Origin of the sequence: Pectobacterium colocasium, assembly GCF_020181655.1 — a bacterium.
GTDB classification, from domain to species: Bacteria; Pseudomonadota; Gammaproteobacteria; order Enterobacterales; family Enterobacteriaceae; genus Pectobacterium; species Pectobacterium colocasium.
In genome coordinates this window covers 4,491,842-4,549,512 of the sequence record NZ_CP084032.1, presented here as the reverse complement: position 1 = coordinate 4,549,512, position 57,671 = coordinate 4,491,842, and the positions used below count along the sequence as shown (strand labels likewise).

Sequence of the window (57,671 nt, the reverse complement as noted above, 5' to 3'; positions counted from 1 at the left end):
TGTATGACCAGTGGAAAGATAAAAACTCAAAAAGAGAGGCAGTAAAATGATGAAAAAAGTAACGTTGTCTGTTCTGGCGCTGACGACCGCCTTTCTTGTAGCCGGCTGTGATTCTGGGAAAAGCAGCGCCGAGCAGGAAAAAGTCCTGAAAGTGGGTTCAACCGGCCAAAGCTATCCAAGCGGCTTCAAGCAAGATAACAAGCTGGTCGGCTTTGACGTTGAAGTGACGGAAGCCATTGCGAAAGATCTGAACTACAAAGTTGAGTGGGTTACCGCCGATTTCAGCGGCCTGATGGGACAGTTGGAAGCGAAAAAACTGGATACCGTGGCGAACGTGGTGGCAATTACGCCTGCGCGTCAGGAAAAATACAATTTCGCCCAGCCTTACAGCTTCTACGGCAGCCAGATTGTGACGCACAAAGACAACGTGGACATTAATACGCTGGCTGACCTAAAAGGGAAGACAGTGGCTGGTGTGCTGGGTTCTAACCACGTTAATAACCTGAAAAAAGCGTTTGCCGATGGCAGCGTGAATATCCGCACCTATGAAACGCGCGACGGCGCAATGAACGACGCGTTATCTAAACGTGTTGAAGGCTATGTGAATTCACGTCCTATCCTGCTGGCGGAAATCAATAAGCGTAACCTGCCGTTCAAACTGGTTGGTGAACCGCTGGTGATTGAAGAAGTGAGCTTCCCGTTCCATAAGGACGAGAAAGGCGATGCGTTGCGTAAGCAGTTCGATGCAGAGTTAACGAAAATGCGTGCAGATGGACGCCTGAAAGCGATCTCCGAAAAATATTTTGGTGAAGACATTACGGTATCACCGGCTAAATAACCTCACGCCGTCATTCTGGCCGGGTCGTTACGTAGATTGATGATTCGTGATGTAGATAGCCAGATGATTCGTTATATAGCCTAGTCATAACCCTGTTCCACCGGCGCAATATGGCCGGTGGAAGCATTAATGGTATTACTCATGAATATCGATCTTGCCTACCTGTTAAAGGTCTTTCCCCAGGTATTAATGTATTTGCCGACCACGCTGTTTCTTGCCGTGGTTTCGATGTTTTTTGCTATGGTTCTCGGCCTTATCCTGGCGTTAGTCCGTGAAAGCAAGGTCGTCGTGGTAGTAAAAATCGTCGAACTGTATATCTCGCTGTTCCGCGGCATTCCGTCGCTGGTTCAACTGTTTATCATCTACTTTGGCCTGCCGCAGCTGTTCCCCGGCTTATCCAATCTGGATGCGATGACGGCGGCGATTATCGGCTTTAGCCTGAAAACGTCCGCCTATATGGCAGAAATTTTCCGTGCGGGTCTGGCTTCGGTGGATTTCGGTCAGACGGAAGCGGGTCTATCCATTGGCATGAGTAAAGCGCAGGTCTATCGCCGCATCGTGTTGCCTCAGGCCATGCTGAACGCGCTGCCAGCGACGGGGAACACGTTCATTTCTCTGATTAAAGATACCTCGGTGGCTTTTGCGTTGGGTGTTTCCGAACTGTTCGCGGAAGGCAAAATGATTGCCGCCGAATCTCTGCGTTTCTTTGAGACCTTCCTGGTTGTGGGTCTGATTTACTGGTTGGTGATCATTGTTTACTCTTGGCTGCAAAAGCAGCTGGAGAAGAAACTGAATCACTCGCTACAGCGATAAGGGGCTGACATGATCAGTGTAAAGAATCTTTCTAAACGCTTTGGCGATCAGGTGGTGTTGGACAACATTAGTCTGGATATCGCGAAAGGCGAAGTCGTGGCGATTATCGGCCCATCCGGGTCGGGTAAATCCACGCTGCTGCGTTGTCTGAACCTGCTGGAAACCCCAGAATCGGGCACCATTCACATTGGCGACCAAACGCTGGATACGCGTCGTTACTCTTCTAAAGAAGCCTACGCGCTGCGCCGCCAGACGGCGATGGTGTTCCAGAGCTATAACCTGTTTAAGAACAAGACGGCGCTGGAGAACGTAACGGAAGCGCTGATTGTCGTGAAAAAAATGCCGAAGAAGCAGGCGGATGAAATCGGTCTTGCTTTGCTGGAGCAGGTCGGTCTGCTGCCGCAGGCGGCGCAGTATCCGGTGACGTTATCCGGCGGGCAGCAGCAGCGCGTGAGTATTGCGCGTGCGCTGGCAGTCGATCCTAAGGCGATTTTGTTTGATGAACCGACCTCGGCGCTGGACCCGGAAAGGGTACACGAAGTGCTTCAGGTTATTCAGAAGCTGGCGAAGAACGACACCACGATGGTGATCGTTACCCATGAAATGCAGTTTGCGAAAGAAGTGGCTGACCGTGTGATCTTCATGGCGGACGGGCACATCGTTGAAGAAGGTCCGGCGGAGCAAGTCATTAGCTTCTCGGACAACCCGCAGACCCAGCGTTTCCTGCGTCAGTTGACCAAGCTGCCTGAGCCGCTTGAGTACGATATTTAACGTATACGTAGACACACCTGCACGCCTGAACAAGGCCGCCCTGTCAGGCAGGGCACGATAATGTGGAGCAAGTATTCATGAGAACAGCACCTCAACATGAGCCTCTGGCTCAGTTTATTCAGGCGTTTCGCCACGATTTACACCGCAACCCTGAACTGTCGAATCAGGAGTTTGAAACCACGAAGAAGATTCGTGCGGTATTGGAAAAAGAGGGGATTCGCGTCCTCGATCTGCCGCTGAAAACGGGTTTGGTTGCCGAAGTGGGCGGCCTTCAGGATGGCCCGTTGGTCGTGGTGCGTTCTGACATCGACGCCCTGCCGATTGAAGAAGAGTCTGGCGTAGAATTCACGTCGCTCAATAAAGGCGTGATGCACGCCTGCGGTCATGATTTTCACTCTTCCGCTGCGCTGGGCGCGGCGATTCTGCTGAAGAAAATCGAGCAGGAGCTGAAAGGCACGGTGCGAATTTTATTCCAGGCTGCCGAAGAAACCGGGCTGGGCGCGCCGGAAGTCATTGCGGTTGGTGCGTTGGACAATGCGGTAGCGATTTTCGGTATCCACAACGATCCGACGCTGCCTGTTGGCGTTATCGGCGGGAAAGATGGCGCGTTGACGGCGGGTGTTGACCGCTTTGAGATCAAGATTGCGGCAAAAGGCTGTCATGCCGCGAAGCCACATGAAGGCAACGATCCGATTATCATTCTGGGTCAGTTGATTTCTGCCGTACAGACCATCATCAGCCGTACTGTGTCTTCTGACAACAACGCGGTGGTGTCGATTACTCAGGTTCATAGCGGCAGCACCTGGAACGTTATCCCTGATACTGCCTACGTTGAAGGCACGGTCAGAACGTTCAATCAGGATGCGCGTGATTTGATTGAACAGCGTTTCCGCCAGATCGTGGCCGGTATTGCCAGCACCTTTGGTGCGGAAATCGAGTTCCTGTGGCACGCAGGGCCGCCGTCGGTGATCAACACGCCGGAGTGGGTCGAGTTTGCGCTGAATGTGGCGAGTGACGAAGGGTTTGAAGCACGTCGTGTGGAAGCCAGCCCGATTGGTGAAGATTTTGCGTTCTATCAGCAGAAACTACCTGGTACGTTCATGATGGTCGGCTCCGGCGGGCCATATGCGCTGCACCACCCGAAATTCCGCGTTGACGATCGCGCGCTGTTCCCGACCGCGCACTATCTGTACCAGATGGCGAAGCAGAGTCTGGAACAACTCTCCTCCCGCTAAGCTCCTATCATTAAGTCAACTCTGTTCGCGTCTGTTTTCCGGCGCGGATATGTTCCCCTTTTCTAAATTAAATCAGCAGCTTTGATAGGACTGTCGGAAAAACACGACACTTGGCGGGATCTGCTGTCGCAAAAAAGAGACATTTAATTAGTTGATTAATAAGGTTTAATATTTTTATTTATAAATCCGTCTCTGAATAGCGACAGGTTTTGTGAGGTCCGTCTCGTTTTTATCACCCATTGCGCGTTTGCTTCATTTCCAGTGAAGAAATAAAAATAGTATTTATTATTAGCGGGTTATCATGAATTTATCGGGCGATGGCAATAAAGTTATGCATATTGGCATAATTTGTGCTTAAATATACGGGTAGATGCTCATTCCACCTTCTATGTTTGCTTCGGCTTCATAATCCTGGGAATGACGCAGAGCCAATTTGAGGTGCCTATCGTCCAACTCCAGATGAAGATGCAAATCTCCATCGGGCTTTCCGGACATAACGTTGAGTGAGGCACCATTCTGTTGTCTGACAGACCTGATATTTTCAACGCTTACCGTTTATCGGTAAGCGTTTTTTTTCGTCTGATGAAAATGTTCGGTCGCCGTCTGCTGTCGTGCTAGATGAAGCCGTCTATAAAAAACAGCCCATAAAAAGAGAAAGGCTCCAAAAAGGAGCCTTATGAAAGGGATAGTGTCGCGATCAGTCGGCAGGTTGCTGTAGCGTGAGCAATAGCCCTTCGCGCCGCATTTGCGCCGCTTCATCCGGCAGACGCAACCGATCGAGAGCGTCGGCGCGCCAGGCGTAGTCATAAGCGTCTGGGCGGAGTTCCAGTGCAGTACGGAAGGCATCGCTGGCCTGCTGCCATTCACCGTGTTTCATTAGCAATTGTCCTAACGTGCTGTTCAACAACGGCGTTGCTCCCTGCTGCTTGATATACTGGTGAAGCATTTTTTCCAACTGCTCTGGATTTCCGGCTTTGAGGCGCGGCATTAGCAGGATCAAGCGTTCGTCATATTGGCGTTTAAGGCCGTCGAGAATGATCTTCTGAGCGGTATCGTGATCGTCACACTCGATCAAATGCTCAGCCATTGCGACTTGAAGCGGGATCTCGTGGCGCACTTTGCGACTTTGATTATTCCACCACGATTTCAGTCCTTCGCTGCCGCCATCCTCCATCGCCTGATTCATCAGACCGATATAGGCCTGCTCCTGTAGATCCAGCAAACGTTCTTCAGGGTACAGGTTGATCTTGCGCATCGCAGGCAGAATATCCAGCAGTGCACTGTAGGCGTGGGTTCGCAGGAAAGCCTGTTCCGCTAAACGCAGCACCTCTGGATGACGGGGGGCGACTTCCAGCAGTTTGTCCACGCCGTGACGCGCGGCATGATCTTCATTACGCGCTAGCTGAATGCGCACGCGCGTAATGTCTACCGGGAGCTGGTCGGTATCCGCAATCTCCGCTGCACGTTCCAGATATTGTTTGGTGCGGAATTCGTCACCGCGCTGTTGGGCGGCTTCGGCTGCCAGCAGGTAGTTCACCACGGGCTGCTCAGCATGATCGGCATTGCGAGTCAGCAGCTTCTCTACCTGTAAATAATCCCCTTCGGCCAGCTTGAGCAGTGCGGCTTTGGTCTGCTTTCTGGCGCGGGTGCGTTTGCGGCCGAGGAACCAGCCGCGCGTGCGGGCGCCGGTACGAAAGATCCGGCGGAGTACCCATTCCACCGCCAGAAAGGTGAGGAAAAAAAGCACCAGCATGATGACCAAACCGGTCACGCTGGTTTGAATATCATAGTTATCCGTTTGGATCAGGACGTAACCTTGATGGCCTGCGATCATGGGGCCGACTACGACGCCCGCGATCAGGATCAGGAACAACAATAAGACTTTCAGCATGTTCATTCCCCCTGCTGCGTGGCTGGCGCTTGAGCCAGCAGGTTACGAACGCGCGTTTGCATCAATTTTTCCAACAGCGGCTGACTTTGTAGCTCCATAGGCACATCCAATGAAACTGACTGCTGGCTTAAGGCATCGAGCTGATCCAAAAAGGCCTGCGTGGTGGGATCGGTGGTATCGAAGTAGGCGCGGATCCAGGTTGCGGCCGTTTCCAGAGACTGTTTGTACACTTCATTCTGGTGACGAGGGATGGCCTGGGCTGCAACCAGCAGACGTGAACGAATGTTTTCACGCAGGTACACATCCTGATTGGGCGCCAGCAATGGTTCGGCAGCGCTGTCGCGGCGGCGAATGGTGATAAAATCCGCCATGAAATTGTGCCAGCTCTTGCTGAGATTTTGTCGCCATTCGCTCAGGGAAGCGGACAGCTCAGTGCTGTTGGCGTCCATCGGCGCTTCATCGGTGTTGTTATCGGCGAGCTGCAAGTTGTCCAACTGATCGGTGAGCTGGTTCACTTTCAGGATGATGCCGTCAAAATCCACCTGGCTCACGCCTGCCAGCGCACCGATATCGCTGGTCAGCGCACGACGGATTTCTATCAGACTGGGATCGTTCATTTCCGCCAGGCTTGCGTCCGCGCTTTTCAGCAACGCGCCCGCGGTGGTGACGTCTTTGTCACTCCACAGCTTACGCCCTGCCAGTTTTACCAGAAAATCTGCCTGAGCGATCAGCCAGGTATTGGTGTCATGGCTGGAAAGTGCCGCCAGCTTATCGCGTAGTTCATCTGACTGACGCGATAGTGCTTCAAGACGCTGTGCGGCCGTGTCCTGCGCTTTGCTTTGCTGCTGCTGAGCGTCCTGCCACTGTTGTTGCTCTTGCTTGTGTTGCTGCTGCAAGGCGTTTAACTGTGCTTCCAGACGTTGAAGCGTAGCGGTTTCCCGCTTCGCCTGCTGGTGGCCGTGGTAATACAGCCCCGCGCCTATCGCCAGCGCAATGACAATCGCGATGGCCCCCAGCACGGCACCACTGCGTTTGGGTTGCGGTGCGGGATCCTGCTGCTGATGCGCGGGTTCAACCCGTTCAGCAACCTCGTCGGATGGAGCTGTGGGGGTATTGTGTTCCGTCATAATGGTACATCCCATGATCAGGTTTATTGTAGTGCGCGCACGAGCGCATCGTTATCGGCGTTATCGGCGACCCGGATATCACGCCAGCCAAGCTGACGGGCTTGTTCTGCCAGCCGTTCGCTGACGACGATCAACTGGCAGCCGAGTAACCAGGAAGCCCGATAGTAATCAGGTACTAAAGTATAGATCCGTTGTAGCATTTCTCCGCTGGTGATCACCAGTTTGTCGATGCCTATTTGTTGCCAGTGACGGCTTTGCTCTGGCCCATCATAATGAACGTCCCTTCGCTGATAACATTCACAGTAGGTCACCTGCGCGCCGCGTTCGATTAGCGTTTCTCCCAGCAATTCCCGGCCGCCGTTACCGCGCAGCAATAGTGCGCGTTTGCCAGAAAGATTTTGTAGGTCAGGCAGTTGCAGGAGCGTTTCGCTGGTTTCGCGTTCGGGAGGATAAGTTACCGGGTGGGCGCTGGTTTTATGCAGCGCCAGCGCTGTGGTGCGGCCAATCGCATAATAAGCGAGATGGGCGGGCCAACTGATACCCGCTCGTGCCAGCATCGGATCGGCGTAGTGAACCGCGTGTTGTGAGAGCGCAAACACCAGATCGTCGGCGCGTAGTGCCTGTAACAAAGCAGGCAGGCGAGCGAGTTCTCGTCCGGGTGAAAATTCGATCAGTGGACTGTGCCAGGCGTGATAGCCAAGCTTTCTTAAACGGGTCACCAGTTGTTCGCCAGTTGGTGACGGACGGGTAACCAGAATCGTCATGATGAGCTCGACTCGTGATAAACGGCCTGAAGGATAGCGCTGGCTCCTTTTGCTAACAGCTCTTCAGCCAGCGCAATACCGATTTGTTCGGCGTCGGAGACGCTTCCTCTACGTTCACCGACGATCATTTGGCTGCCGTCCGGGGCACCAACCAGCGCACGTAGCCACAGTGTGTCGCCTTCCAGTTCGGCATAGCTGCCAATCGGCACCTGACAACCCCCTTCAAGACGCACATTCATGGCGCGTTCAGCCAGAACGCGGGCAGCGGTAGCGAAGTGATTGAGTGGGGCAAGGAGTTGGCGGATACGATCGTCATTTAAACGGCATTCGATGCCGATTGCGCCTTGTCCGACGGCGGGCAGAGATTCTTCCGGGCTCAACGCGCTGCGGATACGTTCTTCGAGGCCGAGGCGTTTCAGACCGGCGACGGCAAGAATAATGGCGTCGTAGTCGCCGCTATCCAGTTTTGACAGGCGCGTTCCGACATTGCCACGTAAATCACGAATCACCAGATCGGGGCGTCGGGCGCGCAGCTGACATTGGCGGCGCAGGCTGGAAGTGCCGACACAACTGCCTTCCGGTAACTGTTCGAGGCTGTCGTAATGATTGGAAACAAAAGCGTCGCGCGGGTCGTCACGTTCGCAAATCGTGGTCAGGCCGAGGCCATCCGGGAATTCGACGGGCACATCTTTCATGGAGTGGACGGCAATGTCGGCACGCCCTTCAAGCAGCGCCAATTCCAGCTCTTTAACAAACAATCCTTTACCGCCGACTTTTGCCAGTGGCGTATCCAGGATGATGTCGCCGCGAGTCACCATCGGCACCAGCTCCACGTGTAAATCCGGATAGAGGAGATTCAGACACTGCTGTACATATTGTGCTTGCCACAGGGCGAGCGGGCTTTGTCGGGTGGCAATTCTAATAATATTGGCTAACATGCTTGATACCGTTTTTATCATTTTCCGCCATCGTATCATTGATGGTGCGTTGGTGTCAGGTTGTGGGCATGAGCGGTGCGCCTTTTAAAACGGTCTGAAATTCGGGTGCCGCAAACATAGAGATAGGAGACCGTGCTGATGCAGTTGGGTAGAGAAATTCGTAATAAAGCAAGATAGATAAGTCTAACTTTCTTTACTTTCTTTACGCCCATTCAGCAAGGTGTTAAATTGATCACGTTTCCAGCAATAATTCGCTAAACATTCTTCTAATTTCATCATGGCGGATTTGGAACACGGGGTTTTTCTAGGCACTGGGATAAATCAGGCGAAACGTCTTGTACTTCTACATCGAGACTTTGAAGCAAAGACTGGATGCGATCAACCAACTGCGTGTTGACCGTGCTCTGGGAGCAATGAAGCCCGCTTTTCAGCAGGTTTACAGTCTTCTGCCCATTTTATTACATCATCATCACCCGTTGATGCCCGGCTACCTTGAAGGCAAGGTGCCTCACGGTATCTGCACTCACACGCCTGATGAAAAACAACAACAGTACCTTGATGGCATCGCGCTGCGCTGGGGTCAGTTTGACTGTTCTCATCCGCAAGGCGAACTGCCGATCACGGGCATCTATTCCATGGGCAGCACCTCGTCTATCGGGCAGAGTTGTAGCTCCGATCTTGATATCTGGGTGTGCCACCAATCTTGGTTGGACAGCGAAGAACGCCAGCTCCTACAGAAAAAATGTACGCTGCTGGAGCAGTGGGCCGCGGCGCAAGGCGCAGAGGTCAGCTTCTTCCTGATGGATGAAAGCCGTTTCCGCCACAATGAAAGCGGCAGCCTGAGCGGTGAAGACTGCGGTACCACGCAGCATATCCTGTTACTCGACGAATTCTACCGTACCGCCGTGCGTATGGCGGGTAAACGCATTCTGTGGAACATGGTGCCGGTCGAAGAAGAATCTCACTACGACGAATATGTACTGTCGCTGTACTCACAAGGCGCACTGGCACCTAACGAGTGGATGGATTTAGGCGGCTTAAGTACGCTGTCGGCGGAAGAGTATTTCGGCGCGAGCCTCTGGCAGCTCTATAAAAGTATCGATTCTCCTTATAAAGCCGTACTGAAAACGCTGCTGCTGGAAGCCTATTCCTGGGAATACCCGGATACCAGCTTGCTGTCGACTGAAATTAAAAAACGTCTGCATGATGGTGAGATCGTCTCCTTCGGTCTTGATCCTTACTGCATGATGTTGGAGCGCGTGACGCACTACCTGACGGCGATCAACGATCCCACGCGTCTCGATCTGGCGCGTCGATGTTTCTACTTAAAAGTCTGTGAAAAGCTCTCCAGAGAAAAAGCCTGCGTTGGCTGGCGTCGCCAGATTCTGAGCCAGTTGGTGCAAGAATGGGGCTGGAGCGACGAACATCTGGCGATGTTGGATAACCGCGCTAACTGGAAAATCGAACAGGTACGCGAAGCGCATAATGAACTGCTGGACGCGATGATGCAGACCTATCGCAACCTGATCCGCTTTGCCCGCCGTAATAATCTGAGTGTCAGCGCCAGCCCGCAGGATATCGGTGTGTTGACCCGTAAACTGTATGCTGCGTTTGAAGCGCTGCCGGGCAAAGTCACGCTGCTGAACCCACAAATATCGCCTGATTTGTCGGAGCCGAACTTAACCTTTATCTATGTTCCTCCGGGTCGTGCGAACCGTTCTGGCTGGTACCTGTACAATCAGGCGCCGTCGATGGATGCCATCGTCAGCCACCAGCCGCTGGAATATAACCGTTATCTGAACAAATTGGTGGCGTGGGCCTATTTTAATGGCCTGCTGACACCAAGCACGCGTCTGTACATTAAAGGCAACGAGCTGTGCGATATCACGCGCCTGCAAGCGCTGGTGGACGATGTCGCCAGCCACTTCCCGCTGCGACTGCCTGCGCCAACGCCGAAAGCGCTGTATAGCCCGTGTGAAATTCGTCATCTGGCGATTATCGTCAATCTGGAACATGATCCGACCGCGGCTTTCCGCAATCAGGTGGTGCATTTCGATTTCCGTCATTTGGATGTCTTTAGCTTCGGCCAGCAGCAGCAGTGTCTGGTCGGCAGTATCGACCTGCTGTATCGCAACTCGTGGAACGAAGTGCGTACCCTGCATTTCAGCGGCGAGCAGGCGGTGTTGGAAGCGCTGAAAACCATTCTGGGCAAAATGCATCAGGATGCGGCGCTGCCGGAATCACTGGAAGTGTTCTGCTACAGCCAGCATTTGCGCGGGCTGATTCGTACCCGTGTGCAGCAATTGGTGTCCGAATGCATTGAGCTGCGCCTGACCAGTACGCGTCAGGAGCCGGGTCGCTTCAAAGCGGTGAAAGTGGCGGGTCAAACCTGGGGGCTGTTCTTCGAGCGGCTCAGTGTGTCAGTGCAGAAGCTGGAAAACGCGGTTGAATTTTATGGCGCCATTTCCAACAACAAACTGCAAGGCCAGCCGGTTCAGGTTGAAACCAACCATGTCCATTTACCGCCGGTGGTTGATGGCGTCGCCAGTGAAGGGATCATCCAGTTCTTCTTTGAAGATCTGACGGAAAATCAGGGTTTTAATATCTATATTCTGGATGAATCGAATCGCGTTGAGGTGTATCACCACTGTGAGGGCAGTAAAGAAGAGCTGGTGCGTGATGTCAGCCGCTTCTATTCGTCGTCGCACGATCGCTTTACCTATGGTTCCAGCTTTATCAATTTCAACCTGCCGCAGTTCTACCAAATCGTGCAGTTGGACGGCCGCACGCAGGTGATCCCGTTCCGCAGTAGCGCGCTTTCTCATCTGTGCATCACGCCCGTGGTGGATGATGAGATGATGACAATGAAGCAGCGACTACAGATTTTATAACCACTCTATACTCGGCTTTCAGCGTACTCAGAAAGGGATGTACTGATGGATTCGTTGCAACGCCGAAACCTGATACTGCTGGCGCTTGGACAAGGGCTGACCGGCAGTATTATTTCCCTGATGACGTTATGCTCTACGCTGGTTGGCGTATCCATGACGCCGGTTCCGCTGTTGACCACCTTGCCGATTACCGCGACGGTGTGCGGTGCGGCGCTGATGATCTACGCCGTTTCATCGCTGATGACAAAATATGGCAGGCGTAATGCGTTCATCATCGGCACGATGATGGGGCTGGCGGGGGCGCTGTTGGCGGCGCTGGCGATTGTGCTGCACAGCTTCTTCCTCTTTGTGTTCTCGACGTTTGTTCTGGGGATGTCCTGCGCTTTCAATCAATACTATCGTTTCGCCGCGGCTGAAATTTTCACCGACAATCAGCAGAAAAATCGTGCTATTTCATGGGTGATCAGCGGCGGTGTTCTGGGGGGCTTCCTCGGTCCGTTCGCGGCGAGTCAATCGTCTCAGCTCTGGGCATCGTACCCGTTTTTCGGCAGTTTTATCGCGGCGGCGTTCATCTGTGTCATCACATCACTGCTGTTACTTGGCCTTAAACTGCCTCCGATGTCCGTTGCCACGGCTAACGCTCAGCGTAGTGAACCGCTGGCGTCAATCCTGAAAAGTCGGGCGTTTGTGTTGGGAACGGCAAGCTGTTCTATCGGGTTTGTGGTGATGACGCTATTAATGAATTCAGTGCCGCTGGCGATGCACCAGCACCACTTTTCCGTCAGCCATAGTGCGACGGTGCTGCAATGGCACTTTGTCGCCATGTATGCGCCAGCGCTGCTGTTAGTGATACTGGCGAAACGGCTGACGCCGATTCAGGTGGTGGCGATTGGCATGGTATGTAACGTCGTTGGCGTGGCGGTTGCGCTGAGTGGTTTGACGTTCTGGCACTTCCTTTTTGCACTGGCGCTGTTCGGCATCGGGTGGGCGTTTATGTTCAATGGCGGGACATTTATGCTGAACGCCTTTACGCATTCCGTGCACAAATCCCGGTTGCAGGGCATTAATTCGCTGGTGATTTACGTGCCTAACGCGCTGGCTTCGCTGTCTGCCGGGAGCTTGATGGCGCTGACCAGCGGCTGGCCGCTGGTGAATATGGTGGGTATCGGCATGCTGTTGTTACTGCTACTGGCTCTGATATTACTGAGACGACGCTGAGGTACGGTGCTGCGTGATTGAAAAGATGACTGTTATCCGAAGTGAACGGCTTCCCCGGCCTGAGCCGAACAGGCTGATGACAGCAGCGCGATAAAGTCCTCACCGCTGCGATCGCATATCCAGCGTGTTTCCTGAAGGTTGAAGTGGTAACCACCTGCTTTGGTCGCCAGCCAGATTTGGTGCAGCGGCTCCTGCCGATTAATCACGATTTTGCTGCCGTTCTCAAAACTCAGCGTCATCACGCCGCCGTTGGTTTCGTAATCGATGTCGGCATCACCTTCAAACCGATCCAGCGTTTCTTCCAACTGAAGCATGAGTTCGTCGGCTAATTGGTGGAACTCGCTATCGTTCATTTTCGATTCCTATTGATTTTCATGATCCACCTGCGATTATAGAGAGCATACGAGTATTAATGACAGGTCTTAACGTGATGAAGAACGTATTTCGCCAGTTTTTTCTGGTGTTAGCCGTAGTGAGTTTATTTGGTTGTGGTCTGAAAGGGCCGCTGTATATGCCTGCCGATGGCAAATCCGGTGCGTCAACGACTCAGCAAAATGAGAACCAGCCGCCGCAAAAGAAAGCGTCAATACGTCCTTAATGCGTGACGGTAATAATAAATAACAGGTCACGTAGATGTTTATCGCGCCCGGTTAAGCAAGCGGGGGAGTCAGGATAATGCAGTTCGCTAAGATGCACGGATTAGGCAACGATTTCATGGTCGTTGATGCCGTTACGCAAAACGTTTATTTTTCACCTGAATTAATTCGCCGTTTGGCGGATCGGCACTGTGGTGTCGGGTTTGACCAACTGTTGGTCGTCGAACCGCCTTACGATCCTGAATTGGATTTTCATTACCGTATTTTTAACGCGGATGGCAGTGAAGTGGCGCAGTGCGGTAACGGTGCGCGCTGTTTTGCCCGCTTTGTTCGCCTGAAAGGGCTGACCAACAAGCGTGATATTGCCGTCAGTACGCAAACGGGCAGGATGGTGTTGTCTGTGACGGATGATGAGCTGGTGCGCGTCAATATGGGCGAACCCAATTTCGAGCCGCAACAGGTGCCGTTTCGCGCGGTCAAAGCAGAGAAAACCTACATCATGCGTGCCGATGAACACACGGTGCTTTGCGGCGTGGTGTCGATGGGTAACCCGCACTGTGTGATTCAGGTTGAGGATGTGGACACGGCGAAGGTGGAAACGCTGGGGCCGCTGTTGGAAAGCCATGAGCGTTTTCCTGAGCGTGCCAATATTGGTTTTATGCAGGTTGTCGATAGCCACACTGTCCGTCTGCGGGTATACGAGCGCGGTGCGGGAGAAACACAGGCCTGTGGTAGCGGCGCGTGTGCCGCCGTGGCAGTAGGAATCCAGCAGGGGTTATTGTCCGCGAATGTTCGCGTATCTCTGCCGGGCGGGGATTTGGATATCCAGTGGGATGGGCCGGGACATCCGTTATTCATGACCGGGCCTGCAACGCATGTCTACGATGGATTTATTCATTTATGAAGAATGTCGAGGAACAGGCAGAGCGCGAGATCGCACTCAGTGACGAGATGGTTTTGCAGTTCCTGCAACAGAATCCCGATTTTTTTATCCGCAATGCGCGTCCCGTCGAGCAGATGCGCATCCCTCATCCCGTCAGGGGAACCGTGTCGCTGGTGGAATGGCAACTGGCGCGCCAGCGTAACCACATTACTCAGCTTGAGGAAGAAATCACGCTGTTGATGGAGCAGGCGGGGGCGAACGAAGCGTTGTTCAATCGCCTGCTGGGGTTACAAACTGAATTGGCGTCGGCGGATAGCCTGACGGACATGCTGGAGCGGTTGCAGCGCTGGGCGCGCCAGCTTGGTTTGGCGGGCGCGACGGTTCGTCTGTTCAGCGATAAATGGCGTATTGGTGCGCCATCCGGTTTTACCCATCTTGGGCTACATCGCACCACATTTGAGCCGTTACGCATTCAGCGTTTCGGACAAAGCAACCACTATCTTGGCAGCCTGAATGGGCCGGAACTGCTGCTCCTGCTGCCGCAGGCCAGGCAGATTGGGTCGGTTGCGCTGTCGCTGATGGGCAACAATCACGATTTGGGCGTGCTGATTTTCAGCAGCCGTGACAGCCACCATTATCAGGATGGTATGGGAACCGTACTGCTCCAGCAAATGGCCATGATGCTGCCGGCGATGCTGGCGCGCTGGGTTGAGCGGGTATGAGCCGACAGCCCGCGTCATCGGAGGTACCTTCCTCGTCCCCTTTACACGCCGATGTTGAGGCTTTCCTGCGCTATCTGAAAGTAGAGCGTCAGCTAAGCCCGCTCACGCAGACCAGCTATTTGCGTCAACTGTCTGCGGTTATCACCATTCTCTCTGCTGCGGGTGTGAGCGACTGGCGTAAGCTGGACGCCGCTGGCGTGCGTTCCGTGGTATCCCGCAGTAAACGCGATGGTCTGCATTCAGGGAGTCTGGCGTTGCGCCTATCGGCATTACGCAGCTTTCTCGACTGGATGGTGTCACGCGGCGTGCTGGCGGCTAATCCGGCGAAAGGGGTATCCACACCGCGAGCCGGACGCCCGTTGCCAAAGAATATGGATGTGGATGAAATGGGCAGGCTGCTGGAGATCGATCTGGACGATCCTCTCGCGGTGCGCGACCGCACGATGCTCGAAGTGATGTACGGTGCGGGGCTGCGTTTGGCGGAAATGGTCGGTATGAACTGTCAGCATATCGATCTGGCCAGCGGTGAAGTTTGGGTCATGGGGAAGGGCAGCAAAGAGCGCAAATTGCCGATAGGAAAAACGGCGGTAACCTGGCTGGAACGCTGGCTGGCGCTGCGCGAACTGTTTGGCCCGCAGGATGATGCCGTTTTTATCTCCAATCAGGGACGACGCATTTCGATGCGCAACGTGCAGAAGCGTTTTGCCGAATGGGGGATTAAGCAGGGCGTAAATAGCCATGTTCATCCGCATAAGCTGCGCCACTCCTTTGCGACGCACATGCTGGAATCCAGCGGGGATTTACGGGCGGTGCAAGAGCTACTGGGCCATGCCAACCTGTCTACAACACAGATTTATACCCATCTTGATTTTCAACATTTAGCCTCCGTGTACGATGCTGCGCATCCACGCGCCAAACGAGGGAAACCCTGATGCATTTTTACCGATCTCTTGGCCCGATCCGGGCGATCACGTTCGATCTGGATGACACGCTGTACGACAACGCGGACGTCATCCGGCGCACGGGGCAAGAGTCAATCCGCTTTCTGCAACAGTACCATCCTGCGCTTCGTGACTTCCAGGCGGAGGATTTTCAGAACTTACGCCAGACCTTGCTTGAGCGCGAACCAGACATCTATCACGACGTGAGCGAATGGCGTCGCCGTGCGGCTGAACTGGCCATGTTAGAACGTGGACTGAGCGCGGCAGAAGCGAAGGATGGCGCAAAAGCGGCAATGGAAAATTTTGCCCACTGGCGCAGCCAGATTACGATTACCGAAGAGACGCACCAGACGCTGGCGGCGTTAGCCGAGAAAGTGCCGCTGGCCGCCATCACCAATGGTAATGCTGAGCCGCACCGCTTTGGTCTCGATCGCTATTTTTCGTTCATCCTGCGCGCTGGCCCGCACGGTCGTGCCAAACCGTTTGATGACATGTACCATCTGGCAGCGGAAAAACTCAATCTGCCTTTGCATGCGATCCTTCACGTGGGCGACGATCTCACGACCGATGTGGCGGGGTCGATCCGCTGCGGTATGCAGGCCTGCTGGATTAACCTGCGTGAAGGCAGCCTGACGCAGATTGGGGATGCCCGACTGCTGCCGCATATTGAAATTTCGCGGTTGGCATCGCTGTCGGCGTTGTTATAATCACCGCATTAATCTGTATAAATTACCAGTGGAAACGCCCTCGCATGTGCGAATACTGGTCACTTAAGCCCGTTATTAGGGGAAACACAGGGGGAGGTTCCCGTAGGGAGGCCTCACCCCTGTGGTCGCCCCGTGTATCTCGATGCTTAAACGATCGGCATGACTTACATGTGCGGCGTTTCCCTCACCGGATAACCCGTACCTATGGACGTTTCTGATCTGCTCGATGGCCTCAACGACAAACAGCGTGACGCGGTAGCCGCGCCGCGCAGTAATTTATTAGTGCTGGCGGGGGCAGGCAGCGGCAAAACACGGGTACTGGTACACCGCATCGCCTGGCTTTTGTCTGTCGAAAACTGTTCGCCGTACTCCATCATGGCGGTGACATTTACCAACAAAGCGGCGGCGGAGATGCGCCATCGTATCGATCACCTGATCGGCACCAGCCAGGGCGGCATGTGGATTGGCACTTTCCACGGGCTGGCACACCGCCTGCTGCGTGCGCACCATATGGATGCCAATCTGCCGCAGGATTTCCAGATTCTGGACAGCGAAGATCAGTTGCGTCTGCTGAAACGCCTGATTCGGGCACTCAATCTGGACGAGAAACAGTGGCCGCCGCGTCAGGCGATGTGGTTCATCAATGGGAAGAAGGATGAAGGTCTGCGCCCGCAGCATATTGAAAGCTACGGCAACCCTATTGAGCAAACGTGGCAGCGCGTGTATCAGGCCTATCAGGAAGCGTGCGATCGCGCCGGGCTGGTGGATTTTGCCGAACTGCTGCTGCGCGCCCATGAACTGTGGCTGAACAAGCCGCACGTGCTGAATCACTATCGCGAACGTTTTACCAATATTCTGGTGGATGAATTTCAGGATACCAACCGCATTCAGTACGCCTGGATCCGTATGCTGGCGGGCGACAGCGCCAAAGTGATGATCGTCGGGGATGACGATCAGTCGATTTACGGCTGGCGCGGGGCGCAGGTCGAAAATATTCAGCTGTTCCTGAAGGATTTTGCTGGCGCAGAAACGATCCGTCTGGAGCAGAACTACCGCTCGACCAGCAATATTTTGAAAGCGGCGAATGCGCTGATTGCCCATAACGGCGGGCGACTCGGCAAGAACCTATGGACCGATGGCGTAGAGGGCGAACCTATCTCGTTGTATTGCGCGTTTAACGAGCTGGATGAAGCGCGTTACGTCGTCAACCGGATTAAAACCTGGCAGGAAAATGGCGGAGCGCTGAAGGATAACGCCATTCTTTACCGGAGCAACGCCCAGTCGCGCGTGCTGGAAGAGGCGCTGTTGCAGCAGAGTATGCCGTACCGCATCTATGGCGGCATGCGCTTCTTTGAGCGTCAGGAAATTAAAGACGCGCTGTCTTATCTGCGTCTGATCGCCAACCGTAACGACGATGCAGCGTTTGAGCGTGTGGTGAATACGCCGACGCGCGGTATTGGCGACCGCACGCTGGATGTCGTCCGCCAGACGTCGCGCGATCGTCAACTGACGCTGTGGCAAGCCACGCGGGCGCTGTTGCAGGAGAAAGTGCTGGCCGGACGGGCGGCGGCATCGCTACAGCGTTTTATCGAATTGATCGATGTCTTGGCCTATGAAACGTCGGAATTGCCGCTGCATGTGCAAACTGACCGGGTGATTAAAGATTCCGGCCTGTGGAGCATGTACGAACAGGAAAAAGGCGAGAAAGGGCAGGCGCGAGTAGAAAACCTGGAGGAATTGGTGACGGCGACGCGCCAGTTCAGCTATCAGGAAGAAGATCAGGATTTGATGCCGCTTCAGGCTTTCCTGTCGCATGCCGCGCTGGAAGCGGGGGAAGGTCAGGCGGATGCCAATCAGGACGCGGTACAGCTCATGACGCTGCACTCGGCGAAAGGGCTGGAGTTCCCGCAGGTGTTTATCGTCGGCATGGAAGAAGGCATGTTCCCCAGCCAGATGTCGCTGGATGAAGGCGGGCGTCTGGAAGAAGAGCGCCGTCTGGCTTACGTCGGCGTGACGCGTGCGATGGAGAAACTGACGATAACCTACGCCGAATCCCGCCGTTTATACGGCAAAGAGGCCTATCATCGACCTTCCCGATTTGTTGGCGAGCTGCCTGAAGAGTGTGTTGAAGAAGTGCGGCTACGCGCCAGCGTCTCCCGCCCGGTCAATCATCAGCGTCTCGGCACGCCGGTCACGCAAAACGACAGCGGTTACAAATTGGGGCAGCGGGTTCGCCATGCAAAATTTGGGGAAGGCACGATCGTGAATCTGGAAGGCAGCGGCGATCACGCCCGTCTTCAGGTGGCGTTTCAAGGGCAGGGGATTAAATGGCTGGTTGCCGCCTATGCCCGGCTGGAAACGGTGTGATTGTCATGTGTGAGTCGGTATATCTCATAAAAAACGGGTATTAATCTTTATCACCATTTTCGACAATGCTAGGTGGTCTAGCGCGTATCCAGGATGTGTGGTATCACAATAAAAAAGGAGCATGCCCATGACGCTAGAGCAGATTATTGCCGAATTACAGAAGAAAAAATGGGTCGATCTCACGCACACGGTGACGGAGTCGATTCCTATTTTTAGCGCGTTTGAAGGCGTGTTGCAGCGCAAGACGTTATTTAACGTTGAAGAGCATGGCTTTTTCGCACAGTCCGTGACATTCGCGACGCAGACGGGGACGCATATTGATGCGCCGGGGCATTTTGTCGCGGGCAAACGTTATCTGGACCGTATTGATAATAAAGAGCTGTTGCTGCCGCTGGCGGTGATCCACAAGCAAGACGCTGTCGCACGTGATGCTGACTACCGTTTGTCGGTTGACGATATCCTGGCGTTTGAGCGTGAGCACGGGGAAATTCCGTCAGGCAGCTTTGTCGCGTTTGCCAGCGGCTGGAGTACACGCTGGCCCGATATTGATGCCTTCGCCAATAGAGACGAACAGGGCAACAGCCATACGCCGGGGTGGTCGTTTGAGGCACTGACGTTCCTGTTTGAAGAGCGTGGTATTAGCGCGGTGGGGCACGAAACGCTGGATACGGATTCCGCCGCTGATTTCCGTCGCAACAACGGGCTTATTGGTGAGTTCTTTGTACTAAACCAGAATGCCTGGCAGGTTGAGGTACTGAATAACCTGCATCAACTGCCGCCTACCGGTGCTTATATCCACGTCAGCTACCCTAATTTTGCTGGCGCACCCGGTTTCCCCGTCCGAGCCATTGCTTATTTGCCGGACAATGCCTGACCGACAGATGCAGTTCCTCTTTGCTTGGGGGACTGCGTTTTTTACCGCTTCAGCGCTGGATTTATTGGATAAACCCCATTCATTTGACCAATATTTTACAGCGTGTTTCCGCCGCGGTTTTAAAGTTGAAGTCTTTTTCATCTCGGCGTAACATGCGCGCATCATTATTCTCGGAGGACTAACGCCTTGGACACACCCAGTCGATACTGGCTCACTAACCTGTTCATTAGGTACAACTTCTAAGGCTATCTTCCTCTGCTGATAGCCTTCGTGGTTGTCAGCGACGCTGTTTTTGTCGCTACGAGTCAGATCCGTCGAACGGACTGAAACCTGCCGGTGACACCTCACCTCTGTTTCTGTGCTTCAATCGCGTTGTCCATCTCTGCTACTGAAAGGGGAGCTATGGCCCATGCTGAGCGCATTTAAACTGGATAATTGCCGTTTATCTCGTCTGGAACTGGATGACTCCGATGATCTCACCACGTCAGTTTGGGTCGATTTGATCGAACCAGAAGACGATGAGCGTGAAAAAGTACAAAACGAACTGGGACAAAGCCTGGCAACCCGTCCGGAACTCGAAGATATTGAAGCGTCGGCACGTTTTTTTGAAGATGAAGATGGTCTGCACATTCACTCCTTTTTCTTCTTTGAAGATGCTGAGGATCACGCCGGTAACTCCACGGTGGCGTTTACTATCCGCGATGGTCGCCTGTACACCCTGCGCGAGCGTGAACTGCCCGCGTTCCGCCTGTATCGCATGCGCGCCCGCAACCAAACGCTGGTGGACGGCAATGCTTATGAACTGCTGCTCGATCTCTTTGAGACCAAAATTGAGCAACTGGCGGATGAAATCGAGAACATCTACAGCGATCTGGAATCGCTGAGCCGCATCATTATGGAAGGGCGGCAGGGCGAAGAGTACGACGATGCGTTGTCCACGTTAGCAGAGCTGGAAGACGTGGGCTGGAAAGTGCGCCTGTGCCTGATGGATACCCAACGCGCGTTGAATTTTCTGGTGCGTAAAGCCCGTTTGCCATCCGGCCAATTGGAACAGGCGCGCGAAATTTTACGCGATATCGAATCCCTGCTGCCGCACAATGAATCCCTGTTCCAGAAAGTTAACTTCCTGATGCAGGCGGCGATGGGCTTCATCAACATCGAGCAGAGCCGGATTATCAAGATCTTCTCGGTGGTCTCCGTGGTGTTCCTGCCACCGACGCTGGTGGCGTCCAGCTACGGGATGAACTTTGAATTTATGCCTGAACTGAAGTGGTCGTTTGGTTATCCAGGTGCGATTGTGCTGATGATTCTCGCTGGACTGGCACCTTACCTCTATTTCAAACGTAAAAACTGGCTGTAAGTTTTCACCGATGCGCCTGATGGGTATTCACCAGCAGGCGTATCATGTCTTTTCCTTCAATGCAACATCTCTGCTCTGTGCGATTATCGCCGTAGCTTACGCTGCGTATAAAGCGCATCCAAAATGAACAGCCCCAGCGCGCCCCAGATGAAGGCAAACGTGACCAGCTTGTCGCTGCTAAACGTTTCCCCGTAGAACACCACGGCCAGCAGGAACATGATGGTAGGGCCGAGATACTGGAAAAAGCCGAGCGTCGACAGGCGCAGGCGCATGGCCGCCGCGGTGAAAAACAGCAGCGGCACGGTGGTGACGATCCCAGCCGAGAGCAGCAGCAGGTTCAGCGACCAGGGATTGGCCGTCAGATGACTGCTTGGCGTGTCGGCAATAAAAAACAGATAAATGACCGCCACCGGCAGCAGCCACAGCGTTTCGATCAGCATCCCGGTTTGCCCGTCGATCCCAATTTTCTTACGCAGCAGGCCGTATAACGCGAAGCTGAATGCCAGCCCTAGCGCGATAACCGGCAGCGATCCGAACGTCCACAGTTGAACCAGTACACCTGTCACCGCGAGTAGTACGGCCAGCCATTGCAGACGGCGAAAGCGCTCGCCAAGGAAAATCATACCCAACATAACGTTGACCAGCGGGTTGATAAAATATCCCAGACTGGCTTCCAGCATGTGATGATTGTTGACCGCCCAGATGTACAACAGCCAGTTTCCACCGATAAGCACCGCCGTTAATGCCAGCAGAAACAGGTGCTTGACGTTGCGGCAGGCATAGCTCACCTGACGCCATTTCCGGCCAATCGTCAGCAGGATCAGCATAAAGAAGAATGACCAGATAATACGGTGCGTCAGTATTTCATTGGGTGGAACGTGCTCAAGCAGCTTGAAATAAACGGGAGCAATTCCCCAAATGAAATACGCACCGAGGGCGAAAAATATCCCCTCACGGGTTTGTTGCGCGTTCATGGGTGACTCGATAAGGACGGCGGGAAAACGCTAAGTCTACCCAAAACTGTGAGCGCTTTCACGTAAAGTGTTCATGACAATCTTTGCCAACGAAATGCTATCCAACAATATAGGTGGCGGTGGCGCTGGCCAGATGTGAACCCTGCTCGTTATGCAATTCGGCGCGTGCGACGGCGATTTTATTGCCGCCGCGCAGTAGCGTACTGGTAATGGTGAAGTGTTCCCCATAACCCGGACGCAGATAATCTACTCGCATATCAATGGTTCCCATGCGGGCAAGCCGATGATGAAACTCCTGCTCGCTGATCGTCTCATGGCGCAGCAGCGTGTTACCGACGCACACCACTCCGGCAGCAACGTCCAACCCGGCGGCAATCACGCCGCCATGCAGAATCTTTTGTGCCGCATTGCCGATGAGCTTCTCTTGCCGGACGAACGTCAGGACGGCCTTATCAGCTTCAAATTGCTGTAGCTCAAGGCCTAGCTCAATGTTGAACGGCATTTTGTAAATGAAAATCTCGCCAACAAGCTGGCGCACGGTATCTCTGGTTAATATCGTTCCCTGAGATGAGGGGAGGTTAGCCATCGTTGTTTTCCGTCCGAGCAATAAGAGATACACATTAAATGTAGGCGATTTGATGCACTAAGGTTATGTGAATGTTTATTTTATGCATTGATTTTGTTTCTTGCCAGAAAAGGCTGAGAAACGGAGGAACGGTAATTCAAATGTCGCGGAACTGTGTAGAATGGCGGGCTTGAGTGGGCAAGGCTTATCGCTATTTAGATAAAAGAGTTTATTTAGATAAAAGACTTTATTTATAAAAGAATGCCGGAGAAGAAACATGTCGGAGAAAATGAATGCATAAAATCGGATTCGTACTGGCAGCATTACTGATGGCACAGGCCCATGCTGAAGTCACAACAAACGCGCCAGCGCCAAATCAACCGGCGGTACGTGGCAGCATTATCGCCAGTCTGTTACAAGAGCACGATACCCCGTTTGTCCTCTATCCCTATGAAAGTAACTACTTACTCTACACCTATACCAGCAATATCAATAAAACAGCGATTCAGAGCTATAACTGGGGTAATGAAGCACGTAAAGATGAAGTGCATTACCAGTTGAGCCTGGGCTTCCCGATCTGGCGCGGTATTCTGGGGGATAATTCGCTGCTGGGGGCTTCCTACACGCAGCGCTCATGGTGGCAGTTGTCGAATAAAAGCGAGTCTTCTCCGTTTCGTGAAACGGACTATGAACCCCAGGTCTTTTTGGGCTGGGCAACGAACGCCACCTTCGCGGGCTGGACGTTACGGGATGTGGAAGTGGGTTTTAACCACCAGTCTAATGGCCGTTCCGAACCGACGTCACGCAGTTGGAACCGCGCTTATACTCGTCTGATGGCGCAGAACGGCAACTGGCAGGTCGATGTGAAACCGTGGATACGTTTCTCCGATAGCCAGGATGATAACCCGGATATCACCAAATACATGGGTCATTACCGCTTACGCATCGGCTATGTGTGGGGCGAGAGTGTGTTTAGCGCGGAAGGACGTTATAACTGGAACAGCGGCTACGGCGGTGGTGAACTGGGCTGGAGCTACCCGCTGACGCGTCATGTTCGTTTTTACACCAAGGTCTTTAGCGGCTACGGTGAATCCCTGATTGACTACAACCACCGTCAGACCCGCTTTGGCGTTGGGGTGACGCTGAATGACATGTTCTAATGAACGTGTGTTTTAGCGATTGCCGTTTTTAGCCATCGTCGTTTTACCAAACTTAACCATTGCAGTTTTACCAAACGGCGCTGAAAATAGCGCCTGTTTGATTTCATTGAATTGGGGAAGGCGTGTCTACGGCGGAAGTATTGAATAAGGAAGCGCTGGCGGTTCAGGTTCTGCGGGACACGTTCGGCTACCAGCAATTCCGACCGGGTCAGCAGGAAATTATCAGCGCGACGCTCAGTGGGCAGGACTGTCTGGTTATCATGCCGACAGGCGGCGGCAAATCGCTGTGCTATCAAATCCCCGCGCTGGTGATGGACGGGCTGACGCTGGTGGTGTCTCCGCTGATTTCGCTGATGAAAGATCAGGTCGATCAGCTTCAGGCCTACGGCGTGTCGGCGGCCTGTCTGAATTCGACGCAGACGCGTGAACAGCAGCTTGACGTGATGGTGGGTTGCCGTACTGGTCAGATCAAACTGCTGTATATTGCGCCCGAACGTCTGACGACAGACAGCTTCCTCGATCATCTTGCACACTGGCAGATCGCCTTGATCGCCGTGGATGAAGCACACTGCATTTCCCAATGGGGGCACGATTTCCGCCCTGAATATCGTGCGCTGGGGCAGATTAAGCAGCGTTTTCCCCATCTTCCTTTTATTGCTTTGACGGCCACCGCTGACGATACCACGCGCAACGATATCGTTCGCCTGCTGGATCTTCGGTCGCCGCTCATCCAGATCAACAGTTTTGACCGCCCGAACATTCGTTACACGCTGGTAGAGAAATTTAAACCGCTCGATCAGCTCTGGATGTTCGTGCAGGGGCAGCGTGGAAAAAGCGGTATCATCTACTGTAATAGCCGTTCCCGCGTGGAAGATATTTGCGCGCGTTTGCAGGCCCGGGGGCTGAGCGCAGGGGCTTATCACGCCGGTCTGGATAATGAACGGCGTGCGCAGGTGCAGGAAGCCTTCCTGCGTGACGATCTTCAGGTGGTGGTGGCGACTGTCGCATTTGGTATGGGCATCAACAAGCCTAACGTGCGGTTTGTGGTGCACTTTGATATTCCGCGCAACATCGAATCCTACTATCAGGAAACGGGGCGTGCCGGACGTGATGGCCTCGCAGCGGAAGCCGCGCTGTTCTACGATCCGGCGGATATGGCGTGGCTGCGCCGTTGTCTGGAAGAAAAGCCAGCCGGGCCGCAGTTGGATATCGAGCGCCATAAGCTCAATGCGATGGGCGCGTTTGCCGAAGCGCAGACCTGCCGCCGTTTGGTGCTGCTGAACTATTTCGGTGAAGGACGCCAACAACCCTGCGGTAACTGTGATGTTTGTCTCGATCCGCCGAAGCGCTACGACGGGCTGGTTGAAGCGCAAAAGGTGCTGTCCTGCGTGTATCGGGTCGGACAGCGCTTTGGTTTAGGGTATATCGTCGAGGTGCTGCGCGGCGCAAATAACCAGCGTATCCGAGACTTTGGTCATGACAAGCTGCCGGTTTACGGCATCGGTAAGGACAAATCGCAGGAGCATTGGGTCAGCGTACTGCGCCAGTTGATTCATCTGGGGTTGCTGAACCAGAACATCACGATGCATTCCGCCGTACAGCTTACTGAGTCGGCGCGTCCGGTATTGCGGGGAGAAGTGCCGCTACAGCTGGCCGTGCCGCGTGTGATTAACCTGAAACCTCGCGCGAATCAAAAATCTTACGGCGGAAATTACGACCGTAAGCTGTTCGCCAAATTGCGCAAACTGCGTAAATCCATTGCGGATGAAGACAATATCCCGCCTTACGTGGTGTTCAGCGATGCGACGCTGCTGGAGATGGCGGAACTGATGCCGATCACCGCGGGTGAACTGCTGAATATCAACGGGGTAGGACACCGTAAACTCGAACGTTTCGGTGCGCCTTTCATGAACATGATTCGCGATCATGTCGATAATGATGACGAGTAACGCTCGCCTTATCTGATTGCCTTTAAAAACAGGAAAACCAACATGCTGATGCTATTTTTGACGGTGGCGCTGGTGCATTTCATTGCGCTGATGAGCCCTGGGCCGGATTTCTTTTTCGTTTCACAAACCGCTGCCAGCCGTTCCCGCCGTGAAGCGATGATGGGCGTGCTGGGTATTTCTCTGGGCGTGGTGGTCTGGGCGGCGATTGCGCTACTGGGGTTGCACCTGCTGTTGCAAAAAATGGCCTGGCTGCATACGGCTATTGCCGTCGGCGGTGGGCTGTACCTGTGCTGGATGGGCTGGCAGATGCTGCGTTCCGCGCGAAGTAAAGCGCAGTTGGAAACCACGCAAGAGACAGCGGTGGTTTTGCCTCAGCGTGGCAAAACCTTTATGCGCGGGTTATTGACGAATCTGGCTAACCCGAAGGCGCTGATCTATTTCGGCAGCGTGTTCTCGCTGTTTGTTGGCGATAGCGTCGGCAGCGGTGCTCGCTGGGGATTGTTTGCGCTGATCGCGATTGAAACGTTGATCTGGTTCAGTCTGGTTGCGGTCGTTTTCGCCCTACCGGCCATGCGTCGCGGCTATCAGCGTTTGGCGAAATGGGTAGATGGCGTAGCGGGCGTGCTGTTTACCGGATTTGGTCTGCACCTGATTTTCTCTCGCTAATTTTTCCCTGCGAGGATGTCTCTCAGCGCGAGTTCTGTGGAGAAAAAGCCGTAGGAACCCCCTTTCTTTGAGGAAAAAACGCGCCGCCATTTATGACGGCGCGCTCCTTCATCAGGCTTTTCTCGCGGTGGCAAGTAACGCGCCAACCAGCACAAACAGTGAACCGAATATCCGGTTAAGCATCTTCATCTGCCGTGGGCCTTTTAGCCAGCCGGCGATGCGCGTGGCCAGCGTGGCGTACCCAATCATCACGATAATATCGACCACAACGGTGGTGACGCCCAACACCAGATACTGTGCGGCCTGCGGCTGGTGGGGGATAATGAACTGCGGGAAAAGCGCTGCCAGAAACACAATGCTTTTTGGGTTGGTTAGATTCACCAGCACCGCGCGTTTAAAGAGTCTACGGCGCGGCATTGCGCTGGCAATCGCCTGAAGATCCAGTGCGCCAGCTGCACGCCATTGCTGAATCCCCAGCCAAATCAGATACGCTGCGCCCAGCCATTTCAGCATATCGAAAGCCAGTACGGACTGGTTAAGCAGCGCGCCCAGCCCGATGCCGACCAGCACAATATGAATCGCCAGCCCGACCTGTAAACCACAGATCGAGGCCGCTGCGCCGCGATAGCCGTGGCTAATTCCGGTGCTCATGGTGTTGATGGCACCAGAACCGGGCGACAGGCTGAGAATTAGCGTTGTGAGTAAATAGGTTAACCACCAATCCAATGTCATGAAGCATACCCCTGAATCACGTTCTGTATTACGAGAGTCTGTCTGTTTTTTATGTCACAATACGCTGGTGCTCTACCGCTTGTCATGTTCTTCCGCTAGCTTTAGTTTTCCCGCGTCACCGGAGAGGTGTGATGGTTCAACGCCACAATACGTTGTTTACGTCGGAACGGTTAACGCCTGAGGGGTTAACCTCGAACCTGCTAACGCGAGAAGCGCAGTTTGCCGCTTTTGCTACCGGAGAATTACTGGATTTCTGGCGTCAGCGCGAAGAGGGTGAATTCCCTGGCGTTGATGACGTGCCTATCCGGTTTGTTCGTTTTACCGCGTCACAGCACGACAAGATTGTCGTTGTCTTTTCAGGCCGTATCGAAAGCTATGTCAAATATAGCGAAGTGGCTTATGACCTCTTTCATAGCGGCTATGATGTACTCATCATGGATCACCGTGGGCAAGGTCGGTCTGGGCGGGTGCTGCAAGACGGCCACCGCGGACACGTCGTGCGCTTCAGCGATTATGTTGATGATGCCGAAACGCTGTGTCAGCAGCACATTGGCCCTAAACGATATATCCACCGGTTTGCGTTAGCGCATTCAATGGGGGGCGCGATTCTGGCACGGTTGCTGATTCGTCAGCCCGCGATGTTTGATGCCGTGGCGCTGTGCGCGCCGATGTTTGGTATCCGCTTGCCGCTTCCTCATTGCGTCGTGGGGTGGATTGTCGATTGGGCAGAGCGTCGCCCGGCAATACGCGATTATTACGCCATCGGCACCGGACAGTGGCGCCCGTTGCCTTATCGGATGAATGTGCTGACGCACAGCCGTGAACGCTACCAGCGCAGCATTCGATTTTATGCGGATTCACCGGATTTGCGCGTCGGCGGCCCCACTTATCACTGGGTGCGTGAAGCGATACAGGCGGGGAAACAGTTGCAGGCACAGGCCAGCATGGTCACTACGCCGCTTCTGCTGCTACAGGCAGGAGAGGAGCGCGTAGTGGATAACCGCAGCCAGAATGCGTTTTGTCAGGCGCTGGCGCAGAGCGGTAACGCCAATGCGCATGGCGTTTTACAGGTTATCCCCGGTGCGCGGCATGAAATTCTCTTTGAAACGGATACGCTCCGCGCTCAGGCATTTGCGCTGATTCTGGCACACTTTGCGCGTTATCATTGATTGTAGGCTGTTGGTAAACCGCTTAACGGACGCGGAGTCACCTCGTTAATTTTTTGCGGCGCGTGCCGCTACAACACACCAGAAGTGAGATCTCATCGTTATGTACCATGTCGTTGCTTCCGATTTAGATGGCACACTGCTGTCACCTGACCACTCGCTGTCCCCGTATGCGAAAGAAACCCTCAGGCTGCTGACGGAAAAAGGGATTCACTTTGTGTTCGCTACCGGACGGCACCACATGGATGTCGCGCAGATCCGCGATAATCTCGGCATCAGCGCGTTTATGATTACCTCGAATGGCGCACGAGTGCATAACTCGCAGGGCGAGCTGATTTTCAGTCACAATCTGGATCAGGACATTGCCCGCGACCTTTACAGCGTCGTACACAATAACCCCGATATGCTGACGCACGTTTATCGTGATGACGAGTGGTTTATGAACCGTCCGCGTGCGGAAGAAGAGCGTTTCTTCAAAGAGTCGATCTTTAAATACAAGCTGTTTGAGCCTGCGTTGCTGGAAACCGATGGCGTTAGCAAGGTGTTCTTTACCTGTGATTCCCATGAACAATTGCTGCCGCTGGAAGAAGCGATCAACGCGCGCTGGGGCGATCGCGTTAACGTGAGTTTTTCGACGCTCACGTGTCTGGAAGTGATGGCGGGCGGCGTATCGAAAGGCCATGCGCTTGAGCAGGTGGCGAAGATTATCGGCTTCTCGCTCAAAGAGTGCGTGGCGTTTGGTGATGGCATGAACGACTACGAAATGCTGTCGATGGCGGGTAAAGGCTGCGTCATGCAGAACGCGCATCAGCGCTTGAAAGATTTACTGCCGGATCGTGAAGTGATTGGGTCTAACGCAGACAGCGCTGTGCCGAATTACCTGCGGGAGCTGTTTCTGAAATAATCTGCGCAGAGGTTACGCGGTGATTGATGGTACAAACGAAGGCGGCGTCATCATGACGCCGCCAGAGGGATGCTTACAAGAGCGGGTTAGGCGCGGCTGGCTAACTCTGCTTTATGCTTTTTCTCATTCAGCATAACAACAATCAGCAGAAGTACAGCCATAATACTGCCGCCGATCATGACCATGAAGCCGCCATCCCAACCGAAGAAGTCAACGGTGTAGCCGACGATGGCGCTGGCGGCAACGGAACCACCGAGGTAGCCGAACAGACCGGTAAAGCCTGCTGCTGTCCCTGCTGCTTTCTTCGGTGCCAGTTCCAGCGCGTGCAGACCAATCAGCATAACCGGGCCGTAGATCAGGAAGCCGATGACGATCATACAGGCCATATCCACGCCAGGGTTACCGGCTGGGTTCATCCAATAGACGATGGTTGCGATGGTAACCAGCGTCATAAAGAATACGCCTGTTGCACCACGGTTGCCTTTGAACACCTTATCGGACATCCAGCCGCACAGCAGCGTACCCGGAATACCGGCGTATTCGTACAGGAAGTAAGCCCAGGAGGATTTATCCAGCGCGAAGTGTTTCACTTCTTTCAGGTAAGTCGGTGACCAGTCGAGGATGCCGTAACGCAGCAGGTAAACGAAGACGTTAGCGATAGCGATGTACCACAGCAGTTTGTTCGGGAAAACGTACTGCATGAAGATCTGCTTCGCTGTCAGTTCTTCTTCTGCTTTATCATTATAATCAACAGGATAGTCGTTTTTGTACTCTTCGATTGGCGGCAAACCACAGGATTGCGGGGTATCGCGCATCAGCGCAAAGGCAATCAGCGCAACCAGAATGGCAGCGAAGGCTGGCATGTAGAGTGCGGCTTTCCAGTCGTTGAACCAGGCCATACCCAGCAGGAACAGCAGCGGAGGAATACCGCCACCGACGTTGTGAGCACAGTTCCACACGGACACGATCCCACCACGTTCTTTCTGTGACCACCAGTGAACCATGGTGCGTCCGCACGGCGGCCATCCCATTCCCTGGAACCATCCGCACAGGAACAGCAGAACGAACATAATCGCGATGCTGGACGTTGCCCACGGTACGAAGCCCATGAACAGCATAACGGCAGCGGCCAGAATCAGACCAGCAGGCAAGAACACGCGCGGGTTGGAACGGTCAGATACCGAACCCATGATGAATTTGGAAAAACCGTAGGCAATGGAAATGCCGGACAGCGCAAAACCAAGATCGCCGCGCGAGAAGCCTTGCTCAATCAGGTAAGGCATGGCGAGTGCGAAGTTTTTACGTACCAGATAGTAGGCGGCGTAGCCAAAAAAGATCCCCATGAAAATCTGCCAGCGCAGACGGCGATAGAGGGGATCGACACGATCCTGCGATACGCGCGCCTGGTGGGCTGCGGGTCTAAAAATACTCAGCATAGATATCTCCAATGCGAAAAAAAACGATAGCTTTTTTGTTCTATTACGAACGTTATTGTAAGGGGATAGCGTGCAAATGAGTGTGATTCATGACGCTAATGTTACACTTTTATGAAACTGTGACGATTTTTGCGCTCATGTTAACAGAATCGGAAAATTCCACAGTGTGGTTTTAGTGACCTTAATCACACTTATTGTTTTTAGATACCTCTTTATTTTCGTTTAGTGTTCGTTTTTGCTCTTTATCAAACATTAACCCTTCTTTCTGTGTCCCAATAGCAACATATACCATCCGCCCGGAGCGAGAATATGATGCAAAATACTGGGAACTGGCGTGAAACTGACGTAGTTGTCATCGGCGGTGGCGCGACGGGAGCAGGTACTGCAAGGGATTGCGCCCTGCGCGGACTGCGCTGCCTGTTGCTTGAACGTTATGATATCGCGACCGGTGCGACTGGGCGTAACCACGGCCTGTTACACAGTGGTGCCCGCTACGCGGTAACCGATGGCGAGTCTGCCCGCGAATGTATTGAAGAGAATCAGATTCTCCGGCGGATTGCCCGTCACTGTATTGAACCCACCGACGGCCTGTTTATCACGTTACCGGAAGACGATCTCGGCTGGCAGGCGCAGTTTATTACCGCCTGCCAGCAAGCGGGGATTCGCGCCCAGGCGATAGATCCGCAGGAAGCGCTGCGGCTGGAGCCGGCAGCTAATCCGGCGTTGATTGGCGCGGTGCGCGTACCGGATGGTTCCGTCGATCCTTTTCGCCTGACAGCGGCCAACATGATCGATGCCTGCGAGCACGGCGCGGAAGTGCTGACCTATCATGAGGTTATCGGGCTGATTCGTCAGGGCGATCGGGTTACCGGTGTGCGCGTTTTCGACCATAAAAAAGCTGTGGAAACAGAAATATACGCAAAGGTGGTCGTCAACGCGGGCGGTATCTGGGGACAACACATTGCGGAATATGCCGATCTGCGCGTGCGCATGTTCCCGGCAAAGGGCGCACTGCTGATTCTTGGGCACCGCATCAACAACATGGTGATCAACCGCTGCCGCAAACCGGCGGATGCCGACATTCTGGTGCCGGGCGACACTATTTCGCTGATCGGCACGACCTCAACCCACATCGACTACGACCAAATCGACAACATACTGGTGACGCCTGCCGAGGTGGAAACGCTGATGCGGGAAGGCTCCATGTTGGCGCCGTCGCTGGCAAGCACGCGAATTCTGCGTGCCTATGCTGGTGTCCGTCCGCTGGTTGCCAGCGACAGTGATCCCAGCGGTCGTAGCGTAAGCCGTGGCATTGTGCTGCTCGACCACGCCAGTCGCGACGGACTGGAAGGGTTTATCACGATCACTGGCGGCAAGCTGATGACCTATCGCCTGATGGCGGAATGGGTGACGGACGCCGTCTGCAAAAAGCTGGGTCATGACGTGGCCTGCTCGACGGCACAGACGCCGCTGCCCGGATCGGAATCACTGGATGAAGTGAAAACCGTTCCCCATGCGCTGTCTGCCTATCCACCAGCAAAACCGCTCTCGGCACCGCTGCGCGGTTCGGCGATTTATCGCCACGGTGAACGTGCCGGAAGAATGCTGTCCGGTGAGCGTCTGGATCGCAGCCTGGTGTGTGAATGCGAGGCCGTGACGGCGGGGGAAGTGCGCTACGCCGTTGAATCATTGCAGGTGAATAACCTGATTGACCTGCGTCGGCGTACTCGCGTTGGCATGGGCACCTGTCAGGGGGAACTGTGCGCCTGTCGTGCGGCAGGTCTGTTGTGCCGTCTGGGCACTGCGACGCCGGAGCAGTCGCTCACGCAGCTCAGCCAGTTTTTGAACGAACGCTGGAAAGGCATTCGGCCGATTGCCTGGGGCAATGCCCTGCGTGAAAGCGAATTCACCAGTTGGGTTTATCAGGGTTTGTGCGGCCTGACGGCCAGCGACAGTCAGGAGGATCGCCATGCGTTATGACGTTGTGATTATCGGTGGCGGGCTGGCGGGGCTGACCTGCGGTATCCGCTTAGCGGAGCAGGGAAAACGCTGCGCGATCATCAGCGCCGGACAGAATGCGCTGCATTTTTCTTCCGGTGCGCTGGATTTACTCTCCCATCTTCCCGATGGACAGCGCGTGAGCCAGCCGCTTGAGGCTCTAGACGAGCTGGCGCGTCAGGCTCCTCATCACCCTTATTCGCGTATGGGAGCGACGGCGGTTGCCGCATTGTTGCCACAGGTTGAAGCATTGCTGGAGCGTAGCACTCTCTCTCTGCAAGGCAATCATCAGCAGAATCACTGGCGTATGACGCCGTTAGGTAAGTTTCGTTCATGCTGGCTGAGCCCGGTCGATGGCGTCACGCGTGGCCTGCCGGATTCCCGATTTGGCGATAACCCGTTGATTGCCGGTATCGACGGTTTTCTGGATTTTCAATCCCGTATCGTGGCTGGCACGCTTCAGACGCAGGGAATTGCGGCGCGCAGTGATGAACTCAAGCTGCCCGTGCTGGATCGATTACGCCAAAACCCCAGCGAATTTCGCGCGGTAAATATCGCCCGCGTGCTCGACCGACCGGAAAATCGTTCGGCGCTGGTGGAGGAGTTGTCGCTTCTGGCCAACGGCAACGATGCCATCATCATGCCCGCCTGTCTGGGATTGGATAGCCCCGCGATCGTGGCTGAACTGGCTGATGCACTCGGTAAACCGGTATTGCTACTGCCGACATTACCGCCGTCAGTGCTCGGGTTGCGTTTGCATCAGGCGCTGTCGCAGCGCTTTCGCCAACTGGGTGGCATGGTGATGCCGGGCGATCGCGCGGTGCGTGCATCGCTATCGCCGCAGGAGATTGCCGTCCATAGCCACCATCACCGCGATATTCCGCTGCGGGCGAAGCACGCGGTGCTGGCGAGCGGCAGTTTCTTCAGCAACGGGCTGGTGACGCAGTTCGATCGGGTGACCGAGCCCGTCTTTGGATTGGATGTGCGGTTCGCTGACCTGCGCGAGGGCTGGAGCCAGCAGGATGTGTTTGCGCCGCAGCCCTATATGCAGTTTGGTGCGATTGTCGATGAGCATCTGCACCCGCGTATTGGCGGTGAAACGATCAGCAATCTGTATGCCATCGGCGCGGTGCTGGAAGGTTTCGATCCGATTGCACAGGGATGTGGGGCGGGCGTTTCTTTGCTCAGCGCACTTCATGTTGCCGAACAGATTTTGACGGAGGGCAACTCATGAGCCTGCTTAGCGATAACAGTTTTGAAGATTGCATCAAATGTACGGTCTGTACCACGTACTGCCCGGTTTCGCGCGTGAATCCGCTTTATCCCGGCCCGAAACAGGCCGGACCGGACGGCGAACGCCTGCGGCGTAAAGACCCGGCGCTGTATGATGACGCGTTGAAATACTGCACCAACTGCAAACGCTGTGAAGTCGCGTGCCCGTCGGATGTTAAAATTGGCGACATCATTCAGCGTGCGAAAGCGACGCACAACAGCCACAAGCCGACATTGCGCGATGCCATTTTGAGCCATACCGATTTCATGGGATCGATTGCCACGCCGTTTGCGCCGCTGGTCAATACGGCGACCAGCCTGAAGCCGGTGCGCCAATTGCTGGATAAAGCGTTGAAAATTGACCATCGCCGCCAGTTGCCGAAATATTCGTTCGGCACCTTCCGGCGCTGGTATCGTCAGCAGGCAGCAAAACAGCAGGCTTATGATGAGCAGATCGCTTACTTTCACGGCTGCTATGTGAATTACAACCATCCACAGTTGGGTAAAGATCTGGTGCAGGTCTTTAACGCGATGGGGATTGGTGTGCAGTTGCTGAATAAAGAGAAGTGCTGCGGCGTACCGCTGATCGCCAATGGTTTTCACGACAAGGCCAGAAAGCAGGCACGCGCGAATATCACGTCGCTGGATGAGGCAATCAATCAGAAATCCCTGCCGGTGGTGGCGACATCATCCAGCTGTACGTTCACGCTGCGAGACGAGTACCCGCATCTGCTGGGCGTGGATAACGGCCACGTGCGTGATGGCATCGAACTGGTGACGCGCCAGCTCTATCGCCTGCTGGAAGAAGAGGGGCGAACACTGCCGCTGCGTCACTTACCGCTGCGGGTGGCGTATCACACCCCTTGCCATCTGGAGAGAATGGGGTGGACAGCGTATACCCTGGCGCTGCTGCAACGTATCCCCGGTCTTGAACTGGTGATGCTGGACTCCCAGTGCTGCGGTATTGCGGGCACCTACGGCTTCAAGAAAGAGAATTACGCCACGTCACAAGGCATTGGCGCACCGCTGTTCCAGCAGATTGAAGAGAGCGGAGTCGATATCGTGGTGACGGACTGCGAAACCTGCAAGTGGCAGATTGAGATGTCGACCAGCAAAAAGTGCGAACACCCGATCACGCTGCTGGCGAGGTCATTAGTGCAGTCAGAGTAACAATCTGCAATAACGTGTTTCCGAACGTTTAACGCTCGGAAACACGAAATATAAAGCGCTCACGTAATAGCCACTTATCTTATTTATTTCAGTCACATTATTTTAAAAGTGAAGCATCCTCAAGGCGTGTTATACGCTAAATAATTCAAATTTCTCTCTTTCTGCTTTCCTCGGAGGTTGGCGTATAAAACTATATTTTAATAAGCTAACGACTTACCATGATAAGTGACGTAATTCATTAACTTGAACATATAAATAATGGTGTAAGTCTCCACCTGTCATACATTAATTATATATTTAATTATTTGTTTATTCCTAATTATTCATGATTTAATTATTATGATGTTAATGTTTTTATCTTTATCTCATTGTTTATTTTTACTTAATTAATCTTTAGAAAACATTTGATAAAAATTATTTTTGGACATATCTTATTAAGTGTTAATTCCAGTTCTTTAAATGTTATTTCATTCTAAAATTATCGAACTACACAGCAGCATTCTCCAAGAGCCTGTACCAGTATGTCGTTGGGGTATTGGGTGACGTACTACGGATATATAAGCTTTATGATACAAGGAGAGAACATGAGCTTTGATATTGCAGAAAACACCTCTTCAGAGATTCAGGATTTTGTGACCATTGGCGGCTCTTCCGTGGATGAGCTTGTAAAAAAAGGAATTTATCATATTCAAACTTCTGGAAAGCGAATTTCATCCAGAGCGGGAGACGCATTACAGTCCTATGGGGTAAATTATGTACTTAAAGATCCACGTAACCGACTTCATCATCTTCGTGATGGGGCAATAAAGTATCTTTCTCGTGAGTTTTTGGCTTATTTCAGTGGGAACCTTAAAGCTGAAACTGGGCTTGCAAAAGCATCCAAATTTTGGATGACACTTGTAGATGAAGATGGGAATGTAAATTCTAATTATGGATACTATGTTTTTTATGAGACGGTTGAGTCATATGGTAATCAGTATAATTGGGTGAAAAGTGTTCTACTTAAAAATAGGGATTCAAGAAGAGCGATTATAAATATAAACCAAAATTACCATAAATCTGACACAAAGGATTTCCCATGTACGCTTGGAATGCAATTTTATATAAAAAATAATAAATTATTCTGTGAAACAATCTCCCGTAGTACAGATGTAATTACAGGTCTTCCATACGACATGGGTTTTTTCTCTTTTATTCACGAGTTGGTTTGGAAAGATTTGATTGAAAATGGAGTTAAAAATCTTGATTTGGGATATACTATAATGAAAACCACATTTACCCAAATATATGATAAGAATATCTCAAAAGCATATGAAGCTATAGAAAATTTTTCTGATGATACTTTTATAACGAGAATGCCTGCTATTGAGTCAGCAAGCGAAACGCTGTCAGATATTTTGACTGGCAATGAAAATACCACCGTTATGAAATGGATTCATGCTAATGCAGAATAAACATGTCACTATTATTTTGGCCTCAAATAACGAAGCGAAAATATCATCTACGAAAAATATATGTAGTAATCTTTTCCCGAACTTCACACTTAGTCATCATATCGTCTCTTCTGGTGTAAGCGAAACACCTGAAAATGATGACGAAGCTATAAAGGGATGTTATATACGTATTGATAATGTTGAGAGCAACACCAATTATCACGTTGATTATATTATTGCTCTGGAGGGGTTAACAGAAAAAACATCTTTTGGTAGTTTTGTTTATGGGTGGGCGGTTATTAAAGATACGAAAAAAAATAAATATCACTATGGTTGTAGTGGCAAAGTCATGTTACCTGAAGATGTCACAGAAAAGCTTTCAAAAGATATCCGGTTATCAGATGTAGTTCTTAATTTATACCCACATATATCAAAAGCAGATATGGGTAGGCTTGGCACTAATGGCGTGCTCAGCAATGGGCTTTATACGCGAGTTCATGAGTTTGAAACCGCGTTGAAATGTGCATTTGGCTCACTTGCTCTTGAGAAAGGTAAGATGGGTGATTAAATTAATTTTATTTGATATTGATGATACTCTTGTGGACCATAAAACTGGGGCTTATCAGGCTATACAGAGAATCTCGGACCTAATGATTCGTCTAAATTATGCTGATGCCCTGTATGACTTTAGTGAATTTATTTTCAGCTATGAGGCGCGGAACCATACACTTTGGTCAAAGTTTGAATTTGGTGAAATTGATATTGCTACATTATTAAAAAAGAGATTTATCTATATATATAATTGGTTCGGCGTTAAAGATTCTGATTATGAAGTTATTGAAGAAACATATTGGAATGCATATATAGAAAATTGTGCGTTGAAAAGTGACTGGCTTCCTTTACTTAAACAGTTAAGCTCCAGGCTTCCTTTGGTGATATGTAGTAATGGTATGGAGGCCGTCCAGCGCCGGAAGCTTATGCATACTAAGATTTTTCCATTCTTTAGTCGTTTTTATTTTGGAAATCGTTATCCTGACTGTAAGCCTGATACTCATTTCTTCACAAAAATTCTTCTGGATTTTAATGTGCAACCCGAAAATGCCATTATGATAGGGGATAGTATTAATAACGATATTCTCCCTTGTGAAAAACTGGGGATGAAAACACTACATTATACTGATTTTAACTCATTTCAACCTATTAAAAAAATACTTATGGAACTCACCAATGGATAAGAAATTTATCTTTAGGGATATAAGTTACCTTGATTCGACTTCAATGAAGTTAGTTCAAGGAGATATCTCGATGATTGGGGGGGAGATAACTTACGTAGGCGAAAGGAGGAAGGATGATGTCGAAGGAATAGTTATACCATCAGAACAATTCGTCGTCTTACCTGGGCTTGTCAATGCTCATCTTCACCCGAGTAAAGAGATTTATGGAAGCATCTTAGATGCATCTCCTATTGATGTGGTGCTTGATTCTGTGCATCGAAATAATACGCTGGAGGACGCTGAAGGTCAGTATGTTGCTTCGCTTAAATCATTAATGATGGCTATGAAGAAAGGTATAACAACAGTTGGTATTTTTACAAGCCGAATTGAAAGTGATATACGTGCGATACAACAGGTGAAAAATCGGTGTGTAGTAAATTTTTGTCAGAGTAATCAATGGGTAGGCAATGGTAAAGGTCCAGAAAATGAAAGTGTTGAAACGATTGTTTATAAATACCTCCTTGCTGAGGAAAAATACCAGTCCGAATTAATTACTATTCTACCGGCTACCGCATCTGAACTTTCTGCCGATGACATTTTACTTAAAAAATTACACCAGCTTGCTAATCACCATCAAAAAAAGTTTACTCTTCACATTCATGAGGGAGCATATCAGGTTGATTCTCACCGAAAAATATTTGATGTGAGCGGCGTTGAGCGTCTTGCTCGTTTGGGTATTCTTGATAAGCATACAACGCTTATTCACTGTTGCCACCTATCAGATAGTGAGCTAGATATTCTGTTATCAACACAATGTCATATTATCCATTGCCCAGTAAGTAATAGTTTTGTTGGCGCAGGCACCTTACCATTACGTCGACTCTCGTCTCATTTGGACCTGGGGCTTGGTACCGATGCTGCAATGGTTAATCCTGGAAATGATCTTACTTTTGACGCGCTTTTTGCCTTATACCATCATGGTGATGCCAATTTTGACACGAAAGTAGATGCCGGAAAAATTCTTCATATGATTACAGAAGGGGGAGCGAAGTCTCTTGGTCTGATGAATGTGGGTAGAATTGCTCGTGGTTTTAAAGCAGATCTCATTTTCTTTGATAAGACATGCATCGGTGTTGATTATATCAATACACCTATTTCATTACTGAAAATGTTGCACTATGAGAATCCCTGTAAAGTAATCGTGAATGGCGAAATTCGCCTGAATAATGGTCAATTTATAGACCCTGTTTTAGAAGGTAACAACGAAAAATTTTCTGCAATTAGAAGGAAGATCATAATATGAAAAGCATCGCTTTTTTGTTTTCAGGGAGAGGAAGTCTTTTAACCTCTGTGCAAGATGCTATCAAGGATACATACTCTCAGGCAAAGTTAAGCCTTGTCTTAACAAATAACCGAGATTTTTCTCCCGAGGGTAAACCTATTTTCGACGGTGTTGCAGTTACAAAAATAGCTCATCATGATTATAAAAATCGATATGATTTCGAAGAGAAAATTGCGGAAAAATTAATAGAAGAAAAAGTTGATTTGATTATTTTAGGTGGTTTTAGACGAATTTTTTCTCCCGAATTTGTCGAGAGATTTGGTGACAAAACAATGAACACGCATCCATCACTTCTCCCTGCTTTTCCCGGTGATAAAGCGCAACTTAAAGCGTTGCAAGCAGGGTTGAGAGTGACTGGAGCAACGTTGCATTTTATTAATGAAGACGTTGATGCTGGTCCAATAATTGATCAAGAGCCTGTTAGAATCACTAATGGGATGAGCGAATCTCAGCTTAGAGAGAGTATTGTTGAGGCTGAAAAGAAAATGATATATAACGCCATTCGTGCTTTTTTGGATGGGAGAATAAAAATAGTGAATAATAGAGTTAGCTATGAAGGATATTTCGATGTACAAGATAAAAAATAATATTATTGCTGCGATCTGTGTTGCAAGTATACTATTTTTAGCTATTGTCAGCCTAGGGTTGTCACTGGCAATCCTTCCTTTATATGTTAATAAAGTGCTTGAGTATTCTGCATTTTATGTTGGTCTTGTGGTTGCGGTTGAGTCTGTGTCCACCTTGCTATCACGTGCGCTCGCCGGTCGATATTCCGATAATCATGGCCCGAGGAAAGGTATGGTGGTAGGCTTATGTTTAACTGTTTTTTCTGGCTTATTATGCTATCTATCATTTGCATTTCTGGACCCAGGAAAAGCGGTTTTTTCTGTAATAATTATTTCACGTATACTAATGGGAATAGGTGAGAGTCTTATTTTTACCTGTAGTGGCACTTGGCCGATTGGTTTGGTTGGAAGGGAACATGCAGGTAAAATTATGTCTTGGGTTGGAATAGCAATGTTTCTTGGATTAGCTATTGGCAATTATTTTGGCATATGGTCTTATTATCACACTGGTATCACTCTATCCGCGATTATAATGACAATGTTACCCGCTCTGGGGTTTATCATTGTTTTAATCGTCAAACCTGTAGCTGTGCATCCGAATAAAACACACGCGACACTCTTATTTGCTGTTAAAAGAATATGGAAAGCCGGATCTGGTTTTTCATTAGCTAATATTGGTTATGCCTCTATTACCACTTTTTTAGTTCTTTATTTTATACAGAATGACTGGGGAGAAAATTCGGCTGTTGCGCTTGCTCTTTTTGGCGTGGGATATGTTATTTCGAGGCTGACTCTTGGTTGGAAGGCTGACAGTTCGGGGTTAAAAATGACTCTATTCTCACTGACAATCGAGGCGATAGGTCTGTTGTTGATCGGCTTATCATCCCATCCGTATGAGGCAATGCTGGGTTCTTTCCTTACAGGATTTGGTTTATCTATGGTATATCCGTTGCTCGCTCTTCCTGCTTTAAAAAGTATGCCGGAAGAGCATCTCGGTCTTGCTCTCAGTACCTATGAATCTTGCTTTGATATTGGCATTTTGTTTTCTGGATTTATCGGGGGCATCATAGTTTCTGTTTTTGGCTATCCTGCTATGTTCCTTTTCTCATTTTGCTGTTGCCTGTTGGCATTGTACTCGTCGGTGTTGGCATATCGACAGGTGTCATTATCTGGTTCGATTCACCAGGTTCAGTCTTCCTAGCTGATGAACTCATTGGATGAGGGTGGAAAGTAAGGCTTGAAGGTCCCCTGCAAGTAATCCTTCGGTTCTTGTTGAGAATAAGAATTTATCGCAAAAAGAACTTTACAAGTGCGAATGATAATGATTATTATTGCAGTGCGTTCCGGGGGAATGATGTCGCGTACCTGTGTTACTAATGGTGCTCACGACACTCCAGCTTCCCTGTGAAGGCACGACATTGCTCACATTGCTTCCAGTATTATTTAGCCAGCTCGGGTGCTGGCTTTTTTTTGCCTGTCGAACGCGCCTGACAATGCCGTTTAAGCTCTTCTGTAAGTCTCCTTCTTTTTCCACTGCCATAAGCCATTCACCGCTGGTTAATTGAGACGTTGTGCTGGAGATTGCCTGCCTGAGATCCAGTGCCATCCAACAGTATTCGGGATGCGAAGACGATCACAACAAAGTAAAAACAGTGTTTTATTTTTTCGCCATAGAGCAGATAGTCACTAGTGTTCAATAAATTCATAGTGTCTAGTGTCTAAAAAAGGATGGACACTGTCCTGCTCACCACGGTGGAATCCGCTCATGGCTTTGTCAGCGAAGGATAAACTGTTCCAAAGTATCATCACGCACTATGCCAGCAATGCGCATGGGTTTACGGCGCTGGATTGTGCGGACTTTATTCAGGTGAGCCGTAGCGTTATCAGCCATTACCTTAATCGCCTGTGCGACGAGGGTAAGCTTCATAAAAAAAATACCCGTCCTGTCCGTTTTTATGTGGAGACCCGACACCCAAAAACCGAACCCGAGATCAGCGTACCGCCACAGCATGACGATGTTTTTGGCGAACTGATTGGTGCAGGGGGGAGTCTGGAGAAAATCATCTCTTCTTGTCGTGCCGCAGTGAATTACCCTGGCCGAGGGTTGCCAATATTGATCTCTGGAGAGAGTGGCGTCGGGAAAAGCCATTTGGCGGCGATGATCCATCGTTATGCGCAGGATCGGGGCATTGTTGCCTTGGATAAACCGCTGGTAGAACTCAACTGTGCTGACTATGCCAATAATCCTGAGCTGCTTTCCGCTACGCTGTTTGGCTATATCAAGGGAGCATTTACCGGTGCCGATCGGGATAAAAAAGGTGCCTTTGATGACGCTGATGGCAGCGTCCTGTTTCTGGATGAAGTGCATCGTTTATCGGCGGAGAATCAGGAAAAACTCTTTTTATTTATGGATAAGGGCTACTTTTATCGCTTGGGGGATAATCGAGCCCGTCAAGCGGCGGCGATCCGTTTTATTTTTGCCACGACGGAAAATGTCGATACCGTGTTGCTGAATACGTTTCGCCGCAGGATCCCCATTCGTATCGCATTACCGAACTTTATTTCCCGTCCGTTAACGGAGCGTGTGGCTCAGGTCGAGTATTTTTTACGACGTGAGGCGCGCGATCTGAATCGCGATATTCATATGGATAGTCTGTTGATGCACCAGCTGGTGGCATCTCCTATCCGGGGCAATATTGGCGAATTGAAAAACCAGATCAGGGTGATGTGTGCCGGCGCATGGAGTGAAAATCAGCACGCCGAATATATTGAATTGCAGTCTTCTCAGTCTGGCCAAATGAATGGGGAAATGTTGGTGTTCTCCGCGCGAAAACGTTCTACTGCCCTCGATGTCTCCTCTCTGTTGCCAAAAGCGATGCGAGATGACGTGATATTCAAGGAGTTTTGCCACAGCGGGAATACCTTATTATTAAATCGAAAGCTTGAACATTTGCTCACCACGCTTAATTGCACCGTTCAACAAGATGAACTCTATCGTGGTTATATCTGGCAAAACACGATGCGAGCTATCAATGAATTGGAGAATCAGACGGGTATTGAATGCAACGCGGATTATCGAAAAACGGTCTGGCTTTGCCTGCATTACGCCATGAGCAATACGTGGGAAACGCAACCTATCAATGAACTTTCCTCTATCACCGATTATGTTTCTTCGAAAGCCAGATTGCTGGCGCTTGAATGTATCTTCTTGCTGAAAAAATTTGTGACTAACACCGATTATCCTTTGCTTATGCCGCTGCTGAGCTGCTCCATGAACAAATTATCCGGCGATGATGACCTGATTCAGGGTGTTATTGTCTCCCACGGTCGCTCGACGGCTTCCAGCATTGCGGGCGTTGCTAACCAATTAACCGGGGGATACTACTTTAAAGCGTTTGATATGCCCAATTCGACGTCGACACGTGAAATGATCGATATGTTGATCGCCCACCTGGATAGCATTAAGCAGCGTGCAGGGTTGATTATATTGGTTGATATGGGATCGCTGAAGGAAATCTATGAAGAAATAAAATTGCATCTTCATGGTGAACTGCTCGTGATTAATAATGTTAGCACCGCGATGGCGCTGGATATTGCCTCTAAGATTCAGCATCGGTTGTCAATGGAAGAGATTATCGACAGTGTAAAAGGCGCCTATGAGGTTGAAACCCGCTATTATGCGGGCATGCTACCCGGCAATAAAATTATTATTTCATGTATATCGGGTGAAGGCATTTCCCGAAAATTAAAAGACATTGTATTCCGCTATCTAGCCTCTGATGCAATAGATATTGTGACAATGGAATATGATGATTTGAAGTATAAAATATCACAGGCCGATCCGGCATTAAATGGTACGCGACTTGTCATCACCACAACCGATCTTGATGCGGGCTATATTCCCATTATTAGCGTGGAGCAATTGATAAAAGAGAAGGTTGACATCCTGCTTCGGGATTATTTTACCGATCTGCTGGTTCCCGGCGGAATGGAACCGATGATTGATGAAGTCGTTAAGTTATTTACGGTAGAAGGCGTTGCTGGTCGTCTTAATTTTCTTAACCCCGTTATCATTATTGATGAAGTGGAAGCAGTCATTAAACAGTATGAATTTTTCTATAAAATTCATTTTGAAAGCTATTTGCGTATTAATTTGTTTATGCATATTGCACTGATGATTGAGCGGGTTATGGTCAATACAGGAATGTGCCATCGTGATGATTCAGAACTGACAGCGGATCAGTTGGCGTTTGTCGAGGTTCACGATACCTTTTTCCAGGTGCTCAATCGTAAATATCATATTGTCGTTCCACTGACAGAAGTGCTGATGATTTATGAAATCATGGAGCCCTGGATTTCCTCAGACCCCACGCTGTAATGCTCAGGTGCTGACTCATCAGCCAGTACCGCCTCCTTTTATTTCCTGCGCAAGATGCTGTGCCGACGTCAATACGCTGGCACAGCGTTTCGACACATTGCGTTATATCGATCTGGACAGTATTTTTAGCGTCTAATTTCAATAATAAAATTCAATAAAAACAGTAAAATAGAGAGGTGGCATGGTAAGTGCATTAATGCTTCCCGTTGCCGTAAATAAATTAAGGAACGCGTTATGCGAGAAGTTTATATCGCCAGTCATGGCCGATACGCCGAAGGGATGGTATCCGCCCTGAATTTACTGATTGGCGAAGATCATGGGATTCAGCCTATTTGTGCTTATTGTGGCGATATCGGCTCTACCGCTGAACTGGCCGAACGTTTCAGTGAGATGGCACAGGAATCGGCGCGACGTGGCAATGAGTTGGTGCTTTTCACCGATATGCAGGGAGGCAGCGTCAATAATACGGCGGTGCAGTTGATGGTGAAGTACCCGCATATGCATGTGATCAGCGGCGCTAATCTGATCATGCTGATGGCGTTTTGTCTGTCTGAAAACAGTGATATCGCGGTGCGAGTACGCGAAGCTATCACGATGGCGACAGAAGGTATGCAGTACATGAATGCCGTTCCAGAGCTTCAGGCGGCGCGTGAAGCGAACTTTAGCGCTGAACAGGATGGCTCCGACGATTTCTTTACTACGGAGCCAGCGTAATGCCTGTGATTCTTGAACCCTTGGATGCCCGCTATGCGGCACATCAACCTCCGCTTTCTCAGGCGTGGCTCAGCGATGCCATTCAGGATGTCCTGAAAAGGCTGGATGAGATGTTGCCACGTTTTAGCCACACGTTTCCTGCCGCCAGCGCCAGCGAGGGGCGCTATCTGGCCGTCGAAAAGGTCGATTGGACGGAAGGATTCTGGACCGGCATGTTGTGGCTGGCCTGGGAAGTGACCGGGGACGATAAATACCGTCAGGTGGCGGAGGGGTTGTTGGACAGCTTTGAAATGCGGCTGGATAACAGAATCAAGGTCGATACCCATGATTTAGGATTCCTGTATCTGCTGTCCTGCGTGAATGCGTGGCGTCTCACCGGTAACGAACGCGCCCGTTCACTCGCGCTACGTGCTGCCGAATTGCTATACCAGCGCTATAACGAAACGGCGGGAGTGATTCAGGCGTGGGGGGATCTCAGCGATCCGGCACGTCAGGGGCGCATGATTATTGATTGCAACCTGAACGTTCCTCTCTTGTTCTGGGCCGCGAACGAAACGGGAAAAGCTCACTATCGGCAGGCTGCGCAGCGCCATCTTGCTTTGGCTGCGCGATATCTGGTCAGAGATGATGCGTCAACTTTTCATACGTTTTATATGGATGTCCATACCGGCCGCCCGCTGCGTGGCGACACCCATCAGGGATTTAGTGATGATTCCTGCTGGGCTCGCGGGCAGGCCTGGGGCATTTATGGCTTTGCGCTGGGGTTTAACTATACCGGCGATGGCGAGCTTCCTGAACTGTCCCGTAAGCTGACTCACTACTTTCTCAACCGGCTACCGGAAGATCACGTCTGCTATTGGGATCTCATCTTCACGCCGCAGGACAACGCGTATCGTGACACCTCTGCGGCCGCGATTGCGGTATGCGGGATGGCGGAACTGCTCAAGCAGTTGCCGATTACCGATCCGCTGCGTCCCGCCTATCACCATGCTATCGCGCTGATCGCGCAGAATTTGCGTCAGCACTATTTTGCCCATCACTCCGACGGGCTGCTGTGCGAAGGTGTTTATAACTTTGGTCGCAACATGGGGATTAACGAGCCCAATCTTTGGGGCGATTACTTTTGGTTCGAAGCCCTGATTCGCCTTACCCGAATCTGGACCCCCTACTGGTAAATTCTAATAACAGGAGTAGCACCATGATTTCTCTGATTCGTATTGACGATCGTCTGATTCACGGACAGGTCGCCGTGGTCTGGACAAAACACCTCGGTGTGAATCGCATTCTGGTTGCGAACGATCAGATTGTGAATAACGACGTCCAAAAGATGTCGCTACGCATGGCCGCACCGGATACGGCCAAATGCGCCATTATGACGGTGGCTGATGCGGTTGATGTACTGAATGACTCCCGTTCCGACAGTATGAACATTCTGATCATCATTAATAGCGCCGCGGATGCCCGACGCCTGATTGAACAGGTTCCTGCGATAAAAACGTTAAACGTTGCGAACTACGGACGTATTACCGACAACCTGGCGGCAAAAACGAGGATCAGCGACACCGTTTATGTCACCCCGGAGGATGTCGCTGATTTTCATGCAATTGCTGAACGTGGCGTTGCGGTGGAGTATCAGGTCTTACCCTCACATCCAATCAAAAACCTGATTGAAATGCTGGATAGCGCCCATTAAGCGAGGTCACCATGTTAACAACAGCGCTTCTTATTGCTTTGGTGATGTATATCGCCAAATTTGCCGACCATACGCTGGGGCAGCCATTGATTGAACGCCCGCTGGTGTGTGGCGCGATGGTCGGGTTCGTGCTGGGCGACTTCCAGCAAGGGATTATCATTGGTGCCGCGCTGGAGCTCATTTTCCTTGGCACCATTACCATCGGCGGTTCGGTGCCTGCCGACCTTGCGGTCGGTTCGGTGCTGGCTACCGCTTTTACGATTTTAACGAACGCAGAGCCTGCCGTTGCGGTAGCGCTGGCATTACCTATCAGCTTGCTGGCGGTCTTCGTTTATCAGGTTGAGAAACTGATTTACACCGGTCTGGTCGAGAAATATGACGCATTACTTGCAAAAGGCAGGGATCGTGCGGCGCTCGGTATGACGCTGGGGATGACCCTGTTCTACGGCGTACCGTTTGCGGTGATCGCGTTCTTTGGCGTGCTGTATGGCACGGATGTCATCCGGAGTTTGGTGGAAAGCATCCCCGGTACTGTTATGCGTGGTATGACTGCGGTGGGGGGCATGCTTCCCGCTCTGGGCTTTGCCATTCTGCTCCAGGCGTTGTGGAACCGTAATATCGCCGCGTTCTTCTTTATCGGTTTCGCTATGGCGGCCTACTTAAAGCTGCCGATCATGGGGATCGCGATTATTGCCGCCTCTATCGCTGTTTACCTGTGTTTTAACGAGTTCAACCAGCTCAAAGCCAACAAACAGAATACTGCTGCTGCTCCTGCGGCTTCTGTAGACGATAAGGATGGGTTCTTCAATGACTGATATCCAAACAAACTCTGCCAGCGACACAAAGCATGTCGGCGCATACAACGATGATAAGAGCGAGAAAAAACTGTTTCGCCAGCTGTTCTTCCGTCAGTTTCAGCTACTGGGGTCGATGAACTTCACGCGTATGGAAGGGCTGAGCTACGGTTGGGCGCTGGCACCGATGCTGAAAAAAATCTACCCGGATCCGCATCGCTATCTTGATGCGTTAAAGCGTAATAGCCAGTTCTTTAACACCAACCAGCACTTGGCTCCCTTCATTATGGGGTTGACGCTGTCGATGGAAAAAGAGAACGCCAGTAACCCTGACTTTGATAAATCCAGTATCAACGGCATCAAAGTCGCCCTGATGGGGCCGTTTGCGGGAGTGGGGGACTCTTTCTTCTACGGTGTGTTACGCATCATCGCGACCGGGATAGCTATCGGATTAGCCTCTCAGGGGAATCCGCTCGGCCCCTTGCTCTTCTTGCTGGTCTACAACATTCCCAGCTATCTGGTGCGTTATTATGGCGGAGTGATGGGGTATCGGCTGGGGTCAAAATACATTGCGGAGGCGACCCAGTCAGGCCTGTTGGGGTGTATTACCAAAGCCTCGTCGATTATGGGTTTGATGATGGTCGGCGCGATGAGCGCCAGTATGGTGAAGTTTACCGCGACCTATCAAACCACCATCGCCGGACAGCCTTTTATCTTGCAGGAGATCCTCGACAAGATATGCGTCGGCCTCATTCCGCTGCTGCTGGTATTGGGGTGTTTCAAGCTGCTCCAGAAGAAAGTCAGTCCTAATCGGGTGCTTATTCTGTTGATTGTTTTAGGCTTCGCTGCGGCGGGCGTTGGCATCATCTAAATCTCGCCTCCCTCATTCGAGGGAGGCGTTTCTTATTGTTGCAGGTGGATTGTTGTCAGGCGGAGCGCGGCGTTGATATGTCGCGCTCTCGTTCGCGTCAAACAAGAGAGCGAGCAGAATAAAATTTAACTTGCTAGCTATCGTAGGAAAAATAGTATTGTGAGACTGTGCACATTTCTCCGCTATTTTTTCATGGATGTGGGAAATAATGGAAAAGTAGTGTCGAGGATATCATTAAAACATAACCGCACGACATGGTGCGCAAGGCGATAATGAAGCACAACGATGATTATTCTGTGAGCTATGTATCGCTTAGCGTCTGAGTATTCGTAGACACTAATAACGGACGCATTTATTTTTGAACACTCTATTTTAGTTTTTTGAAAGTAAACGTTTTTTCTCTTCTGGCATCAGCCTTGCTTATTCCTGTTGGATAATAAAATACACAGGAAGATATGCGAATCATGAATAGAACCACTCTGGCGATAATGATTACCTCTATTTTTATGATAAACCCCGCACAGGCAGCTGTTCCTGAAGCTCATGAATTTAACACCATCAATATATTTACTCGCGATACAGTCATTAAAAATTTAAAAAAAGATCATCCAAGGTTATTGATGAATGAAGAGGATATAAAAAATATTAAAGCGCAGGCTAAAAGTGATGAGGGCATGAAAAAACTGGTTGATGAAGTTGTCAGAAGGGCGGAGGAAAGCCTTAAGGAACCTGCCATTCATTATAAATTGACTGGAAATGATGCATCACCTTCATTACTGGATACCTCACGCAAAGCCATCAAGATTATCTTAGATAATGCTTTTTCGTGGCAAATCACTGGCGATGCGCGTTTCGCTAACAAAGCCAAAGAAACCATGATGGCAATTTCTGGTTTCCCTGATTGGAATGCGAAATCCCGCTTTCTTGATGCTGGCGAAATGATGTTTGCCGTTGCTATCGGCTATGACTGGCTTTATAGCCAACTCTCCTCCGAAGAAGAAAAGAAAATTCGGGAAGCGTTGCTTGAGAAAGGTATTAACTGGGGGGTAAAGGCTTATGCTGAAAAAAATCCCGCGGCGTCCAGTCTGGGTTTTCCGTGGTGGGCAACCAACTGGAATGAGGTTTGTAACGGTGGGGTACTCGCCGCCGTTCTCGCAACGGCCGATTATTATCCCGAACAGGCACAAGCGTTACTCAACACGATTATCCCCTCGCTGAAAATGGGGCTGGATGCTTATAAACCTGACGGTGCCAGTGCCGAATGCCCTATTTACTGGAGCTACGGTATAACCTATCGCATTCTCGCGCAGGAAATGCTGAACAGCGCGTTTGGTCAGGATTATGGTTTATCGTCTGATGCGGTTCTGGAAAAAACGCCCTGGTATCGTTTTGCTATAGAAGGTTTCTCGGGGCAGGGGTTTAACTATGGTGATGCGGTAGAAGATCAGGGCTATACACCCGCTTACGCATGGTTTGGCAATCGCTATAAACAAGACCTGATTATTGATGCTGCCAGAGGACAAATGCAGAAAGCGCTGGCGCGCTCGGCGGAAGGGAAAGCGTGGGGAGAATTCGATCGCTTTCTGCCGTTATTTGCGCTGTGGTATCCGCAAGCGGTTAATGTCAGTCGCGCAACGACACAAGATAACTTTTTGTTTCATGGACCCTCGGCTCTTTTTATTTATAAAAAGCGATTTTCAGATGAGGGAAATGTCTGGTTAGGCATTAAGTCTGGTGACAATAAAGCGAATCATGCCCATCAGGATCTTGGCTCTTTTGTTCTGGAATATGATGGCATTCGCTGGGCTAACGATCTCGGTAAAGATTATTACAATCTCCCCGGTTATTTTGATGGTGCTGTGCGGCCGCTGTATTTCCGCGTGTCTGCGTTGAGCCATAACACTCTCACCTTTGATGGAGAAAATCAGAGTCCTGACGGTGTGGCGACATTAATGTGGGATGAAAAGCAATCAACGGCAATGCTTGAGTTAACGCCTGCCTATCCTCATGTTGCGGAAAAAATAACCAGAGCATTCCGATTAGATGGAAAGAAAATAACAATTAGCGACTCAATACAGGGGATCTATAGCCCAAAAATATACCGCTGGGCGATGGTGACAACTGCCGAGATCAATATTACTGGCAACACTGCACTGTTGACCAAAGATGGCAAGACTATCAGGGTGATGAAACATGATGACTCTGCTGAATTTCGCGTGCTATCGACAACTCCAGCCGATAGCCGACAGAAGGACAATGCAGGGACATCCATGCTGGCAGTACAAAAGACAATACCTGCAAAATCTGATTATAGAATCGCTATCACGATTGTTCCGTGATTTCTGTAATCTGCTCTCAATCGACGAAAAGGAAAGGGTTTATGGATAGCTTATGGAGTAGGAAAAAAAATACATTTTTCTTAATAATGATGTTGTTGAGTCTATTTCTGTGTGGCCTAAAAGTCAGCCATGCGTCAAGTAACGATAAAGCCTTCCTGCACCCGGGTATGCTTTATACACAAACCGATCTGGAACGGATGAAGGCGGGAGTCGATAGTAAACAAGACCCTTGGTATACGGATTGGCAACTGCTGCAATCTCACTATTTGGCAAGCTCCACGTATTTGGTCACGCCAAAAGCGGTGGTATACCGGAACGATCCGACGAATGGCAATGTGGGAAATGGCGAGTTACAGAATAGTGCTTCAGCCGCCTTGTCCCTCGCAGTTGAATGGGCGATAACAAAGAATCCCGCTTATTCTAGTGCGGCGATAAAAATTCTTAACGGCTGGTCAACGACGTTGACGGCAATTAAGGGTAACGACGCACAGCTTGCCGCCAGCCTGTATGGTTATAAATTGCTTAATGCGGCTGAAATTCTGCGTTACACCGACAGTGGTTGGTCGTCGGCTGATATTGCGCAGTTTAGTAAAATGATGACCAGCGTATTTTACCCATTAACCCGTACGTATGGTCAGGTAAATGGCGGCTGGGCCAATGGCAATTGGGACGCGGCCGACACGGTATTTAACCTGAGCTTAGGCGTATGGCTGAACGATGCCGAAATATATAACGACGCAGTTAATTACTTTAAGCAGGGCGAGGGTAATGGCTCGGTTATCCATTATGTACAAAATGAAAATGGCCAATTACAGGAAAGTGGCCGCGATCAGGCGCATGCACAAGGGGGATTAGGCTTATTAGTGATGGCGGCGCAGATTGGCTATAACCAGCGCCAGTATCATACAAGCGGTGCAGATATGGTGAGCTACCCGAATAATAGCTATCCGCTTGTTAAGGCGGCGGAATACACCGCGAAATATAATCTGGGATATACGGTGCCCTATACGCCGATTCCTGGTAAAGGCTATACGCTTGCGGATATGGGAAAGGGAAACTCATGGACACCAGGCTTAACGATATCTCCACGTTTTCGCGGAGAATTCAGGCCAATATATCGGGGGATTTTCAGCTTATTCACCGCCGCTGGTGTGTCTGAAACCAAGCTTCCTTACACGAAAGACGTCATCAGCCGTATGCCGATAGGTAAATTCTATTTTGATCATCCCTCGTATGAAGGGCTGATTAATGCCACGGAGGCGTCCGCCTCAAGCCCGATGTTTATCGTTCTGCAATCGGTCAGTAAATCGAGAAATCAGGATAATACCGGGACGCTGGCTACGGTTACTGGCGAATCAACGCCCATTATTGTTAATGGCGTAAATCCATCGGTAACCAGTGGCATTCAGGTGGTTTACCTTAATCAAAATAGATTCGCTTTTCGCTCAATACAGACGGGGAAATATATTTCTGCCACCGCTGACGGGCATTTAGTGGCGTCTGCCAACAAGGTGACCGACAGCGAATCTTTTATTTATACCGACTCCGGAAACGGTAATGGAACGTTATTCGCGGTGTCGAATAAGCGTTTCATCATTATGGATCCTGACACCTATCAAATTTCAGCGACCGGAACAGGCGTTAATAATGATAATGGTCGGTGGGTGATGTTATATCCCGACCCGACAGCGTTAGGTGTCGTTAAGTAATCGCCGAACATGGAACCAGAGTTAACCTCTGGTTCCGTCATTCCTCAAGGCAACATCCCGTTCTGATTTTTCGAACAGAGCGGTGAGTTTTTTGCGCTATCTTATTTGCCACCGCCCGTTACACTTTCCTTATCAAAAACGCGGGAGGAAATAACATGATCTATTTACGTCAAGCGCAAGATCGCGGGCATGCGAATCACGGCTGGCTCGACAGCTGGCACACGTTTTCATTTGCCGATTATTACGATCCTGATTTCATGGGATTTTCGGCACTGCGCGTCATTAATGAAGACGTTATCGAAGGCGGTCAGGGTTTTGGCACACATCCGCATAAAGATATGGAAATTCTGACCTATGTTTTATCCGGTGCCGTTGAGCATCAGGACAGCATGGGAAATAAAGAGCAGGTGCCAGCGGGTGAATTCCAGATTATGAGTGCGGGCACGGGGATTCGTCACTCGGAATACAATGCCAGCAAGGACGAACCGCTGCATCTGTATCAAATCTGGATTATCCCGGAAAAAACCGGGCTGACGCCGCGCTACGAGCAGAAGCGCTTTGATGTGCAGCAAGGGCGCCAACTGGTACTGTCCCCGGATGCGCGTGAAGGCTCGCTGAAAGTCTTTCAGGACATGACGCTGTGGCGCTGGGCGCTGAAGGCGCAGGAGCAATCGGTGTATCAGATTCAGGCTGAACGCCGCGTCTGGGTGCAGGTGGTGCGCGGTACGGTAGAGATTAACGGCCAGAAAGCGGAAACCAGCGATGCGTTTGCTGTCTGGGACGAAACGGCGATCTCCGTCCACGCCAGTGAGGACAGCGAAATCCTGCTGTTTGATTTGCCGCCGCTATAAGGATGGCTAAGTCATAACGGAAAAGCCTGCGTAGGAAAGACGCGGGCTTGAGGTTGCTGACAAAGTCCATAGAGCGGGAGTAACGGATAGATCGTAAAGACGCTGTGAATACATCCCTGTACGCTCGGCTTGCGCCATCCCTGGCGCAAACGCTTTACTCTTCTATTCCGTTACTCCCGTTTTCATTCGGCAAATAGGTTTGTCAACGGTCTGAAGCCCGCGTAGGAAAGACGCGGGCTTTTTACTTTCTTAAAAGCCTCACGTTATCATGCAGATTCTGCCCCTTTGCCTTTACTTTCTTCATGTTTTTTTTGCTAGACTTAGATTACTGTTTTTCAGGCATTTTTAGTCGACGATGAAGAAGAAAAGACCCGTTCTCCAGGACGTTGCGGACCGCGTTGGGATTACCAAAATGACGGTAAGCCGTTATTTGCGTAATCCCGCTCAGGTATCCGCCGCATTGCAGGAAAAGATCGCTATTGCATTGGATGAGCTGGGCTATATCCCCAATCTCGCGCCGAATATGCTCGCCAGCTCCACCAGCCGGGCGATTGGCGTGCTGCTGCCGTCATTGACCAATCAGGTTTTCGCCGAGGTATTGCGCGGGATTGAACGCACGGCGGAAGCGCACGGCTACCAGACCATGCTGGCGCACTATGGCTATCATCCTGACAGAGAAGAACAGCGTCTGACCTCATTGCTGTCGTATCACATCGACGGGCTGATTTTGGCTGAACGTACCCATACGCCGCGCACGCGCCAGATGCTGGACGTCGCGGGTATTCCGGTGGTGGAGTTGATGGATTCTGTCTCACCCTGTCTGGATATGGCCGTCGGGTTCGATAATGTTGAAGCCGCCCGCCAGATGACGCTGCGTATGGTCGCGCTGGGGCACAGCCATATCGTTTATCTCGGCGCGCGGCAGGATGAGCGTACGATCATGCGCTGTCGAGGCTATGAACAAGCGATGTGGGAAAGCGGGCTCAAGAGCTATTGCGTGATGAGCGAGCGAGCCTCTTCCTATTCGCTCGGTGGTGAACTGCTGCGGCAGACGCAGGCGGAATACCCGCAGGTCGACAGCGTATTTTGTACCAATGATGATTTAGCCGTTGGTGCGATGTTTGAATGCCAACGACAGGGATTGCGCGTGCCGGAAGATATCGGCGTAGCGGGTTTTCACGGGCACGACATCGGCCAGGCGATGGTGCCGAAGTTGGCTAGCGTATTGACGCCGCGTGAGCACATGGGGCGCATCGGTACCGAGCGTTTGCTGGCTCGTCTGCGTGGCGAGCCAGTTGCGCAGGGTATGGTCGATGTCGGTTTTACCGTGCTGGACGGCGAAAGCCTTTAAGCGGCTGCGTTAGCTTGCCGCGCGCAGTGCGTCAACGCAGCGCTGTACGACGTCTTCGCGGCTGCCATCAATATCGACCTTCAGGACATCCGGTTCATCGCTACCCGGTTCTTCCAACGCATCGAACTGGCTTTTCAGCAGTTCCGTCGGCATGAAGTGGCCTGCTCTGGCTTTGTGGCGCTCCAGAACCAGCTCAAAGCTGCCTTTCAAATAGATAAACACCATCTTTTCGTTCCCTGCGCGCAGGCGGTCACGGTAACGCTTTTTCAGCGCGGAACAGACGATGATGCCGGTCTCGTTTTTGTGTGCCAGGCTGTAGGCGACATCACTAAGGCGTTCCAGCCACGGTGCGCGATCGTCATCGTTCAACGGCGTGCCGCTGGCCATTTTCTGGATATTCGCGCGTGGATGCAGATCGTCGCCGTCAATAAATTTTGCCTGAATGGCGCGGCCAAGTTCAGCGCCAACTGAGGATTTTCCACTGCCTGATACGCCCATCAGAATAATGCTTCGACCTGACATAATTTGATCTCTATCTCAAAATGTAAATTAAATGATGCTTAATGGTTCCACACTTTAACATGTTACCCGTATCATGTTACCGGTATCAAATGATGATGTGATACACCTCACAAACAATCAGCTAACCCAGACCGAGTGCCCTAAAGAGATTATTAACGATGACAGAAATCACCTCCGCTTATAGCGCCAGTGTGTTATTGACCATTGCCGCTGGTGCAGTCGCACTGCTACTGGTGCTGATTATGCGCTTCCGCGTTCACGCGTTTTTGGCGCTGACGCTGGTGAGCCTAATCACGGCGCTGGCGACGAAAACCCCTTTTGAGAAACTTGTACCTACGCTGCTCAGCGGTTTCGGCAGCACGTTGGCCTCCGTTGCTCTGCTGGTTGGTCTGGGGGCAATGATTGGCCGCCTGCTGGAAGTGACTGGCGGCGCAAATGTGCTGGCGGATACGCTAATCAATAAATTTGGTGAGAAACGTGCGCCTTTCGCGCTGGGGCTTGCCTCTCTGCTGTTCGGCTTCCCGATCTTTTTCGATGCCGGGCTGATCGTGATGTTGCCGATTATTTTCAGCGTGGCGAAAAGGTTTGGCGGTTCAACGCTGACCTACGCGTTCCCTGCTGCGGGCGCATTTGCCGTGATGCACGCCTTGCTGCCGCCGCATCCCGGTCCGGTTGCGGCCAGTGAGCTGCTGGGTGCCAATATTGGCCTGCTGGTGCTGGTCGGCGCTGTGATTGCTTACCCGACCTGGTATCTGGGCGGTTATTTGTTTGGTCTGTGGGCTGGTAAGAAATTCCATTTGCCGCTGCCGTCGACTTTCCTGACTGAAGTCAAAGCGGATGAGAAGCATACGCCGCCGGCGTTTGGCGTGGTGATGTGGGTGCTGTTGCTGCCGCTGATCCTGATCTTCCTCGATACCGGGCTGAATACTCTGACGGTGATGGGTGTCATCAGTGGCGATAGCGGTCTGGTGCAGTTCCTGCGTATGTTGGGGAAAACGCCGATTGCTCTGCTGATTACGGTCTTGTTCGCCATGATTATGTTTAGCGGTCAGCATAGCCGTAGACACCTTGAGAAAATCTGTGAAGGTGCGCTGGGTCCGGTGTGTTCGATTATTCTGGTAACTGGTGCGGGTGGCATGTTCGGTGGCGTTCTGCGTTCCAGTGGTATTGGTGACGCGCTGTCGGGTGCGCTGGCGGATACAGGTATGCCGGTGATTGTGGCGGCGTTTGTGGTGTCTGCTGCTCTGCGTGTAGCACAGGGTTCTGCAACGGTGGCGCTGACGACGACGGCGGCGCTGATGGCACCTGCGGTGGCAGCGACTCCCGGCCTCAGCCAGTTCGATCTCTGCTTTATCGTGGTGGCAATTGCTGGTGGTGCGACCGTGCTGTCGCATGTGAACGATTCAGGCTTCTGGCTGGTTGGTCGTTTCCTCGAAATGGATGAGAAAACGACGTTGAAAACCTGGACGGTGATGGAAACGCTGCTCGGCACCATCGCGTTCCTGATAGCGGTGATAGGCAGTATCTTGCTCTGATGTGTTTAACCCCTCCCTCTTACAAGGGAAGGTTTTGACATTAATCCGGCGTAAAAATTATGCAGCGGTGATCATGAGCACCGAGTGAGCGGCATGGATGCCGCGAAAGCCAGTGCGGCGTCGGGAACGCCTCACTGGTGGCTCGAAGGGTGATCATGAACGCCGATGGCACCGCGTAGCGGCATGATTTAGCCGGAAGCATGGGTTCGCAGGGCGGCGGCGACTGAGCGCCCTGCGTCGGGCGCGTGCTACGGAGTAGTATGGAAATTACGGCGTTCTCGCGCACGAAACCGTCTCTTAGTCGGCATAAAAAATGTGACTAAGACACAGAGGGAAACGGAGCAGTTATAACTTCATATAAGCACGCACGCCGTCGAGGAACATCTGCGTCGACAGCATCACCAGAATCAGCCCCATCAATTTCTCCAGCGCGCTCACGCCTTTCTCACCCAGCAAACGCAAGAACACATTGGACATCAGCAGGATAATGAAAGAGATACTCCAGGCGATAAGCAGCGCCAGCGTCAGGTGGGGGAGCTGATTAGGGTACTGGTGGGAAAGTAGCATCAGTGCCGCCAGGATCGACGGCCCCGCCACCAGTGGAATCGCCATGGGCACCAGAAACGGCTCTTCACCGGCTGGCAGACCGCTGCTGTTGCCTTCCTGTGAGGGGAAAATCATACGAATCGCGATGAGGAACAGCACGATTCCGCCGGAAATGGACACGGTTTCGGTACGCAGATTCAGGAACGCCAGAATACGTTCACCCGCGAACAGGAAAATCAGCATCAGTCCGAGCGCGATCAGCATTTCACGGATCAGCACCACGCGTCGGCGTTTGGGGTCGAGATGCTTGAGGACGGACATAAAAATCGGCAGGTTGCCGAGTGGATCCATAATGAGCAACAGCAGCACCGTTGCTGAGATCATTTCTGTCATGTTGGTTTTTTACTCCCGAAACCTTGTTTCCTGACCTGGGCCATCTTCACGGGCGGGTCAACGTGATTATCCTGTGCCAGGTCGATGATATTAGAATGACTGCTGAAAAATGCCGTACTATCGAATAAATTCACTTGCGACTTGATGTACATTTTGTAAGGCTGAATGACACAATTATTTACGGGTTTACGACACGACACGCGCACCCTCTGCGGCAGATCACTGAGTCAGCAATAACCAGGCGCTATCGACGTTAGCCACAATTCTTTTTGTTACCCCCAAAGCAGGACAGTTACCATGAAAAATGTTGGTTTTATTGGCTGGCGCGGTATGGTCGGCTCGGTTCTCATGCAGCGCATGGTGGAAGAACGCGACTTTGATGTGATTCACCCGGTATTCTTCTCGACTTCTCAGCACGGCGAACCTGCTCCGGCGTTGGGCGGTCATCAAGGCGTGTTGCAGGATGCTTATAATATCGAAGCTCTGCGCGCG

General features: G+C 51.3%; 53 protein-coding genes (2 of these 53 running past the window's edge). 42 read left to right on the top strand and 11 right to left on the bottom strand.

Going from position 1 to position 57,671, the window contains the following annotated elements; all coding sequences use genetic code 11:
• The 5 genes from LCF41_RS20540 to LCF41_RS20520 form a co-directional block, all read left to right on the top strand.
• Positions 1 to 50: the end of a GNAT family N-acetyltransferase gene (locus LCF41_RS20540; protein WP_180743798.1), read on the top strand. The gene continues 493 nt to the left of window position 1, outside the view; 50 of the gene's 543 nt are visible here — the last part of the coding sequence; its start codon lies beyond the left edge, outside the window; its stop codon occupies positions 48 to 50.
• Positions 47 to 838, top strand: a complete 792-nt coding sequence (locus LCF41_RS20535; protein ID WP_225086111.1) for an amino acid ABC transporter substrate-binding protein — start codon at positions 47 to 49, stop codon at positions 836 to 838. The genes LCF41_RS20540 and LCF41_RS20535 overlap by 4 nt, the downstream gene beginning before the upstream one ends.
• Before the next feature lie 141 nt (positions 839 to 979).
• Positions 980 to 1,651 (top strand): amino acid ABC transporter permease, encoded by a 672-nt coding sequence (locus LCF41_RS20530; protein ID WP_225088240.1) that lies wholly within the window; start codon positions 980 to 982, stop codon positions 1,649 to 1,651.
• 9 nt (positions 1,652 to 1,660) lie between these two features.
• On the top strand, positions 1,661 to 2,422 hold the full coding sequence (locus LCF41_RS20525) for an amino acid ABC transporter ATP-binding protein (protein ID WP_180743796.1): 762 nt from the start codon (positions 1,661 to 1,663) through the stop codon (positions 2,420 to 2,422).
• A gap of 77 nt (positions 2,423 to 2,499) precedes the next feature.
• The gene (locus LCF41_RS20520) at positions 2,500 to 3,657 is read left to right on the top strand and encodes a M20 peptidase aminoacylase family protein (protein WP_225086110.1); all 1,158 of its coding nucleotides are present in this window, start codon (positions 2,500 to 2,502) and stop codon (positions 3,655 to 3,657) included.
• A gap of 697 nt (positions 3,658 to 4,354) precedes the next feature.
• Here LCF41_RS20520 and hemY read toward each other — a convergent pair.
• From hemY to hemC, 4 genes are read right to left on the bottom strand one after another with little or no spacing between them, the layout of a single operon-like run.
• Positions 4,355 to 5,548, bottom strand: a complete 1,194-nt coding sequence (gene hemY, locus LCF41_RS20515; protein ID WP_225086109.1) for a protoheme IX biogenesis protein HemY — start codon at positions 5,546 to 5,548, stop codon at positions 4,355 to 4,357.
• 2 nt (positions 5,549 to 5,550) lie between these two features.
• On the bottom strand, positions 5,551 to 6,675 hold the full coding sequence (hemX, locus tag LCF41_RS20510; RefSeq protein WP_225086108.1) for a uroporphyrinogen-III C-methyltransferase: 1,125 nt from the start codon (positions 6,673 to 6,675) through the stop codon (positions 5,551 to 5,553).
• 23 nt (positions 6,676 to 6,698) lie between these two features.
• Positions 6,699 to 7,439 (bottom strand): uroporphyrinogen-III synthase, encoded by a 741-nt coding sequence (hemD, locus tag LCF41_RS20505; protein WP_225086107.1) that lies wholly within the window; start codon positions 7,437 to 7,439, stop codon positions 6,699 to 6,701.
• The gene (gene hemC / locus LCF41_RS20500) at positions 7,436 to 8,377 is read right to left on the bottom strand and encodes a hydroxymethylbilane synthase (RefSeq protein WP_225086106.1); all 942 of its coding nucleotides are present in this window, start codon (positions 8,375 to 8,377) and stop codon (positions 7,436 to 7,438) included. Before hemC ends, hemD begins: the two co-directional genes overlap by 4 nt.
• 335 nt (positions 8,378 to 8,712) lie before the next feature.
• On the opposite strand from hemC, the gene LCF41_RS20495 reads away from it, so the two are divergent.
• Both LCF41_RS20495 and LCF41_RS20490 read left to right on the top strand, forming a co-directional pair.
• Positions 8,713 to 11,268: a class I adenylate cyclase gene (locus tag LCF41_RS20495; protein ID WP_225086105.1), complete on the top strand. Its 2,556-nt coding sequence runs from the start codon at positions 8,713 to 8,715 to the stop codon at positions 11,266 to 11,268.
• 45 nt (positions 11,269 to 11,313) lie between these two features.
• Positions 11,314 to 12,486 carry an MFS transporter gene (locus LCF41_RS20490; protein WP_225086104.1) on the top strand — a complete coding sequence of 391 codons (1,173 nt, stop codon included), beginning with the start codon at positions 11,314 to 11,316 and terminating at the stop codon, positions 12,484 to 12,486.
• Between the two features lie 32 nt (positions 12,487 to 12,518).
• Here LCF41_RS20490 and cyaY read toward each other — a convergent pair whose 3' ends face one another.
• Positions 12,519 to 12,839: an iron donor protein CyaY gene (cyaY, locus tag LCF41_RS20485; protein ID WP_225086103.1), complete on the bottom strand. Its 321-nt coding sequence runs from the start codon at positions 12,837 to 12,839 to the stop codon at positions 12,519 to 12,521.
• A gap of 59 nt (positions 12,840 to 12,898) precedes the next feature.
• Between cyaY and lptM the strand changes: the two genes are divergently transcribed.
• The 9 genes from lptM (at position 12,899) to corA (ending at position 20,936) form a co-directional block, all read left to right on the top strand.
• A complete protein-coding gene (gene lptM / locus LCF41_RS20480; protein WP_225086102.1) occupies positions 12,899 to 13,084 on the top strand; it encodes an LPS translocon maturation chaperone LptM in 186 nt (61 codons plus the stop codon).
• Between the two features lie 77 nt (positions 13,085 to 13,161).
• Entirely contained in the window at positions 13,162 to 13,986 is an 825-nt protein-coding gene (gene dapF / locus LCF41_RS20475; RefSeq protein WP_015842070.1) for a diaminopimelate epimerase, read from the top strand.
• Complete coding sequence (locus tag LCF41_RS20470; protein ID WP_225086101.1) at positions 13,983 to 14,687, top strand: DUF484 domain-containing protein; 705 nt, start codon at positions 13,983 to 13,985, stop codon at positions 14,685 to 14,687. Before dapF ends, LCF41_RS20470 begins: the two co-directional genes overlap by 4 nt.
• A complete protein-coding gene (gene xerC, locus LCF41_RS20465) occupies positions 14,684 to 15,619 on the top strand; it encodes a tyrosine recombinase XerC (protein WP_225086100.1) in 936 nt (311 codons plus the stop codon). Before LCF41_RS20470 ends, xerC begins: the two co-directional genes overlap by 4 nt.
• Positions 15,619 to 16,335: a 5-amino-6-(5-phospho-D-ribitylamino)uracil phosphatase YigB gene (gene yigB / locus LCF41_RS20460; RefSeq protein ID WP_225086099.1), complete on the top strand. Its 717-nt coding sequence runs from the start codon at positions 15,619 to 15,621 to the stop codon at positions 16,333 to 16,335. The genes xerC and yigB overlap by 1 nt, the downstream gene beginning before the upstream one ends.
• A gap of 204 nt (positions 16,336 to 16,539) precedes the next feature.
• The gene (gene uvrD, locus LCF41_RS20455) at positions 16,540 to 18,702 is read left to right on the top strand and encodes a DNA helicase II (RefSeq protein ID WP_225086098.1); all 2,163 of its coding nucleotides are present in this window, start codon (positions 16,540 to 16,542) and stop codon (positions 18,700 to 18,702) included.
• Positions 18,703 to 18,829: 127 nt separating this feature from the next.
• Positions 18,830 to 19,576: a cyclase family protein gene (locus LCF41_RS20450; protein ID WP_225086097.1), complete on the top strand. Its 747-nt coding sequence runs from the start codon at positions 18,830 to 18,832 to the stop codon at positions 19,574 to 19,576.
• A 186-nt stretch (positions 19,577 to 19,762) separates the two neighbouring features.
• Entirely contained in the window at positions 19,763 to 19,819 is a 57-nt protein-coding gene (gene ysgD / locus LCF41_RS22470) for a YsgD/CorL family protein (protein ID WP_349814568.1), read from the top strand.
• 166 nt (positions 19,820 to 19,985) lie between these two features.
• On the top strand, positions 19,986 to 20,936 hold the full coding sequence (corA, locus tag LCF41_RS20445; RefSeq protein ID WP_225086096.1) for a magnesium/cobalt transporter CorA: 951 nt from the start codon (positions 19,986 to 19,988) through the stop codon (positions 20,934 to 20,936).
• Positions 20,937 to 21,019: 83 nt separating this feature from the next.
• Here corA and rarD read toward each other — a convergent pair whose 3' ends face one another.
• Together rarD and LCF41_RS20435 are read right to left on the bottom strand one after the other, a co-directional pair.
• Positions 21,020 to 21,910, bottom strand: a complete 891-nt coding sequence (gene rarD, locus LCF41_RS20440; RefSeq protein WP_225086095.1) for an EamA family transporter RarD — start codon at positions 21,908 to 21,910, stop codon at positions 21,020 to 21,022.
• A gap of 97 nt (positions 21,911 to 22,007) precedes the next feature.
• The gene (locus tag LCF41_RS20435; RefSeq protein ID WP_225086094.1) at positions 22,008 to 22,496 is read right to left on the bottom strand and encodes a thioesterase family protein; all 489 of its coding nucleotides are present in this window, start codon (positions 22,494 to 22,496) and stop codon (positions 22,008 to 22,010) included.
• 272 nt (positions 22,497 to 22,768) lie between these two features.
• Here LCF41_RS20435 and pldA point away from each other — a divergent pair, with 272 nt between their 5' ends.
• The 3 genes from pldA (at position 22,769) to rhtC (ending at position 26,250) form a co-directional block, all read left to right on the top strand.
• Positions 22,769 to 23,635, top strand: coding sequence for a phospholipase A (gene pldA / locus LCF41_RS20430; protein WP_180743778.1), 867 nt, complete (start codon positions 22,769 to 22,771; stop codon positions 23,633 to 23,635).
• A 122-nt stretch (positions 23,636 to 23,757) separates the two neighbouring features.
• Complete coding sequence (gene recQ / locus LCF41_RS20425; RefSeq protein WP_225086093.1) at positions 23,758 to 25,584, top strand: ATP-dependent DNA helicase RecQ; 1,827 nt, start codon at positions 23,758 to 23,760, stop codon at positions 25,582 to 25,584.
• A gap of 42 nt (positions 25,585 to 25,626) precedes the next feature.
• The gene (gene rhtC, locus LCF41_RS20420) at positions 25,627 to 26,250 is read left to right on the top strand and encodes a threonine export protein RhtC (RefSeq protein ID WP_225086092.1); all 624 of its coding nucleotides are present in this window, start codon (positions 25,627 to 25,629) and stop codon (positions 26,248 to 26,250) included.
• Between the two features lie 111 nt (positions 26,251 to 26,361).
• On the opposite strand, the gene rhtB is transcribed toward rhtC, so the two are convergent.
• The gene (gene rhtB, locus LCF41_RS20415; RefSeq protein ID WP_225086091.1) at positions 26,362 to 26,982 is read right to left on the bottom strand and encodes a homoserine/homoserine lactone efflux protein; all 621 of its coding nucleotides are present in this window, start codon (positions 26,980 to 26,982) and stop codon (positions 26,362 to 26,364) included.
• 131 nt (positions 26,983 to 27,113) lie between these two features.
• Here rhtB and pldB point away from each other — a divergent pair, with 131 nt between their 5' ends.
• Together pldB and yigL are read left to right on the top strand one after the other, a co-directional pair.
• Positions 27,114 to 28,151: a lysophospholipase L2 gene (pldB, locus tag LCF41_RS20410; protein ID WP_225086090.1), complete on the top strand. Its 1,038-nt coding sequence runs from the start codon at positions 27,114 to 27,116 to the stop codon at positions 28,149 to 28,151.
• A gap of 100 nt (positions 28,152 to 28,251) precedes the next feature.
• On the top strand, positions 28,252 to 29,052 hold the full coding sequence (gene yigL / locus LCF41_RS20405) for a sugar/pyridoxal phosphate phosphatase YigL (RefSeq protein ID WP_107170491.1): 801 nt from the start codon (positions 28,252 to 28,254) through the stop codon (positions 29,050 to 29,052).
• A gap of 86 nt (positions 29,053 to 29,138) precedes the next feature.
• Here yigL and glpT read toward each other — a convergent pair whose 3' ends face one another.
• Positions 29,139 to 30,488, bottom strand: a complete 1,350-nt coding sequence (gene glpT / locus LCF41_RS20400; RefSeq protein WP_225086089.1) for a glycerol-3-phosphate transporter — start codon at positions 30,486 to 30,488, stop codon at positions 29,139 to 29,141.
• Between the two features lie 309 nt (positions 30,489 to 30,797).
• On the opposite strand from glpT, the gene glpA reads away from it, so the two are divergent.
• The 19 genes from glpA (at position 30,798) to gntR (ending at position 54,183) form a co-directional block, all read left to right on the top strand.
• Positions 30,798 to 32,468, top strand: coding sequence for an anaerobic glycerol-3-phosphate dehydrogenase subunit A (glpA, locus tag LCF41_RS20395; protein WP_431191547.1), 1,671 nt, complete (start codon positions 30,798 to 30,800; stop codon positions 32,466 to 32,468).
• Positions 32,458 to 33,720 carry a glycerol-3-phosphate dehydrogenase subunit GlpB gene (glpB, locus tag LCF41_RS20390; protein ID WP_225086088.1) on the top strand — a complete coding sequence of 421 codons (1,263 nt, stop codon included), beginning with the start codon at positions 32,458 to 32,460 and terminating at the stop codon, positions 33,718 to 33,720. The genes glpA and glpB overlap by 11 nt, the downstream gene beginning before the upstream one ends.
• Entirely contained in the window at positions 33,717 to 34,928 is a 1,212-nt protein-coding gene (gene glpC / locus LCF41_RS20385; protein ID WP_225086087.1) for an anaerobic glycerol-3-phosphate dehydrogenase subunit GlpC, read from the top strand. The genes glpB and glpC overlap by 4 nt, the downstream gene beginning before the upstream one ends.
• 584 nt (positions 34,929 to 35,512) lie before the next feature.
• Positions 35,513 to 36,382, top strand: coding sequence for a thymidylate synthase (locus LCF41_RS20380; RefSeq protein WP_225086086.1), 870 nt, complete (start codon positions 35,513 to 35,515; stop codon positions 36,380 to 36,382).
• Positions 36,372 to 36,929 (top strand): inosine/xanthosine triphosphatase, encoded by a 558-nt coding sequence (locus tag LCF41_RS20375; RefSeq protein ID WP_225086085.1) that lies wholly within the window; start codon positions 36,372 to 36,374, stop codon positions 36,927 to 36,929. Before LCF41_RS20380 ends, LCF41_RS20375 begins: the two co-directional genes overlap by 11 nt.
• The gene (locus LCF41_RS20370) at positions 36,922 to 37,596 is read left to right on the top strand and encodes an HAD family hydrolase (RefSeq protein ID WP_225086084.1); all 675 of its coding nucleotides are present in this window, start codon (positions 36,922 to 36,924) and stop codon (positions 37,594 to 37,596) included. The genes LCF41_RS20375 and LCF41_RS20370 overlap by 8 nt, the downstream gene beginning before the upstream one ends.
• Entirely contained in the window at positions 37,589 to 38,878 is a 1,290-nt protein-coding gene (locus LCF41_RS20365; protein WP_225086083.1) for an amidohydrolase family protein, read from the top strand. Before LCF41_RS20370 ends, LCF41_RS20365 begins: the two co-directional genes overlap by 8 nt.
• On the top strand, positions 38,875 to 39,504 hold the full coding sequence (gene purN / locus LCF41_RS20360; RefSeq protein WP_225086082.1) for a phosphoribosylglycinamide formyltransferase: 630 nt from the start codon (positions 38,875 to 38,877) through the stop codon (positions 39,502 to 39,504). Before LCF41_RS20365 ends, purN begins: the two co-directional genes overlap by 4 nt.
• Entirely contained in the window at positions 39,485 to 40,684 is a 1,200-nt protein-coding gene (locus LCF41_RS20355; protein ID WP_225086081.1) for an MFS transporter, read from the top strand. The genes purN and LCF41_RS20355 overlap by 20 nt, the downstream gene beginning before the upstream one ends.
• A gap of 564 nt (positions 40,685 to 41,248) precedes the next feature.
• Complete coding sequence (locus LCF41_RS20350; protein ID WP_225086080.1) at positions 41,249 to 43,861, top strand: sigma 54-interacting transcriptional regulator; 2,613 nt, start codon at positions 41,249 to 41,251, stop codon at positions 43,859 to 43,861.
• Positions 43,862 to 44,095: 234 nt separating this feature from the next.
• Positions 44,096 to 44,575 (top strand): PTS sugar transporter subunit IIA, encoded by a 480-nt coding sequence (locus tag LCF41_RS20345; protein WP_225086079.1) that lies wholly within the window; start codon positions 44,096 to 44,098, stop codon positions 44,573 to 44,575.
• Positions 44,575 to 45,750, top strand: coding sequence for a glycoside hydrolase family 88 protein (locus LCF41_RS20340; RefSeq protein ID WP_225086078.1), 1,176 nt, complete (start codon positions 44,575 to 44,577; stop codon positions 45,748 to 45,750). The genes LCF41_RS20345 and LCF41_RS20340 overlap by 1 nt, the downstream gene beginning before the upstream one ends.
• 23 nt (positions 45,751 to 45,773) lie before the next feature.
• Positions 45,774 to 46,268 (top strand): PTS sugar transporter subunit IIB, encoded by a 495-nt coding sequence (locus tag LCF41_RS20335; RefSeq protein ID WP_225086077.1) that lies wholly within the window; start codon positions 45,774 to 45,776, stop codon positions 46,266 to 46,268.
• Positions 46,269 to 46,279: 11 nt separating this feature from the next.
• Positions 46,280 to 47,083, top strand: coding sequence for a PTS mannose/fructose/sorbose/N-acetylgalactosamine transporter subunit IIC (locus LCF41_RS20330; RefSeq protein WP_225086076.1), 804 nt, complete (start codon positions 46,280 to 46,282; stop codon positions 47,081 to 47,083).
• The gene (locus LCF41_RS20325) at positions 47,076 to 47,933 is read left to right on the top strand and encodes a PTS system mannose/fructose/sorbose family transporter subunit IID (protein WP_225086075.1); all 858 of its coding nucleotides are present in this window, start codon (positions 47,076 to 47,078) and stop codon (positions 47,931 to 47,933) included. The genes LCF41_RS20330 and LCF41_RS20325 overlap by 8 nt, the downstream gene beginning before the upstream one ends.
• Before the next feature lie 464 nt (positions 47,934 to 48,397).
• A complete protein-coding gene (locus tag LCF41_RS20320; protein ID WP_225086074.1) occupies positions 48,398 to 50,272 on the top strand; it encodes a heparinase II/III domain-containing protein in 1,875 nt (624 codons plus the stop codon).
• Positions 50,273 to 50,313: 41 nt separating this feature from the next.
• Positions 50,314 to 51,981: an alginate lyase family protein gene (locus tag LCF41_RS20315; protein WP_225086073.1), complete on the top strand. Its 1,668-nt coding sequence runs from the start codon at positions 50,314 to 50,316 to the stop codon at positions 51,979 to 51,981.
• A gap of 155 nt (positions 51,982 to 52,136) precedes the next feature.
• Complete coding sequence (locus tag LCF41_RS20310) at positions 52,137 to 52,832, top strand: pirin family protein (RefSeq protein ID WP_225086072.1); 696 nt, start codon at positions 52,137 to 52,139, stop codon at positions 52,830 to 52,832.
• A 355-nt stretch (positions 52,833 to 53,187) separates the two neighbouring features.
• Positions 53,188 to 54,183, top strand: coding sequence for a gluconate operon transcriptional repressor GntR (gene gntR, locus LCF41_RS20305; protein WP_225086071.1), 996 nt, complete (start codon positions 53,188 to 53,190; stop codon positions 54,181 to 54,183).
• Positions 54,184 to 54,192: 9 nt separating this feature from the next.
• Here the strand turns inward: gntR and LCF41_RS20300 are convergent, their stop codons facing one another.
• The gene (locus LCF41_RS20300) at positions 54,193 to 54,705 is read right to left on the bottom strand and encodes a gluconokinase (RefSeq protein WP_225086070.1); all 513 of its coding nucleotides are present in this window, start codon (positions 54,703 to 54,705) and stop codon (positions 54,193 to 54,195) included.
• 158 nt (positions 54,706 to 54,863) lie between these two features.
• On the opposite strand from LCF41_RS20300, the gene LCF41_RS20295 reads away from it, so the two are divergent.
• The gene (locus LCF41_RS20295; protein WP_225086069.1) at positions 54,864 to 56,240 is read left to right on the top strand and encodes a GntP family permease; all 1,377 of its coding nucleotides are present in this window, start codon (positions 54,864 to 54,866) and stop codon (positions 56,238 to 56,240) included.
• 345 nt (positions 56,241 to 56,585) lie between these two features.
• Here LCF41_RS20295 and LCF41_RS20290 read toward each other — a convergent pair whose 3' ends face one another.
• Complete coding sequence (locus tag LCF41_RS20290) at positions 56,586 to 57,179, bottom strand: YhgN family NAAT transporter (protein ID WP_225086068.1); 594 nt, start codon at positions 57,177 to 57,179, stop codon at positions 56,586 to 56,588.
• A gap of 297 nt (positions 57,180 to 57,476) precedes the next feature.
• Between LCF41_RS20290 and asd the strand changes: the two genes are divergently transcribed.
• Positions 57,477 to 57,671, top strand: the start of a protein-coding gene (asd, locus tag LCF41_RS20285) for an aspartate-semialdehyde dehydrogenase (RefSeq protein WP_180743315.1). 909 nt of this gene lie beyond the right edge of the window; 195 of the gene's 1,104 nt are visible here — the first part of the coding sequence; it begins with the start codon at positions 57,477 to 57,479; its stop codon lies off the right edge, out of view.

Bases quoted from the DNA above. Each gene is read 5' to 3' on its own strand.
- LCF41_RS20535 (WP_225086111.1), top strand. From the start codon at position 47: ATGATGAAAAAAGTAACGTTGTCTGTTCTGGCGCTGACGACCGCCTTT.
- LCF41_RS20530 (WP_225088240.1), top strand. From the start codon at position 980: ATGAATATCGATCTTGCCTACCTGTTAAAGGTCTTTCCCCAGGTATTA.
- LCF41_RS20525 (WP_180743796.1), top strand. From the start codon at position 1,661: ATGATCAGTGTAAAGAATCTTTCTAAACGCTTTGGCGATCAGGTGGTG.
- LCF41_RS20520 (WP_225086110.1), top strand. From the start codon at position 2,500: ATGAGAACAGCACCTCAACATGAGCCTCTGGCTCAGTTTATTCAGGCG.
- hemY (WP_225086109.1), bottom strand. From the start codon at position 5,548: ATGCTGAAAGTCTTATTGTTGTTCCTGATCCTGATCGCGGGCGTCGTA.
- hemX (WP_225086108.1), bottom strand. From the start codon at position 6,675: ATGACGGAACACAATACCCCCACAGCTCCATCCGACGAGGTTGCTGAA.
- hemD (WP_225086107.1), bottom strand. From the start codon at position 7,439: ATGACGATTCTGGTTACCCGTCCGTCACCAACTGGCGAACAACTGGTG.
- hemC (WP_225086106.1), bottom strand. From the start codon at position 8,377: ATGTTAGCCAATATTATTAGAATTGCCACCCGACAAAGCCCGCTCGCC.
- LCF41_RS20490 (WP_225086104.1), top strand. From the start codon at position 11,314: ATGGATTCGTTGCAACGCCGAAACCTGATACTGCTGGCGCTTGGACAA.
- cyaY (WP_225086103.1), bottom strand. From the start codon at position 12,839: ATGAACGATAGCGAGTTCCACCAATTAGCCGACGAACTCATGCTTCAG.
- lptM (WP_225086102.1), top strand. From the start codon at position 12,899: ATGACAGGTCTTAACGTGATGAAGAACGTATTTCGCCAGTTTTTTCTG.
- dapF (WP_015842070.1), top strand. From the start codon at position 13,162: ATGCAGTTCGCTAAGATGCACGGATTAGGCAACGATTTCATGGTCGTT.
- LCF41_RS20470 (WP_225086101.1), top strand. From the start codon at position 13,983: ATGAAGAATGTCGAGGAACAGGCAGAGCGCGAGATCGCACTCAGTGAC.
- xerC (WP_225086100.1), top strand. From the start codon at position 14,684: ATGAGCCGACAGCCCGCGTCATCGGAGGTACCTTCCTCGTCCCCTTTA.
- yigB (WP_225086099.1), top strand. From the start codon at position 15,619: ATGCATTTTTACCGATCTCTTGGCCCGATCCGGGCGATCACGTTCGAT.
- uvrD (WP_225086098.1), top strand. From the start codon at position 16,540: ATGGACGTTTCTGATCTGCTCGATGGCCTCAACGACAAACAGCGTGAC.
- LCF41_RS20450 (WP_225086097.1), top strand. From the start codon at position 18,830: ATGACGCTAGAGCAGATTATTGCCGAATTACAGAAGAAAAAATGGGTC.
- corA (WP_225086096.1), top strand. From the start codon at position 19,986: ATGCTGAGCGCATTTAAACTGGATAATTGCCGTTTATCTCGTCTGGAA.
- rarD (WP_225086095.1), bottom strand. From the start codon at position 21,910: ATGAACGCGCAACAAACCCGTGAGGGGATATTTTTCGCCCTCGGTGCG.
- LCF41_RS20435 (WP_225086094.1), bottom strand. From the start codon at position 22,496: ATGGCTAACCTCCCCTCATCTCAGGGAACGATATTAACCAGAGATACC.
- pldA (WP_180743778.1), top strand. From the start codon at position 22,769: ATGCATAAAATCGGATTCGTACTGGCAGCATTACTGATGGCACAGGCC.
- rhtC (WP_225086092.1), top strand. From the start codon at position 25,627: ATGCTGATGCTATTTTTGACGGTGGCGCTGGTGCATTTCATTGCGCTG.
- rhtB (WP_225086091.1), bottom strand. From the start codon at position 26,982: ATGACATTGGATTGGTGGTTAACCTATTTACTCACAACGCTAATTCTC.
- pldB (WP_225086090.1), top strand. From the start codon at position 27,114: ATGGTTCAACGCCACAATACGTTGTTTACGTCGGAACGGTTAACGCCT.
- yigL (WP_107170491.1), top strand. From the start codon at position 28,252: ATGTACCATGTCGTTGCTTCCGATTTAGATGGCACACTGCTGTCACCT.
- glpT (WP_225086089.1), bottom strand. From the start codon at position 30,488: ATGCTGAGTATTTTTAGACCCGCAGCCCACCAGGCGCGCGTATCGCAG.
- glpA (WP_431191547.1), top strand. From the start codon at position 30,798: ATGATGCAAAATACTGGGAACTGGCGTGAAACTGACGTAGTTGTCATC.
- glpB (WP_225086088.1), top strand. From the start codon at position 32,458: ATGCGTTATGACGTTGTGATTATCGGTGGCGGGCTGGCGGGGCTGACC.
- glpC (WP_225086087.1), top strand. From the start codon at position 33,717: ATGAGCCTGCTTAGCGATAACAGTTTTGAAGATTGCATCAAATGTACG.
- LCF41_RS20380 (WP_225086086.1), top strand. From the start codon at position 35,513: ATGAGCTTTGATATTGCAGAAAACACCTCTTCAGAGATTCAGGATTTT.
- LCF41_RS20375 (WP_225086085.1), top strand. From the start codon at position 36,372: ATGCAGAATAAACATGTCACTATTATTTTGGCCTCAAATAACGAAGCG.
- LCF41_RS20365 (WP_225086083.1), top strand. From the start codon at position 37,589: ATGGATAAGAAATTTATCTTTAGGGATATAAGTTACCTTGATTCGACT.
- purN (WP_225086082.1), top strand. From the start codon at position 38,875: ATGAAAAGCATCGCTTTTTTGTTTTCAGGGAGAGGAAGTCTTTTAACC.
- LCF41_RS20355 (WP_225086081.1), top strand. From the start codon at position 39,485: ATGTACAAGATAAAAAATAATATTATTGCTGCGATCTGTGTTGCAAGT.
- LCF41_RS20350 (WP_225086080.1), top strand. From the start codon at position 41,249: ATGGCTTTGTCAGCGAAGGATAAACTGTTCCAAAGTATCATCACGCAC.
- LCF41_RS20345 (WP_225086079.1), top strand. From the start codon at position 44,096: ATGCGAGAAGTTTATATCGCCAGTCATGGCCGATACGCCGAAGGGATG.
- LCF41_RS20340 (WP_225086078.1), top strand. From the start codon at position 44,575: ATGCCTGTGATTCTTGAACCCTTGGATGCCCGCTATGCGGCACATCAA.
- LCF41_RS20335 (WP_225086077.1), top strand. From the start codon at position 45,774: ATGATTTCTCTGATTCGTATTGACGATCGTCTGATTCACGGACAGGTC.
- LCF41_RS20330 (WP_225086076.1), top strand. From the start codon at position 46,280: ATGTTAACAACAGCGCTTCTTATTGCTTTGGTGATGTATATCGCCAAA.
- LCF41_RS20325 (WP_225086075.1), top strand. From the start codon at position 47,076: ATGACTGATATCCAAACAAACTCTGCCAGCGACACAAAGCATGTCGGC.
- LCF41_RS20320 (WP_225086074.1), top strand. From the start codon at position 48,398: ATGAATAGAACCACTCTGGCGATAATGATTACCTCTATTTTTATGATA.
- LCF41_RS20315 (WP_225086073.1), top strand. From the start codon at position 50,314: ATGGATAGCTTATGGAGTAGGAAAAAAAATACATTTTTCTTAATAATG.
- LCF41_RS20310 (WP_225086072.1), top strand. From the start codon at position 52,137: ATGATCTATTTACGTCAAGCGCAAGATCGCGGGCATGCGAATCACGGC.
- gntR (WP_225086071.1), top strand. From the start codon at position 53,188: ATGAAGAAGAAAAGACCCGTTCTCCAGGACGTTGCGGACCGCGTTGGG.
- LCF41_RS20300 (WP_225086070.1), bottom strand. From the start codon at position 54,705: ATGTCAGGTCGAAGCATTATTCTGATGGGCGTATCAGGCAGTGGAAAA.
- LCF41_RS20295 (WP_225086069.1), top strand. From the start codon at position 54,864: ATGACAGAAATCACCTCCGCTTATAGCGCCAGTGTGTTATTGACCATT.
- LCF41_RS20290 (WP_225086068.1), bottom strand. From the start codon at position 57,179: ATGACAGAAATGATCTCAGCAACGGTGCTGCTGTTGCTCATTATGGAT.